General features: G+C 38.4%; 64 protein-coding genes, 3 tRNA genes and 3 rRNA genes (2 of these 70 only partly in view). 5 read left to right on the top strand and 65 right to left on the bottom strand.

What is annotated here, in order from left to right; all coding sequences use genetic code 11:
* From racE to A9Q68_RS05120, 6 genes are all read right to left on the bottom strand, one after another.
* Positions 1 to 251: the beginning of a glutamate racemase gene (gene racE / locus A9Q68_RS05095; RefSeq protein ID WP_071793611.1), read on the bottom strand. 544 nt of this gene lie to the left of the window's left edge; 251 of the gene's 795 nt are visible here — the first part of the coding sequence; its start codon is at positions 249 to 251; its stop codon lies off the left edge, out of view.
* Between the two features lie 173 nt (positions 252 to 424).
* Positions 425 to 664, bottom strand: coding sequence for a YneF family protein (locus A9Q68_RS05100; protein ID WP_071793612.1), 240 nt, complete (start codon positions 662 to 664; stop codon positions 425 to 427).
* A gap of 93 nt (positions 665 to 757) precedes the next feature.
* The gene (locus A9Q68_RS05105; protein ID WP_071793613.1) at positions 758 to 1,996 is read right to left on the bottom strand and encodes a diaminopimelate decarboxylase; all 1,239 of its coding nucleotides are present in this window, start codon (positions 1,994 to 1,996) and stop codon (positions 758 to 760) included.
* Positions 1,997 to 2,102: 106 nt separating this feature from the next.
* Positions 2,103 to 2,792: a Bax inhibitor-1/YccA family protein gene (locus A9Q68_RS05110; protein WP_071793614.1), complete on the bottom strand. Its 690-nt coding sequence runs from the start codon at positions 2,790 to 2,792 to the stop codon at positions 2,103 to 2,105.
* A gap of 20 nt (positions 2,793 to 2,812) precedes the next feature.
* Positions 2,813 to 3,313, bottom strand: coding sequence for an HD domain-containing protein (locus A9Q68_RS05115; RefSeq protein WP_071793615.1), 501 nt, complete (start codon positions 3,311 to 3,313; stop codon positions 2,813 to 2,815).
* A gap of 36 nt (positions 3,314 to 3,349) precedes the next feature.
* A complete protein-coding gene (locus tag A9Q68_RS05120) occupies positions 3,350 to 4,087 on the bottom strand; it encodes a TrmH family RNA methyltransferase (RefSeq protein WP_071793616.1) in 738 nt (245 codons plus the stop codon).
* A gap of 103 nt (positions 4,088 to 4,190) precedes the next feature.
* Here A9Q68_RS05120 and A9Q68_RS05125 point away from each other — a divergent pair, with 103 nt between their 5' ends.
* Both A9Q68_RS05125 and yidC read left to right on the top strand, forming a co-directional pair.
* Complete coding sequence (locus A9Q68_RS05125) at positions 4,191 to 4,469, top strand: acylphosphatase (RefSeq protein ID WP_071793617.1); 279 nt, start codon at positions 4,191 to 4,193, stop codon at positions 4,467 to 4,469.
* An 82-nt stretch (positions 4,470 to 4,551) separates the two neighbouring features.
* A complete protein-coding gene (gene yidC / locus A9Q68_RS05130) occupies positions 4,552 to 5,481 on the top strand; it encodes a membrane protein insertase YidC (protein ID WP_071793618.1) in 930 nt (309 codons plus the stop codon).
* A 141-nt stretch (positions 5,482 to 5,622) separates the two neighbouring features.
* Here yidC and greA read toward each other — a convergent pair whose 3' ends face one another.
* The 15 genes from greA to A9Q68_RS05205 form a co-directional block, all read right to left on the bottom strand.
* Positions 5,623 to 6,105 carry a transcription elongation factor GreA gene (gene greA / locus A9Q68_RS05135; RefSeq protein ID WP_071793619.1) on the bottom strand — a complete coding sequence of 161 codons (483 nt, stop codon included), beginning with the start codon at positions 6,103 to 6,105 and terminating at the stop codon, positions 5,623 to 5,625.
* A gap of 71 nt (positions 6,106 to 6,176) precedes the next feature.
* Positions 6,177 to 8,009 carry an endolytic transglycosylase MltG gene (gene mltG / locus A9Q68_RS05140; RefSeq protein WP_071793620.1) on the bottom strand — a complete coding sequence of 611 codons (1,833 nt, stop codon included), beginning with the start codon at positions 8,007 to 8,009 and terminating at the stop codon, positions 6,177 to 6,179.
* 108 nt (positions 8,010 to 8,117) lie between these two features.
* Entirely contained in the window at positions 8,118 to 8,612 is a 495-nt protein-coding gene (locus A9Q68_RS05145) for a GNAT family N-acetyltransferase (protein ID WP_071793621.1), read from the bottom strand.
* A 42-nt stretch (positions 8,613 to 8,654) separates the two neighbouring features.
* Positions 8,655 to 9,989, bottom strand: a complete 1,335-nt coding sequence (gene murC, locus A9Q68_RS05150) for a UDP-N-acetylmuramate--L-alanine ligase (protein ID WP_071793622.1) — start codon at positions 9,987 to 9,989, stop codon at positions 8,655 to 8,657.
* Positions 9,990 to 10,035: 46 nt separating this feature from the next.
* A complete protein-coding gene (gene zapJ / locus A9Q68_RS05155; protein WP_071793623.1) occupies positions 10,036 to 10,677 on the bottom strand; it encodes a divisome accessory protein ZapJ in 642 nt (213 codons plus the stop codon).
* 244 nt (positions 10,678 to 10,921) lie between these two features.
* Positions 10,922 to 14,017 carry a pilus expression-regulating Snf2 family helicase gene (locus A9Q68_RS05160; protein WP_071793624.1) on the bottom strand — a complete coding sequence of 1,032 codons (3,096 nt, stop codon included), beginning with the start codon at positions 14,015 to 14,017 and terminating at the stop codon, positions 10,922 to 10,924.
* Between the two features lie 244 nt (positions 14,018 to 14,261).
* The gene (gene der / locus A9Q68_RS05165; protein ID WP_071793625.1) at positions 14,262 to 15,572 is read right to left on the bottom strand and encodes a ribosome biogenesis GTPase Der; all 1,311 of its coding nucleotides are present in this window, start codon (positions 15,570 to 15,572) and stop codon (positions 14,262 to 14,264) included.
* Between the two features lie 45 nt (positions 15,573 to 15,617).
* Positions 15,618 to 16,520, bottom strand: coding sequence for a primosomal protein DnaI (gene dnaI / locus A9Q68_RS05170; protein ID WP_071793626.1), 903 nt, complete (start codon positions 16,518 to 16,520; stop codon positions 15,618 to 15,620).
* Positions 16,521 to 17,708, bottom strand: a complete 1,188-nt coding sequence (locus A9Q68_RS05175) for a replication initiation and membrane attachment family protein (RefSeq protein WP_071793627.1) — start codon at positions 17,706 to 17,708, stop codon at positions 16,521 to 16,523.
* Positions 17,695 to 18,186 carry a transcriptional regulator NrdR gene (gene nrdR / locus A9Q68_RS05180; protein ID WP_071793628.1) on the bottom strand — a complete coding sequence of 164 codons (492 nt, stop codon included), beginning with the start codon at positions 18,184 to 18,186 and terminating at the stop codon, positions 17,695 to 17,697. Before nrdR ends, A9Q68_RS05175 begins: the two co-directional genes overlap by 14 nt.
* A gap of 192 nt (positions 18,187 to 18,378) precedes the next feature.
* Complete coding sequence (locus A9Q68_RS05185; protein WP_071793629.1) at positions 18,379 to 19,857, bottom strand: HAMP domain-containing sensor histidine kinase; 1,479 nt, start codon at positions 19,855 to 19,857, stop codon at positions 18,379 to 18,381.
* A gap of 8 nt (positions 19,858 to 19,865) precedes the next feature.
* Positions 19,866 to 20,552, bottom strand: coding sequence for a two-component system response regulator CovR/CsrR (gene covR / locus A9Q68_RS05190; protein ID WP_071793630.1), 687 nt, complete (start codon positions 20,550 to 20,552; stop codon positions 19,866 to 19,868).
* A 226-nt stretch (positions 20,553 to 20,778) separates the two neighbouring features.
* Positions 20,779 to 21,312, bottom strand: coding sequence for a YceD family protein (locus tag A9Q68_RS05195; protein ID WP_071793631.1), 534 nt, complete (start codon positions 21,310 to 21,312; stop codon positions 20,779 to 20,781).
* Between the two features lie 198 nt (positions 21,313 to 21,510).
* On the bottom strand, positions 21,511 to 22,407 hold the full coding sequence (gene htpX / locus A9Q68_RS05200) for a zinc metalloprotease HtpX (RefSeq protein WP_071793632.1): 897 nt from the start codon (positions 22,405 to 22,407) through the stop codon (positions 21,511 to 21,513).
* Between the two features lie 33 nt (positions 22,408 to 22,440).
* Positions 22,441 to 22,998 carry a LemA family protein gene (locus tag A9Q68_RS05205; protein ID WP_071793633.1) on the bottom strand — a complete coding sequence of 186 codons (558 nt, stop codon included), beginning with the start codon at positions 22,996 to 22,998 and terminating at the stop codon, positions 22,441 to 22,443.
* Positions 22,999 to 23,144: 146 nt separating this feature from the next.
* Here A9Q68_RS05205 and rsmG point away from each other — a divergent pair, with 146 nt between their 5' ends.
* The 3 genes from rsmG to ktrA all read left to right on the top strand — a co-directional run bounded on the left by rsmG (position 23,145) and on the right by ktrA (position 26,000).
* Positions 23,145 to 23,858: a 16S rRNA (guanine(527)-N(7))-methyltransferase RsmG gene (gene rsmG / locus A9Q68_RS05210; protein WP_071793634.1), complete on the top strand. Its 714-nt coding sequence runs from the start codon at positions 23,145 to 23,147 to the stop codon at positions 23,856 to 23,858.
* 84 nt (positions 23,859 to 23,942) lie between these two features.
* Positions 23,943 to 25,319: a potassium uptake transporter channel subunit KtrB gene (gene ktrB / locus A9Q68_RS05215; RefSeq protein ID WP_071793635.1), complete on the top strand. Its 1,377-nt coding sequence runs from the start codon at positions 23,943 to 23,945 to the stop codon at positions 25,317 to 25,319.
* A 9-nt stretch (positions 25,320 to 25,328) separates the two neighbouring features.
* Positions 25,329 to 26,000 (top strand): potassium uptake transporter gating subunit KtrA, encoded by a 672-nt coding sequence (ktrA, locus tag A9Q68_RS05220; protein ID WP_071793636.1) that lies wholly within the window; start codon positions 25,329 to 25,331, stop codon positions 25,998 to 26,000.
* 90 nt (positions 26,001 to 26,090) lie between these two features.
* On the opposite strand, the gene A9Q68_RS05225 is transcribed toward ktrA, so the two are convergent.
* The 44 genes from A9Q68_RS05225 to rpsQ all read right to left on the bottom strand — a co-directional run.
* Entirely contained in the window at positions 26,091 to 26,783 is a 693-nt protein-coding gene (locus A9Q68_RS05225; RefSeq protein WP_071793637.1) for a methionine ABC transporter permease, read from the bottom strand.
* Complete coding sequence (locus A9Q68_RS05230) at positions 26,784 to 27,848, bottom strand: methionine ABC transporter ATP-binding protein (protein WP_071793638.1); 1,065 nt, start codon at positions 27,846 to 27,848, stop codon at positions 26,784 to 26,786. It lies immediately after the preceding gene.
* The gene (locus tag A9Q68_RS05235) at positions 27,841 to 29,211 is read right to left on the bottom strand and encodes a M20/M25/M40 family metallo-hydrolase (protein ID WP_071793639.1); all 1,371 of its coding nucleotides are present in this window, start codon (positions 29,209 to 29,211) and stop codon (positions 27,841 to 27,843) included. The genes A9Q68_RS05230 and A9Q68_RS05235 overlap by 8 nt, the downstream gene beginning before the upstream one ends.
* 92 nt (positions 29,212 to 29,303) lie before the next feature.
* Complete coding sequence (locus A9Q68_RS05240) at positions 29,304 to 30,149, bottom strand: MetQ/NlpA family ABC transporter substrate-binding protein (RefSeq protein WP_071793640.1); 846 nt, start codon at positions 30,147 to 30,149, stop codon at positions 29,304 to 29,306.
* 261 nt (positions 30,150 to 30,410) lie between these two features.
* Positions 30,411 to 31,238, bottom strand: a complete 828-nt coding sequence (locus A9Q68_RS05245; protein ID WP_071793641.1) for an amino acid ABC transporter substrate-binding protein — start codon at positions 31,236 to 31,238, stop codon at positions 30,411 to 30,413.
* A 134-nt stretch (positions 31,239 to 31,372) separates the two neighbouring features.
* Positions 31,373 to 32,089, bottom strand: a complete 717-nt coding sequence (locus A9Q68_RS05250; protein ID WP_071793642.1) for a YebC/PmpR family DNA-binding transcriptional regulator — start codon at positions 32,087 to 32,089, stop codon at positions 31,373 to 31,375.
* A gap of 141 nt (positions 32,090 to 32,230) precedes the next feature.
* Positions 32,231 to 33,067 (bottom strand): SDR family oxidoreductase, encoded by an 837-nt coding sequence (locus tag A9Q68_RS05255; protein WP_071793643.1) that lies wholly within the window; start codon positions 33,065 to 33,067, stop codon positions 32,231 to 32,233.
* A gap of 129 nt (positions 33,068 to 33,196) precedes the next feature.
* The gene (locus A9Q68_RS05260; RefSeq protein ID WP_071793644.1) at positions 33,197 to 33,913 is read right to left on the bottom strand and encodes a MerR family transcriptional regulator; all 717 of its coding nucleotides are present in this window, start codon (positions 33,911 to 33,913) and stop codon (positions 33,197 to 33,199) included.
* A 98-nt stretch (positions 33,914 to 34,011) separates the two neighbouring features.
* Complete coding sequence (locus A9Q68_RS05265) at positions 34,012 to 35,109, bottom strand: nucleotidyltransferase (protein WP_071793645.1); 1,098 nt, start codon at positions 35,107 to 35,109, stop codon at positions 34,012 to 34,014.
* A 13-nt stretch (positions 35,110 to 35,122) separates the two neighbouring features.
* Positions 35,123 to 35,749: a DJ-1/PfpI family protein gene (locus A9Q68_RS05270; RefSeq protein WP_071793646.1), complete on the bottom strand. Its 627-nt coding sequence runs from the start codon at positions 35,747 to 35,749 to the stop codon at positions 35,123 to 35,125.
* A gap of 24 nt (positions 35,750 to 35,773) precedes the next feature.
* Positions 35,774 to 36,514: a class I SAM-dependent DNA methyltransferase gene (locus tag A9Q68_RS05275; protein ID WP_071793647.1), complete on the bottom strand. Its 741-nt coding sequence runs from the start codon at positions 36,512 to 36,514 to the stop codon at positions 35,774 to 35,776.
* Between the two features lie 57 nt (positions 36,515 to 36,571).
* Positions 36,572 to 36,925: a ribosome silencing factor gene (gene rsfS, locus A9Q68_RS05280; RefSeq protein ID WP_071793648.1), complete on the bottom strand. Its 354-nt coding sequence runs from the start codon at positions 36,923 to 36,925 to the stop codon at positions 36,572 to 36,574.
* A gap of 17 nt (positions 36,926 to 36,942) precedes the next feature.
* Complete coding sequence (locus A9Q68_RS05285) at positions 36,943 to 37,353, bottom strand: isochorismatase family protein (RefSeq protein WP_083426030.1); 411 nt, start codon at positions 37,351 to 37,353, stop codon at positions 36,943 to 36,945.
* A 97-nt stretch (positions 37,354 to 37,450) separates the two neighbouring features.
* On the bottom strand, positions 37,451 to 38,044 hold the full coding sequence (gene yqeK / locus A9Q68_RS05290) for a bis(5'-nucleosyl)-tetraphosphatase (symmetrical) YqeK (protein ID WP_071793649.1): 594 nt from the start codon (positions 38,042 to 38,044) through the stop codon (positions 37,451 to 37,453).
* Complete coding sequence (locus A9Q68_RS05295; protein ID WP_071793650.1) at positions 38,041 to 38,673, bottom strand: nicotinate-nucleotide adenylyltransferase; 633 nt, start codon at positions 38,671 to 38,673, stop codon at positions 38,041 to 38,043. Before A9Q68_RS05295 ends, yqeK begins: the two co-directional genes overlap by 4 nt.
* 68 nt (positions 38,674 to 38,741) lie before the next feature.
* Positions 38,742 to 39,050, bottom strand: a complete 309-nt coding sequence (yhbY, locus tag A9Q68_RS05300) for a ribosome assembly RNA-binding protein YhbY (protein WP_071793651.1) — start codon at positions 39,048 to 39,050, stop codon at positions 38,742 to 38,744.
* A 20-nt stretch (positions 39,051 to 39,070) separates the two neighbouring features.
* Positions 39,071 to 40,189, bottom strand: a complete 1,119-nt coding sequence (yqeH, locus tag A9Q68_RS05305; protein ID WP_071793652.1) for a ribosome biogenesis GTPase YqeH — start codon at positions 40,187 to 40,189, stop codon at positions 39,071 to 39,073.
* Positions 40,189 to 40,716: a YqeG family HAD IIIA-type phosphatase gene (locus A9Q68_RS05310; RefSeq protein ID WP_071793653.1), complete on the bottom strand. Its 528-nt coding sequence runs from the start codon at positions 40,714 to 40,716 to the stop codon at positions 40,189 to 40,191. The genes yqeH and A9Q68_RS05310 overlap by 1 nt, the downstream gene beginning before the upstream one ends.
* An 81-nt stretch (positions 40,717 to 40,797) precedes the next feature.
* On the bottom strand, positions 40,798 to 41,310 hold the full coding sequence (locus A9Q68_RS05315; protein WP_240494208.1) for a sigma-70 family RNA polymerase sigma factor: 513 nt from the start codon (positions 41,308 to 41,310) through the stop codon (positions 40,798 to 40,800).
* Positions 41,311 to 41,382: 72 nt separating this feature from the next.
* Positions 41,383 to 41,456, bottom strand: a tRNA-Arg gene (locus tag A9Q68_RS05320).
* A gap of 76 nt (positions 41,457 to 41,532) precedes the next feature.
* Positions 41,533 to 41,606, bottom strand: a tRNA-Asn gene (locus A9Q68_RS05325).
* A gap of 5 nt (positions 41,607 to 41,611) precedes the next feature.
* A 5S ribosomal RNA gene (gene rrf / locus A9Q68_RS05330) occupies positions 41,612 to 41,727 on the bottom strand.
* 88 nt (positions 41,728 to 41,815) lie between these two features.
* Positions 41,816 to 44,717: ribosomal RNA gene (locus A9Q68_RS05335) — 23S ribosomal RNA — on the bottom strand.
* Positions 44,718 to 45,048: 331 nt separating this feature from the next.
* Positions 45,049 to 45,121: transfer RNA gene (locus tag A9Q68_RS05340), tRNA-Ala, on the bottom strand.
* Between the two features lie 220 nt (positions 45,122 to 45,341).
* Positions 45,342 to 46,890 (bottom strand): 16S ribosomal RNA (locus tag A9Q68_RS05345).
* Together the 16S, 23S and 5S rRNA genes with 3 tRNA genes alongside form the textbook arrangement of a ribosomal RNA operon.
* A gap of 620 nt (positions 46,891 to 47,510) precedes the next feature.
* On the bottom strand, positions 47,511 to 47,897 hold the full coding sequence (gene rplQ, locus A9Q68_RS05350) for a 50S ribosomal protein L17 (RefSeq protein ID WP_071793654.1): 387 nt from the start codon (positions 47,895 to 47,897) through the stop codon (positions 47,511 to 47,513).
* 14 nt (positions 47,898 to 47,911) lie between these two features.
* Positions 47,912 to 48,850, bottom strand: a complete 939-nt coding sequence (locus A9Q68_RS05355; RefSeq protein WP_071793655.1) for a DNA-directed RNA polymerase subunit alpha — start codon at positions 48,848 to 48,850, stop codon at positions 47,912 to 47,914.
* Positions 48,851 to 48,896: 46 nt separating this feature from the next.
* Positions 48,897 to 49,280, bottom strand: a complete 384-nt coding sequence (rpsK, locus tag A9Q68_RS05360) for a 30S ribosomal protein S11 (RefSeq protein WP_001118387.1) — start codon at positions 49,278 to 49,280, stop codon at positions 48,897 to 48,899.
* A gap of 17 nt (positions 49,281 to 49,297) precedes the next feature.
* Positions 49,298 to 49,663, bottom strand: a complete 366-nt coding sequence (gene rpsM, locus A9Q68_RS05365) for a 30S ribosomal protein S13 (protein WP_071793656.1) — start codon at positions 49,661 to 49,663, stop codon at positions 49,298 to 49,300.
* A 17-nt stretch (positions 49,664 to 49,680) separates the two neighbouring features.
* Positions 49,681 to 49,797: a 50S ribosomal protein L36 gene (gene rpmJ, locus A9Q68_RS05370; protein ID WP_000868345.1), complete on the bottom strand. Its 117-nt coding sequence runs from the start codon at positions 49,795 to 49,797 to the stop codon at positions 49,681 to 49,683.
* A gap of 25 nt (positions 49,798 to 49,822) precedes the next feature.
* Positions 49,823 to 50,041 (bottom strand): translation initiation factor IF-1, encoded by a 219-nt coding sequence (gene infA, locus A9Q68_RS05375; RefSeq protein ID WP_001040189.1) that lies wholly within the window; start codon positions 50,039 to 50,041, stop codon positions 49,823 to 49,825.
* Positions 50,042 to 50,158: 117 nt separating this feature from the next.
* On the bottom strand, positions 50,159 to 50,800 hold the full coding sequence (locus A9Q68_RS05380; RefSeq protein ID WP_071793657.1) for an adenylate kinase: 642 nt from the start codon (positions 50,798 to 50,800) through the stop codon (positions 50,159 to 50,161).
* Between the two features lie 135 nt (positions 50,801 to 50,935).
* Positions 50,936 to 52,240, bottom strand: coding sequence for a preprotein translocase subunit SecY (secY, locus tag A9Q68_RS05385; RefSeq protein WP_071793658.1), 1,305 nt, complete (start codon positions 52,238 to 52,240; stop codon positions 50,936 to 50,938).
* Between the two features lie 16 nt (positions 52,241 to 52,256).
* Complete coding sequence (gene rplO / locus A9Q68_RS05390; protein WP_071793659.1) at positions 52,257 to 52,697, bottom strand: 50S ribosomal protein L15; 441 nt, start codon at positions 52,695 to 52,697, stop codon at positions 52,257 to 52,259.
* Between the two features lie 124 nt (positions 52,698 to 52,821).
* Positions 52,822 to 53,004 carry a 50S ribosomal protein L30 gene (rpmD, locus tag A9Q68_RS05395; RefSeq protein WP_007891758.1) on the bottom strand — a complete coding sequence of 61 codons (183 nt, stop codon included), beginning with the start codon at positions 53,002 to 53,004 and terminating at the stop codon, positions 52,822 to 52,824.
* 14 nt (positions 53,005 to 53,018) lie between these two features.
* Entirely contained in the window at positions 53,019 to 53,513 is a 495-nt protein-coding gene (gene rpsE / locus A9Q68_RS05400; protein ID WP_003082868.1) for a 30S ribosomal protein S5, read from the bottom strand.
* Between the two features lie 18 nt (positions 53,514 to 53,531).
* Positions 53,532 to 53,888: a 50S ribosomal protein L18 gene (rplR, locus tag A9Q68_RS05405; protein ID WP_102776680.1), complete on the bottom strand. Its 357-nt coding sequence runs from the start codon at positions 53,886 to 53,888 to the stop codon at positions 53,532 to 53,534.
* 95 nt (positions 53,889 to 53,983) lie between these two features.
* Entirely contained in the window at positions 53,984 to 54,520 is a 537-nt protein-coding gene (gene rplF, locus A9Q68_RS05410) for a 50S ribosomal protein L6 (RefSeq protein WP_071793661.1), read from the bottom strand.
* 201 nt (positions 54,521 to 54,721) lie between these two features.
* Complete coding sequence (gene rpsH / locus A9Q68_RS05415) at positions 54,722 to 55,120, bottom strand: 30S ribosomal protein S8 (protein ID WP_003085849.1); 399 nt, start codon at positions 55,118 to 55,120, stop codon at positions 54,722 to 54,724.
* 128 nt (positions 55,121 to 55,248) lie between these two features.
* Entirely contained in the window at positions 55,249 to 55,434 is a 186-nt protein-coding gene (locus tag A9Q68_RS05420; RefSeq protein WP_002987746.1) for a type Z 30S ribosomal protein S14, read from the bottom strand.
* A 15-nt stretch (positions 55,435 to 55,449) separates the two neighbouring features.
* Positions 55,450 to 55,992 carry a 50S ribosomal protein L5 gene (gene rplE, locus A9Q68_RS05425; protein ID WP_071793662.1) on the bottom strand — a complete coding sequence of 181 codons (543 nt, stop codon included), beginning with the start codon at positions 55,990 to 55,992 and terminating at the stop codon, positions 55,450 to 55,452.
* A gap of 24 nt (positions 55,993 to 56,016) precedes the next feature.
* Positions 56,017 to 56,322: a 50S ribosomal protein L24 gene (rplX, locus tag A9Q68_RS05430; RefSeq protein ID WP_007891837.1), complete on the bottom strand. Its 306-nt coding sequence runs from the start codon at positions 56,320 to 56,322 to the stop codon at positions 56,017 to 56,019.
* An 88-nt stretch (positions 56,323 to 56,410) separates the two neighbouring features.
* The gene (gene rplN / locus A9Q68_RS05435; protein ID WP_000615920.1) at positions 56,411 to 56,779 is read right to left on the bottom strand and encodes a 50S ribosomal protein L14; all 369 of its coding nucleotides are present in this window, start codon (positions 56,777 to 56,779) and stop codon (positions 56,411 to 56,413) included.
* A 24-nt stretch (positions 56,780 to 56,803) separates the two neighbouring features.
* Positions 56,804 to 56,989: the 3' portion of a 30S ribosomal protein S17 gene (rpsQ, locus tag A9Q68_RS05440; protein WP_071793663.1), read on the bottom strand. The gene runs 75 nt beyond the window's last position; 186 of the gene's 261 nt are visible here — the last part of the coding sequence; the start codon falls outside the window, past its right edge; it ends in the stop codon at positions 56,804 to 56,806.

Raw genomic sequence — 56,989 nt, forward strand, 5'->3', positions numbered from 1 at the left:
ACTTCTTCCCAGGCAACAGCTGTCGCTGTATTACAAGCAAAGACAATCATCTTAACATTTTTAGTCAGTAAGAAATTAACTAATTCCCATGTGTATTCTCTAATTTGCTCTGCCGGTCTTGGACCATAAGGAGCCCGAGCAGAATCACCTACATAAACAATTTGCTCAAAGGGCAATTGCCGTCTTAACTCTCGGACAACTGTTAAACCACCAACCCCAGAATCCAGAAAACCTATCGGTCTATTATCCATTTTTACTACTTCCTAATTGACACGAAAAAAACTCAGCCGCAAGTCGCCAACTGAGCTTTTTTTCCAACTCTGAACAGTTGACACTACCTCTCGAAAATAAAAAGTTTACAAGCGTCTGATTGCAATGACTGTTCACAAGGTCATAAGTAATTGTAGAACAACTCAAATGACAATTATTTTCCTTTAGCTGTAGCAGCCTTAGATTGTTTAACGATATTACGGTAGGTTTGTTGGATTTTTGCTTCGCTTGGTTTTTGGCCCATTTGGCTCATCATTTCTCGGATAGCTTCAGGTGTTAAACGTGGATGCTCACCCAATTCTTTTTCAATTTGTTTACGGGCAATATACATACCACCAAATAAACCACCTGCAAGTGCGACAATTATTAATAAAATCCATAAAGTTGTTGACATTTTCTTTGAATTCTCCTAGTTTTTTATTCCACTCATTATACCAAAATTATTGCTTTTATACAAATGACATTTGCTCTTTGGACTAGAAGGATTTTAGAAATCATATCCTCTGATTGTGGCAAAATAGTCCTCCGCTACCTCGGCCCGTCTAATCAGTCTGGCCTGGCCATTTTCCTGTAAGAGGATTTCTGCCGACCGCAGACGACCGTTATATTGGTAGCCCATTGAGAATCCATGTGCTCCTGTATCATGAATAACCAATAGGTCATTTGGTCGTGCTTGAGGTAGGCTTCGGTCTTTGGCAAATTTATCGTTATTTTCACAGAGCGAGCCGACAACATCTACAACTTCAATACTGCCCTCAGGGTTAGAAAGATTTGTAATATGGTGATAAGAACCATACATGGCTGGTCTCAGTAGGTTTACAGCTGAAGCATCAACACCCACGTATTTTTTATAGGTTTCCTTACGATGTAGGACTTTGGTTATTAAATGACCGTGAGGGGCAAGCATAAAGCGTCCTAACTCTGTGTATAAAGCAATATGGTCCAAGCCATTCTCAGCTAAAATAGCATCATAAACTTTTTTGACACCTTGGCCAATAATGGCAATATCATTGGCAACTTCTTCTGGTCGATAATTAACACCAATCCCACCAGATAAATTGATGAAATCTAAGCTAATCCCTAAATCATTTTTGATGTCAACTGCCAATTGAAAGAGTTCTTTAGCTAATTCTGGGTAGTAATCATTGGTAACCGTATTTGAGGCTAGAAAGGAGTGAATTCCCAAGGAAGAAACTCCCTTCTCTTTGAGCTCTGAAAGTCCTCTATAAAGCTGGGCTTTTGTCATCCCAAACTTGGAGTCTTGGGGATGATCCATGATTTCGGTTCCTAGCGCGAAGACACCTCCGGGATTATACCTTAAAGAAAGACGATCAGGAAGGTCGATAACCTCTTCTAGAAAGGTGATTTGTTCGTAAGCATCTAAATTAATTGTTGCCCCTATAGACTTTGCATACTGATATTCATGCGCAGGTGTGTTATTTGATGAGAACATGATGTCCTTAAAGCCAAGTTCTTTACTCATCATTAATTCCACTTCGGTCGCACAATCTACCCCACAGTTTTCTTCTTGTAAAATCTTTAGGATCGCAGGTGTCGGCGTTGCTTTGACTGCGAAATATTCCTTAAAGCCTGGATTCCATGAAAAAGCCTTATTAAGAGCACGCGCTTTTTCTCTGATACCTTTTTCATCATAAAGATGAAATGGCGTTGGGTAGTCTTGGCAAATGTCCTCTAAAGTTTCTAAACTGATAAATGGTTCTTTCATGTCTATTCTCCGAATTTTCAAAATATTAGAGTAAGTATATCACAACTTGTCATTTTAAGACAGAATAAAAACTAGCCTCTTATAGAGACTAGTTTAATCATGATTATTAATCATTACGGCCAAAGATACGAAGTAAGCTGATAAACAAGTTAATAAAATCTAGGTAGAGGCTGAGGGCCATAGAAATAGCCCATCCATCATTAACCTGACCGTTTGTAGCTTGATAGACCGTTTTAATTCTATTATTGTCAACTGCAATTAAGCCAGAGAAAATGAAAACTGAAACAATAGAAATGATGAAGTTCATGCCACCACTTCCCATGAAAATATTAACCACACTAGCAATAATAATACCAATGAGGACTGCCATTAGAGCTTTGCGGAAGCCAGACAAATCTTTTTTGACAAAGATTCCAATCATTGCCATAGCAAAGAAAACAGCTGCCGACGAAACAAAAGCTTGAAAAACTGTCGTTTGTGTATAAACAGCAATAATAAAGCTTAGGGTAAAGCCGTTTAAAGCGGAATAGAATAAGAATAATGGTAAGGCCATTGGCGTGTTACGGTTTGCTGCTGCACTTGCTACGAAAACTAATACCAATTCTAAGATAATGGCTCCATAATAGATGAATGGGTGGTTGGCAATAATAGCAAACATGTTATCTCTAAAAGGATAGAGCATTAGGAAAGATACAAAGCCTGATAAAGCTACGCCCATTCCAACTAGGCCATAAATTTTGGCAAAGAATCGGTTAAGTCCCGAGTCTGTTTCAGTATAAATTAAATGATCGTTCATAGTAAATTCTCCTTTTATCTTTAGCGATTATGACTATTTAAAGTTTTGCGTTTGAATAAACGACGATGGGCCCAACGATTACGCATTGGTGTTGCAACTTCCTTTACTGCCCAATATTTATCAACCATTGTTACAATATAACTTTCACGATATTTAGGAAAAGCTACTGTGGCTCCCCACATATGTTTCAAAATAATATCTTCTTCCCGTTGATTAATATCGGTCAATTTTTTTGCATTTCGTAATGCAATGCGTGGATGAACCCATGCGTGACTTTTATTAAACTTGGTAACACGCCAGTCATAGTAAAAGAAATCGTGCAGTAAACCTCCACGAGCTGTACTTTTGGCATCCCAGCCAAATTTTTTTGCTAACTTGTAACTTGTATAGGCTACATTGATTGAATGTTCCAATCGAGTAGAATGATGGTGTTGAACAATTGATTCTAATTTTTGAAATCGGGGATGGTCAATTAGGTGTCCAACATGTTCCATAAATTCGCGGTCATTAGTATAATCCATAATTATCACCTCGTGTAGGTATTATAACATATTCCCTTAAATCAAGCTAAAAATGACTATTCCTGCAGCGACAGCCACGTTAAGACTTTCTGCTTGGCCAGGCATATTTATATGGACCAGTTGACTAGCCAGCTCAGCCATTTCACCACTAATACCTTGTCCTTCGTTACCCATGACAAGGACAAAATCTGAGTAGAAAGGGAGTTCTTTATAATCAACAGACTTACTGGATAGCGTTGTGGCTAAGATTGGTATGCCTTGCGCTTTGATGTCTTGACAAAAATCATAAACATTAGTCCGCCAGACAGGTAAATGAAAATGGCTACCTTGCATGGATCTTAGGGTTTTTTGATTATACATATCAGCTGACTTTTCAGAAAGAATAACGCCATCGAATTGCGCGGCATCCGCAGTCCTTATCATGGTCCCTAAATTGCCAGGATCCTGAACATCTTCAAGGAGTAAAAATTTCCCTTTGCCAAGTTTTGGCAGCTCATCTTTACTCATAGCAACTTCAGCAATAATGCCTTGGGGACTTGGGGAGTCTGTTAACTCTTTCAAGACTTCTGGGGCCACCAAATAGACATTGTTTTGGTCATTTACCCGGTCCTTCATTTCCTCAAGAACAAAAACTTTAAGGATTTGATTTTGCACAGCTTTGGCTTCTTGGTAAAGATGCCATCCCTCGATCAGGTAAGAGTTTTTCCGATGTTTTTTTTGCAAGAGTTTTTTAGCTTCTTTAATGGTTGGATTTGCTTTAGAACTTATTTTCATAGCTCTATTATATCATACCTTCCTGAAGACTTGATTTCTGGTAATTCTCTTAACATTTTAGAAAGCAATATTGTGTTATAATATGAAAAAAGGAGGCTTAAGGATGAAAAAAGTTCGCATGATTGTTTCTGGTAAAGTTCAGGGTGTTGGCTTTCGATATTCAACCTACGCTCTCGCACTACAAATAGGTGATATTCGTGGTCGCGTATGGAATAATGACGATGGCACAGTTGAAATTCTGGCTCAATCTGATGACTCCCTAAAAATGGCTAAATTTATTCAAGAAATTCGTAAAGGACCTTCCAAATGGGCTAAAGTCTCTTATGTCGATGTCAAGATGGATAATTTTCAAGACTATGATGACTTTAAAATGACCAATTAAAAATCAGTCTATGGAAGTATTGTTAAATTGCCAAAAAAAAAGTAAAATAGATAGGTATATTAAAAACTAAAGGAAAATCACATTGAAAATTAAATTAAATCGCATACTCTTTTCTGGTATGGCATTATCTATTCTGTTTACTTTAACAGGCTGTGTCAGCAGAGATAAACAAGGAAATCCTAAAGGAATTATTTGGGATATGCTAGGTAAGCCAATGTCTCACTTTATTGAGTACTTTGCTAATAACATGGGCTTAGGTTTTGGTCTGGCAATCATCATCGTTACTATTATCGTCCGTACCATCATTCTTCCATTAGGATTATATCAATCACAAAAGGCAAGCTACCAATCTGAGAAGATGGCTTACTTAAAACCTGTTTTTGATCCAATTAATCAACGCATGAAAAATGCGACAACGCAAGAAGAAAAATTTGCTGCCCAATCAGAATTAATGGCTGCCCAAAAAGAAAATGGCATCAATATGCTTGGTGGCATGGGATGTCTGCCATTGTTAATACAAATGCCCTTCTTCTCCGCTATGTATTTCGCAGCTCTTCATACAAAAGGGATTTCAACATCTACATTTATGGGGATTGATCTAGGTAGTCGTAGCTTAGCTCTAACTGCAATTATCGCAGTTCTTTACTTCTTCCAATCATGGTTATCAATGCAAGCTGTTGATGAAGCACAAAGACAACAGATGAAAACTATGATGTACACAATGCCAATCATGATGATTTTCATGACAATGAGTTTGCCAGCAGGTGTTGGTCTCTATTGGTTAGTCGGTGGTTTCTTCAGTATCATCCAACAATTAATCACTACTTACATGATTAAACCTCGTCTTCGTAAGCAAATTGCTGAAGAATTTGAAAAAAATCCTCCGAAAGTCGGAAAAGCTAATCAAAACCGAAAAGATGTTACCCTTGCAAAAGCAAGTAACTCTATTCCTCAAAATACACGTCCAAACAAAACAAACCGAAATGCCGGCAAACAAAAACGACGTAAATAAGCTTAAAAGCCTTCACTTTAGAAAGTGAAGGCTTTTAACTTTACTTGTATTGATATATGCTATGATAGGCTATCACAACCAAAGGATTTCTCAAATTTGCATTTGTGCAAAAATAAAAAAGCGCTGAATTCAGCAACCTTCTTATTTTGTTTTTTCAACACTGACAATTTCAACTTCATATGTTGTTGCAGGTGAAACGATTAGAGCTTTATCACCTTTTTTCTTACCAATTAAAGCTTGAGCAATTGGGCTTTCATTTGAAATTTTACCTGAGAAGATATCTGCACCAGCAGAACCAACAATATGATAAGTATCTTTATCATTGGTACCAACTTCTTGAACGACAACTGTTTTACCAATGGCAACTTCGTCTTTTGCTACCGCATCTGAATTAATGATTTCAGCAAAACGAATTTTTGTTTCAAGAGTAGAGATTTGTCCCTCAACGAATGCTTGCTCATCTTTAGCAGCATCATATTCAGAGTTCTCTGATAAGTCACCATATGAACGTGCAATTTTAATACGTTCTACAACTTCTGGACGACGAACTAATTTTAACTCTTCTAATTCTTTTTCTAATTGTTCTTTTTCAATTTCCGTCATTGGATAAGTTTTTTCAGCCATTTTTTTCTCTTTTCTATATATTAAAGAATTCAGAAATACAAACATGATGCCTTTGGCATCATGTTTGTATTTTACTGAATTTGGTTGTTTACATATTTTTCAACATTTGCTGAATGTGCTTCATAGGTTTTGGCATAGAAGACCTCACCTGTCTTGACATTGGCAACAAAGTATAAATAATCGGTATTTGCAGGTTTGACTGTTGCGTCAATGGCAGATAGACTTGGGCTATCTACTGGACCAGGCATTAAACCAGTATTCGTATAAATATTATAAGGCGACTTAATCGTTGTGTCAATCGCGGCATCTTCAGCTAGTGTCGTTTTATCGCCAAGTTTATTCATGGCATAAAGAATAGCAATATTTGATTGCAAGGCCATGCCATTTTGGAGACGATTGTAGAAAACACTTGCGATATCGCGACGATCCTCATCTGTAGAGCCTTCTTTTTCAACAAGTGACGCTAAAGTTAAGACTTCATTCACTGTTTTTCCACTAGCTTCAATACTATCATAATAAGGAGACAAGGTAGCGTCTGTCGTTGCTAACATTTCATCAATTAAAGAACGAATGTCTGTATCTTTATAATAATCATAAGTAGCTGGGAATAAATAGCCTTCTAATTGATAAATAGCATCTTCTTTTTTAGGTAGGCTAGACAATAAGCGAGGGTATTTTTTCACCATTTCCTTAATGAAGGTTTCATCCTGAATCAAGTTTAAAAAGTCTTGTGACTTAAATGGTGTTTTATCTTTTGTCGATTTGGTATTACTATTATCGGTAACAGCTTTGCTGATTTGTTTAATCGTATAGCCTTCAGGGATTAAGATTTTTCCTAGGACTGGTTTAGTTGGCTTATCAGTACCACCCTTTTGCAAAGCTCTGGCAATTTCATCAAGTGACATACTCTTTTGAAGGTTGTAATAGCCACTTTGGAAATTTGAAAAATTCTTGAACTTTGTATAGAAGTTGAAGACAGTACCACTCTTAATCAAGCCATTTTCTTCGAGAACTTGACCAATCAATTTATTACCTGATCCAGCTGGAATCTCAACTTGTACATATTTATTATCTTTTTTATCGACTGGATTAACAGCATTATAGACAAATAGGGAGCTAGCTAATGCGATAATCACGACAATTGCTAAGATAGACGAAATAAGTACCATTGAAATTTTCTTAGCCACTCGATCAGTCTCTTGTCGCTTACTATATCTTTTCTTCACTAAACCTCCAACTGCATGTGAAGCTTCAGATGCTTCATCTTGGTTTATGTCTGTATCAGAAGTAAAATGAGCTTGTTCATCCTGTACAGGTTGACTAGTCGTTGATTCACTTGTTTCTGCTTCTTGCTCATCTTCTAAAACAAAACCAATGTCAGCCGGATTTAAAATAGTAATCGGTGTAAATGGAATTGTTTCCGATAAATCACTTCCTACTAGTGAAACTTTTTCTGACTCTTGAGAGTCATCTGATCCAAAAGCAGATTCAGAATGTGAAAAGGATTGTGAATCAATTTCCTCAGAGCCATCATTCTCAGATGTCTCCAGACCTTCTGACTCACTCGAAATACTACTTTCCTCAAATCCTAGCAGGCTTTCATTAGCATCCATTTCAGACTGATTTTCAGTCTCTTGTTCACTTTCATGAACAGAATCTTGACTGTTTTCAGTTGATTTAGCCATTTCTTCTTGATAATCATTATAGAGAACGATTGTCTTTTGCCTTGCCTCTTCAGCTTCACGCTCTTTCATTTTTAATTCTTCTGCTTTTAAGTCTTGCCGAAGAAGTTCTTCTTCTTTTTCTTTGCGAATTTGATTAGCTTTTTCAAGCTCAGCTAAAATGTGCTCCTTGAAGCTCATTTTCTTCTGAGACTCTTGGCCATCATCTTTAAAATCGGTCAAAGCAAGTCCTCCTAAACGTAATCAATCGCAATTATAACCCAAAACTAGCATAAAAGCAATTATTTCCCTTATTTGTTACTCATTTTTAATACTTTTAGAGGTATTTGCTCAATGCCTATCTTTGGGCTGCCAAAGCATATCGTACCAGATACTTCCACCATGATTTGAATCTGAAAGGCCCAAATTCTTAAAACCATTTAATTCATAATATGAAATTAAATAATCATGACAGGTTAGAATAATCCCTTGACGATTTTGAGCGACTGCCAAATCTTTCATGGCAGCAAGTAGAGCCGTCCCAATCCCTTGCTTTTGAAACTTGGGAGAAATGGAAAGACTGGTAATAGCGATATAGCCTCCACTTTCTGGATTCTTTTGACTACCGTGGAATAGATGATCTTCTAACTTAGCTTCTGCAACAACCGGACCTTCAACATAACCAGCAATTTGATCCTCAAGCACAGCGACCAGAAAAGTATCGGGATTAACTTGCGTTCTAGCTAAAATAACCTCTGCAGAGGCTGCTTCTTCTGGTGAAAAATTGGCTACTTCAATAGCATGGACAAAAGGCCAATCCTTCTCAACCACATGTCTAATAAGCATGACTTTCCTTTCTAACAGAAAACCTGCCAGAGGCAGGATTTTTTATTGATTATTATGCGTTAAGTTTGCTAAAAGTTCTTCAAAAGAACGTTCGTAGAGTTGAATATCTCCAGCTCCCATGAAAACATAAACAGCATTATCATGGTCTAACAATGGTGAAACATTCTCAACAGTGACCACTTTAGCAGGTTTGATAATTTTTGCCGCTAAGTCCTCAACTTTAACTTCACCTTTATCAACTTCACGCGCTGAGCCATAAATTTGAGCTAAGTAAACACTGTCCGCTTCATTTAAGGCCTGAGCAAACTCATCTAGCAAAGCGATTGTCCGTGTAAAGGTATGAGGTTGGAAAATAGCTACAATCTCACGACTTGGGTATTTTTGACGTGCTGCATCGATTGTTGCAACAATTTCAGTTGGATGGTGAGCAAAGTCATCAATGATGATGGTTTCGTTAATAATTTTTTCAGTGAAGCGACGTTTAACACCACCAAAAGTAACCATATGTTTTGCAACTAAGTCCATATCAATACCTGCAATATATAAGTTAGCAATAACAGCTGTAGCATTCAAAATATTATGGCGTCCGTAAGCAGGTACGTGGAACTGACCAATGATTTGATCATCATGTTTAACTTTGAAATCAGAACCGTTTGTTGTCCGCGTAATATCGAAGGCAACAAAGTCATTCTTGTCATCAAAACCATAGTAATAAATTGGGGCATTAGCAGTAATTTTTTTCAGCTCTTCGTCTTCACCATAAACAAATAAGGCTTTTTGAACTTGTTTAGCGTAATCGTTGAAAGCCGAAAAGACGTCCTCAATACCAGTAAAATAGTCTGGATGGTCAAAATCAATATTTGTAATAATAGAATATTCAGGATGATAAGGCATGAAATGACGTTCATATTCATCAGACTCAAAAACGAAGTATTGAGCATTGGCAGAACCACGACCTGTCCCATCACCAATCAGGTATGATGTATCAGTAATATTCTTTAAGACATGAGCTAAAAGGCCAGTCGTTGAAGTTTTACCATGAGCACCAGCAATACCAAAACTGGTAAATTGTTTCATAAATTCACCTAAGAACTCATGATAACGTTTAAAAGGAATATTATTTTCAATGGCATAAGCTAACTCTTCATTGTTATCTTTACGGAAGGCATTACCAGCAATAATTTCCATATCTGCAGAAATATTGTCTTTACTGAAAGGTTTGATTTCAATACCAGCTTTTTCAAGTCCACGTTGCGTAAAATAATATTTTTCAACATCACTTCCTTGAACTTTATGACCCATTTGGTGCAACATTAGTGCTAAGGCACTCATGCCAGACCCTTTAATTCCGATAAAATAATAAGATTTAGACGACATTTTAACTCCTTTTAGATTTTCTCAAGACACCAATAATTCCAACAGCTTAATAAACATCATCTAAGCGTGTTAAATTTAATTCTTGAGCAATTGTTTTTTCTCTCTGTAAGCGTGTTTCTTGACTGTTATAGATTTGACTTCGCTTTAAAAAGTCATAATTGTTTTTCTTAACTGGCGTCTGAGCCTGATTTGTTGACTGAGATTCCTTGTACTGAACTGGGATTTCCGCAAGAATGTAAGAATCTTGTTCTAATTTTTCTGTAAGGTGACTCCATTTACTTGCTCTTCTCTTAGTGGCCAAAACTTTCGTTTCAGGGACCGTTTTTTCAAGTGGTGCCTTATAAGAACTGGCCTTACTAGAATGATTGCTATGATAATTTTGGTTGTATGCCATCTCTTTAGCTAGATGCGCCTGACGTTTTTCCTTCAATTCTTTACGAGCACGTTTGCGAGCTTCCTCAGCATAATTGCGCCCCTCATCGATTGTTTGAAAACGATTTGGCTGTGCTACCTCAGGATTTGCAGGGTTGACAAAAGCAAAATCACGCGTCACATCGTCGTAATCTTTGTCTTGATAGAATCCATGAATATTACTAATCAAGTCCTCATTTTCATATAAATGCATATGACGACCTTCTTCAACAATGGGTTCTCCGTCCGCAACTAATGGAAATTGACCTTTAATCATTGACATTTCCTTCCTTCCTATAGCATTCCCTATTATAAACTAATTATCCATATTTTTCAAAACTTTCCCCAAAATTAAGGCTTGAAAGTGCAAATTCCCTTATAATTTTTCCATTTTCTCATCTTTTCAAAAAATGCCTGAAGATTTGATTTCTTCAGACACTTGGTTTTTTCATTAAAGCAAGAAGGAAATCAGCTGCGCTAGCAGAATCAGAAGTTCCCTTCAAATAGATCTTTAAAAGTCACTAATCCTTATCCAGTCCCAATATTTCTTTTATTTCTTCAACAGTCATGCTAGCTCGACTTTCGTTACCATCTAAGACTGTTGTCACTAAATTGCGCTTGTTTTCTTGCAATTCCAAGATTTTTTCTTCAATCGTGCCACGTGTAATCAAACGGAAAACCTCAACATTCTCCTTTTGACCAATCCGATGTGCCCGACTAATAGCTTGCATTTCCACAGCTGGATTCCACCAAAGGTCAATCAGAACAACTGTATCAGCTCCGGTCAGATTAAGTCCAACGCCTCCGGCTTTCAAGGAAATCAAGAAAACATCCTTGGAACCATTGTTAAAGGCCCGAGTCATTTCTTGCCGTTCATCAGCTGGGGTTGAACCGGTAATCTTATATGACGTTAATCCTAGTGACGTAATATCCTGCTCAGCGATATCCAACATCCCTCGAAATTGAGAAAAGATTAAGGCCCGATGACCATTCTCTTTAATTTGTAAAAGCAAAGTCCGAAGGCTTTCTAATTTACCACTTTCACCATCATAATCCATAAATAGACTTGGTGTATCACAAATCTGTCTTAGTCGAGTAATCCCAGAAAGGATTTCGATTTTTTGACGGTTGATGTCTGAATCAGAGGAAGAGCGAATACGGTCTTGCATTTGTCGTAATTGTGCTAAATAGATAGCTTTCTGACTGTCCGACATTTCATTTGGATAGGTCATTTCAATCAAGTCAGGCAATTCTGGCAAGACGTCCTCTTTTTTTCGGCGCATAACAAAAGGTTTAATAAATCGCGCAACCTCTTCTGCTTCCATTTTCAAAAAGTCTTTTTTAGATGGTAGTAAGCCTGGCAAAACAATTTGGAAAATCGACCAGATTTCAAGCAGTTTGTTCTCAATAGGTGTACCTGATAAGGCAAAACAATTGCTGACATCGAAAGCTCTTAAACTTTGAGCAATCTTGGTTTGAGCATTTTTAATAACCTGTGCTTCATCCAAAATAAGGTAATCATAATGTTTTAACTTATAGAGATCAAAGTCTTGACGGAAGGATGAATAAGAAGTAACAGTCACCTGATGGTCCTCTTCAATGACCATATCTCGAGCTGACTTAAGCCCATAAGATACCGCAACATCAATCTCCGGAGCAAATTTTTGAAACTCATCTAACCAGTTATAGAGAAGACTTGAAGGAGATAAAATTAAGATTTTTGTCTCTGCTTTTAGCTTACTACTTAGAAAAGCAATTGTTTGGATGGTCTTACCCAAGCCCATATCGTCGGCTAATATGCCGCCAAAACCATATTTATCTAGAGTAGAAAGCCATTTTATCCCTTGAATCTGGTAATCTCGAATTTGAGTCTTAATGTCTAATTGCGGAAGAATGTATCGATCAGGATCCTTTAAATCAGCCACAAGCTCCTCTAATTCATGTGAAAAGTGGACATTATCCATCTGAGAAAAAACTTGTGAGAGTTGTAAGGCTGCAATACCATCTACTTGTAAATGGCCATCTGCTACCTGTCTAGCCCTTAAATCTTGCAGTGATTGACTAATTTTTTGAGTATCTTCATCAAAAATAACCAATTTCCCAGCGTCATTTACGAAATAAGGATTATTATTAAACAAAGCTGTCAAAGCATCATCGATATCCGATTCAAAAACCTGTGAGAAGTCAAAAGAAATATCTAAGAGACTGCCATTACGATTGATTGCAATTTCTGGTGCTTCAGAAAAGCGAAGTTCTGCCACTTCTTCTGAAAGTATCACTTTACCTAATTTTTCTAAATAGGGTATGGTTTCCGTAAAGAAATGATAAAGATCCTGTGGACCAGAAATTTGCTTATAAGACTGCATCTGACCCTCAAAGCCAAAATGCCTTAGAGCACGGTATATTTTTTCTTCTTTCTTATAATTACTAGTAAAAGGGAGTTGATCTAATTCCAGTTTGTCAGAGATTTTAAGATAACCAAAATCAAAGGTCAATTGCGCTTTTATTAGCTGAGAGGCTTCTAAATCAAGATTAATCTTAAGGTCAAAATCTCTGATTTGAAAACTCTTTGGTGCTAAAACCTGCCCAATTTCTTGAAAATCAAGCAAACTAGCTGCCAACTTGGATTGGTCATCTAAATTGAACTCAATATGCTTGCTTAAATCCGTTTCAAGCGGCAAATTGCGAATGGCCGAAACCAATTTTCTTTGTTTAAGGGTTAAGTGATAAAAAGTATCTTGGTAAAGAATATACTCATTATCAAATAAGAAATGCATATTCTTTTCTTTGATTTGAAGACTAATATATTTTCGATGCACTTCCACAGCAAATTGAAAGAGCCCTACACTCCCATCAATTGGCTTAACGTAGAGGTGTTTATAAGTCTGTCTTGGCCCTTCAAAACTAAAGTCATAGAGATTAGTTAAAAGGTCTATGCCTTCTTCAAATAAACCACTTGGTAAAAATAGGTTACGAGCATGATTTGGAAAAATAAGGGCGTTCTCACTCTTATCCCAACTGGGTGCTAGACGCCATAGAAATTGGATCAACTCTTGACTTGCCTGATCAAATTTGATTAAAGATAAAGGCTCATAGTAATTCTTACCAATCTGATAAAAGCCTTCACTTAATATTAAGGATAAAAATCCTTTAATATCTCTAATAACATAAGAACGGTCATCAGGCAAACGGTTAATCTTTAAAGACCACCAGAAATCGGAAGAAAAAGGACTCCGACTACCAGATGCTGAAAGACGATAACGCATAGTATCATCTTCATTCATTTTTAAGTGGTCTAAAAATAGACTGCCAAAAGACGTTAATTTTTGCCTTTCTTCCTTAAATTCCGTTTGGTGGTTTAATTTTTCAGCAACAACTTTACCTTCAGTATTATTTTTCAAAAAATGTTCTAAAGCCGCCAAATGCTGACAATATTTTTTCGCCTGAAAAAAATCACACGTACAAGAAACAAGGCTGTCGTCGATACTATACGTTAGCTTAAACCCATCGACAAAAGCCTCAACAAGACCGTCTTCTTCTTGACTAATGGACACTAAACCTTGATCATAAAGGTCAATTCCTTGATTACGAATCCGACCCGGAATTAATCTTGCCATAACTTCCTCACCTCTTAGATTATCCCTATATTATATCAAAAAGCTACCTAGATTTCCTCATTTTTCCTACGTTTTTTCACTATTTAAAGAATTGGCTGCGCCAAAAAAGGCTAAGAGTTTTCCTAACCTTTTTGAATATATCATTTCATTTATTCAGTGACCTTTACAGATTATTCATATCAAGAATCAGATGACAAGCTGAAGCATTCACTATTCTCTATCTCAGCTAAAAAGCCGACAAGTCCTATTTACGCTTACGAGCAATCAAATGGATTGGAGTTCCTTCAAAAGTGAAGGCTGACCGAATTTGATTTTCTAAGAAACGTAAATAAGAGAAATGCATCAACTCCTCTTCGTTAACGAAGATAACAAAAGTCGGTGGTTTAACAGAAACTTGAGTTGCATAGAAAATTTTAAGACGTTTGCCCTTATCTGTTGGTGTTGGATTAATGGCAATAGCATCCATGATAACATCGTTAAGAACGGCTGATGGAATCCGACGGTTTTGTGAATCACTAATCCGCTTGATTAATTCTGGCAATTTGCTTAAACGTTGTCTCGTCACAGCAGAAACAAAGATAATCGGTGCGTAACTTAAGAATTGGAATTGATCACGGATTTCTTCTTCCCATTTAGAAACCGTGTGGTTATCTTTGGAAATGGTATCCCATTTATTAACCACAATAATCATCCCTTTACCAGCTTCATGCGCAAAACCAGCAATGCGTTTGTCATACTCACGAATACCTTCTTCAGCATTAATGACCATCAGAACGACATCTGAGCGGTCAATAGCGCGCATGGCGCGCATGACAGAGTATTTTTCTGTGTTTTCATAGACCTTACCAGATTTACGCATTCCTGCCGTATCAATCATGGTAAATTCTTGACCTTCTGCGTCCGTAAAGTTGGTATCAATAGCATCACGGGTTGTCCCAGCGACTGGACTTGCTATAACGCGGTCTTCTCCCAGAATAGCATTAATTAAACTTGATTTCCCTACGTTTGGACGACCGATCAAGCTGAAACGGATAATGTTTTCATTTTCTTCAGCTTCCTCTACTGGTAAATTCTCAACAATAGCATCAAGAACATCACCAGTACCAATACCATGGACTGAGGACAGCGGGAAGGGATCGCCAAGTCCTAGTGAATAGAAATCGTAAATATCATTACGCATTTCTGGATTATCCACCTTATTAATGGCTAAGATAACAGGTTTGTGGGTACGATAGAGCATTTTAGCAACATACTCATCCGCATCCGTTACCCCTTCTTTACCAGAAACGACAAAGACGATAACATCTGCTTCGTCCATGGCAATTTGTGCCTGGTGTTTAATTTGTTCCATAAAAGGAGCATCTACATCGTCGATACCACCAGTATCAATCAATGAGAATTTCCGATTCAACCATTCTCCGGTTGTGTAAATACGATCACGTGTTACGCCTTCCACATCTTCAACGATGGAAATACGTTCTCCTGCAATTCGGTTAAATAATGTGGACTTGCCCACATTCGGGCGTCCAACAATGGCAACTGTAGGTAAAGCCATGATTCTCCTTCTTTAATGTCTTACTAGACAAAACTCATTCAATTATTAACGACGATTGGCCCCTTCGAGGTGGAATTCACGCGCCAAGTAGCGCACACGTTCCATAACTCGTTTAGCCTGCCAGCTTTCGTCATTCCCCTTGATATTAGCCCATTTTCTTTCCAAATCAGCCAGGCTGTAATTTGAAGTAAAGAAAGTCGGTAATTCTTCTAACATCCGATACTGGAGAATAACTTGTAAAACTTCATCACGAACCCATGAAGTAGCTTGCTCTGCCCCAATATCATCCAATATCAAGACAGGCACATTTTTGACAGCATCAATTTCTTCTTTGACAGATCCTGAAGAAATAGCATTTTTGACATCGATGGTGAAAGTTGGAAAATGAAGTAAGGTTGTTGACACTCCCTTTTGTTCAGATAACTCTCTCGCCATAGCAGCCATAAAATAAGATTTACCAATCCCCATATCTCCATAAATATAGAGACCTTTTTGACCAGGATTAGGATATTGCTCAACAAAATCTAAAATCTCAGACAAGGCTTTCATCCGACTGGCATTATTGATATCAAAGTCGGACATTTGAATATTACGGTAAGATTTTGGCAGATTAACCAAATTAATTCTTTCCGAAATAGCAGCTCTTTTCTTAGCTTCAATCAGCTCTTTTGTTTCTTGATAGGAAACATCGGCATAGCCTTCATTCATGACTAAGATGGGGGCATAGCCCTTTGCAATGTATGTAACATCACCCGTTTGGTATCTTTGGCGTTCCAGTAAGAATTGATTAAACTTGGACAAACTGAGCTTAATTTGCTCCTCAGTCATGCCTTCTTGGGTAATAAAGGCAGCAATTTCAGGATCCGCTAGAATTTTTTGTACCAACTGATTAGAATCAACTCGATTCTCTGACCCTAATTTTTCCATGGTCTTTCCAATTTTTTCCATCTAATCACCACCTTTTCTTAAATTTTCTAAACGTTTCAAGGCTTGCTCTTTGAAACGATCAAGCTCTACTTGCTCCTCGGGACTTGTGGATTCTTGATAATCAGGATTGCTCCACTCCGGAACATTAGTCTTAGCAGGCTTAGCCTTTGAACTAGTCGCCTGTGCTTTTCGCTCCTCAAAGGACCTCATTTTCATGGTTGCCTCTTCAGCATTGGCCACGCCTTGGTAAGAAAAATCATTAGCCATTTTCATCACATAATTTTTCTGAAGATTGGCCGATTTAGTCTTGTTAAAGGTGTAAAGCACCATAATGTTAATCACTTCATCCAAGAAACCCATCTCAGCTAAAGTCACAAGCAAATTCCGTTCATCCTTAGTGACCGATGCCCGTCTAACTTTTTTTATTTTTTCTAAGAATAGCTGCGCATTGTCAGTTTTTGCCTCCCGAATAACCGCTAATTCCGCTTGGCTAAAGTCGCTAGTCGCTTGCGGTGCTGCCAACTCTTGTTTCTTTTGAGTGACAATCCGTGTGGGTGAAATTTTGTAGTTAATAGCTGTCGCTCTAGCTAATTGATAGGTATCAAACCAAGTCATCTTATACTCTTCAGAAATACTAAAAAGTCTAACCACATCCTCTTGCTCATTGGCAAATTGAAGACCATCACGAGTCATCAATTGTTTAAAGCTGTCCAAATCAAAAGACACTTTAGATTTAGATGAATTAACTGTTTTTGGAGTTTGTGATTGCAATTTACCAAATAAATCAGAAAATTTCTTAGAAATATCATGTGCATCTTTTGGAATTTTGATGTCCAGTTCCGAAACGGCAAGTTCACCAATTTTTTGCTCAAGTAGACGGCGCAGGATAGGATTACTGATAAATTCATCAACCTCAAGAGCGGCATTTAATTTTAGCAAATAATGATCTACTTTTTGATAAAAAACAAGTAAATCCATAGCTGTCAAAAGCGCCAAAGCCTCTTCTAAACGGTTCATTCCAAATTGAAGATGATTTAGAATTTCAGTGAATTTATGTTCTCTGCGACCTTCATCAGAAAATTGAATCAAATAGTTGTATAGTGCTAGGGCATCGTTTCCGATAATAGGTTGATAAACTTTTATGAGACTGTTAGCATTGAAAGCGATTTTATTATGTTTTAGGTAATAAAAAGTATCATTTGGTTTCATTAGTCACGCTACTTTTCTTTCCTCGTACACGGGTTGTAATTTGTTGTAAGAGTTCTTCAATCTCGTCAACATCTTTAAAACTCTTGTAGACGCTGGCAAAACGAACATAAGTAATCTCATCTAATTCAGCCAGTTCTTCCATGACCAAGTTACCAATAGCCGTACTTGAGACCTCGTTTTCATAATCAGCACGAACTTTTTGTTCAATCCGAGAAATCAAATTCTCAATATCAGTACTTGAAACAGGTCTTTTTTGAGCACTTTGAACAACCCCATTAAGAATTTTATCTCTTGAAAATTGCTCCCTCGTACCGTCTTTTTTGATAACCAATAAAGGGAGTTCTTCTAAGCGCTCAAAAGTTGTAAACCGTGTATGACATTTCTCACATTCTCTACGACGTCTGATTGTGTTCCCATCTTCTGCTTGGCGACTATCAACAACACTTGATTTATTATAGTTACATTTTGGACAACGCACGAAAAACACCCCAATTCTACGGAAATAATCTAGTACTCTATTTTACCATAAAAACAGAGATAACAAAAGCTAGGACTCCCCTCAATTAGGGAACCAATTTATCAAAAATCAGAAAAAAGCCAGCATTTTTCAACTGACTTTTTAAAGCACTCTATGACAAAAATAAAATCTAAAGGAATGCTCCTATATTTATTAATCTAGTGGGATTGAAATAATAAAGGTTGAACCTTCATTTACAACACTTTCGACTCTCATCTCCAAATGATAGCCTTCAACGATTTGTTCTAAAATTGATAATCCTATCCCTAAACCAGCTTGAGTACTAGTCCGATTTCGTGATTTATCAGTCCTATAAAAGCGTTCAAAGATATGTTTAATATCTTCTTCTGAAATACCTTCACCCTTATCGCTGACTTTTACTATAGCATTTTGACCAGTCGTTTCTAAGTCAATGGTGATTTTGTTTTCCCTTCGAGAATACTTGATCGCATTATCAATCAAAATCATCAAAGCTTGTTCAAAGTGATTCTTATAAATTCGTGCACTAGTTTGACTAGCTCTGGATGTCCAGTTAAAGACAAAATCTTCTTTTAATACTCTAAAGTTTCCAATAACAGTCTCAATTGAATTCTCTAAAACAGTACGGTCATTTTGATGCTGCTCAAATGATCCTTGGACGCGAATCATATCTAACATATCATTGATCATGATAGCCATCCTGTCTGCCTCATGTCCAGCAGCAGATAGACTTTCCTCAAGAATCTCTTGGTCATTTTTCCCCCATCTTTGCAGGAGGCCAATATGACCCTTTATGATAGCAACAGGTGTTCTGAGCTCATGGCTGACATCACTAATAAACCGCGACTGGAGATTGGTATAATTCTCAACCTTATCCAGCATGGTATCAAAGATTTCTGACAATTCTTCAATTTCATCACCTGAAGTGATTGAAGATCTAAGGGCTAAATTATTTGGGTTCTCTGAAATATTGCGCATGACTTCATGTAAATTCTTCAATGGTCCCAAGAACTTACGTGTTGAAAAATAGATAATAGCATATGCTAAACAGGTTCCAAACAACTCAACAAATATCAACCATAATAGTAAACGAGCTCTAATAACAAAGTAATCTTCCAAGTCTTGGTAGATTGCAACGTAGCCTAATAATTTTTTACCGTGCTCGGAGTATACTTTTTTTGTAATCGAAATTCCTCGATATTGACCTTCCTCTTCATCCTTAAAGACTTTATTTAATGGCCCACATAACTCATAAGTAAAGTTGGTTTCATCTGTTGTGAAAATCATCTTTTTCTTATTATTATAAATGTAGATATCCTGTTTAGAATCAAGGATATTAGTCAGATCGCGTTTACTCCGGATAAAATTATTCCCTTTACTTGTATCAACTCTAAACTGTTCTTTATCATTTTGATAAAGGGTATCGATTAGATTATGAAATGTAAAATTAGAGTTCACCTCTGACAGACGAACTCTAACTAAATCAATTGTATGATTGATAGCTTGATTTTCTTTTTTGAGTAAGAAATAATCAGTTGAATAATAAGCTAGCAAAGTAAAGGCTGAAAAAATGCAGAAAAATAATACAAAGAATAAACTTGAAAGTCGTTTTGGTAAAGATCTTTTATATTTTAACAATTTCCGTTTTTTCATAAGTTTTATTATTTTTCGCGGATGACGTAACCCATTCCACGAACAGTTTGAATGTATGATTCACGTCCAGGCATGTCAATTTTACCACGGAGGTAACGAATATAAACATCAACGACGTTTGTTTCAACAGCTTCATCATATTTCCAAACATTTGAAAGTAATTCTTCACGTGTCATTACACGGTTCATATTTGTCATTAAAATGTTTAACAAATCATATTCACGTTTTGTTAGTGAAATTTCATCATCACCACGATTAACAGAACGGTTTTGTGGATTTAAAACTAAATCACGGTAAACACCTTGACTAGGTGCTTTTTTCTCGGTTTCAATATCTTGACGACGGAAAATTGCCCGGATACGAGCTAACAATTCCTCAATAGCAAATGGTTTTACGATATAATCATCAGCACCACGGTCAAGACCAGCAACAACATCCATAATTGAATCGCGAGCGGTCATCATCATGATGTAAGTTGTTTTTTCAGTTTGTAAACGACGAGTTACTTCGAAACCATCCATCTCTGGAAGCATTAAATCTAGCAGAATGAGATCAAAATCTTTTTCAAGTGCAGTTTCCAAGCCTTCACGACCATTAACTTCAACCGTTACTTCATAACCTTCATGTTGAAGTTCTAATGAAACAAATCGTGCAAGATTTTTTTCATCTTCAACAATAAGAATTTTCTTTGACATAGTTTTTTCCTTTTCCTTTTGATTTTAAGTTAAGTCCGCTATCAAAAGTATTTCCGTTTTTTATTAGAGTTTATTTTTTTATCTATTAGTCTCTACGACATCTATTCTTGATCAACATCAGATTGGTAATACATTTTATTTTATAACTAATCAGATACTGTATAGAGTATATCAGAGTGTCACAAATTTTTCAATCAAAAATTACAATTTTCTTAAATAGTCAGTTTTATTCATTAAACAGCCCATCTAGGCTAGCAAAAGGATTATTTTCTTTCTTAGTTTCAGCCTTTAAAGCTTGATACTGCTCTTCTGTTAAGACTTCCCAGTCATTTCCGGAAGGTAAGTCATCTGATGCTAATTCTTCAGGCGTCAGTACCTGTAAAGGGATAGCTAATAAAATATTGTCAATAGCACTTTCTTCCAAACTAATAGCATCTTCTTCCAAGACTAAAACAAGATTGTCTTCTACTAAATCTGCCTTGGCTTGAAGGTCATTTTTTTCAATAAAAATTTCTTCAATGGCTTGCTCTTCATTAAGTTCAACAGCTTGCATTGAGCGGCTCGATGGTAATGTTAAGGTGTAAGTAAGCTGGTAGTTTAATAAATAAAGACCTTGATCATACTGGATATGACCTTTCACCTGTACATCTTTGACATCTATAATTGATGGATCCCGTTCAAGAAGCTGTTCTTTAATGTCAAGAATCTGATTAAATGGAAGCGCCTCTTGTCTTTTTTTGATTTCTGTAATGTTAATCATTCTTTCTCCTAATAAAACTCTAATTTATTTTTACTATTATTTTAAGAATTTGTCAAATATTTTTTGTAAAAATTACGGTTCTTCTTTTTCATTCTTTAAAATTATTGACAGTTTTTCATTGAATTTATTTAATAAGATAAACAGAAAACTTAATACTATCTTATTATAAAAAGAAGAGCTTAAGAATTTCTTAAACTCTTACATATGACGCAGTCGTTCAATACGTTCTGCAATTGGTGGGTGAGTACTAAATAAAGATGATATATTTTCTTTTTTACGAGGCTCATTAATATATAAGGCTGCACTTGCATCATCAACCTTTTGAGTCATTGGCTGAGAATTTTGCAACTTTTCTAAGGCCTTAATCATTCCCTCTGGATTTCGCGTTAGCTCGACTGAACTTGCATCAGCCAAATATTCTCTTTGCCGTGATATGGCAAGTTGTACCAACGTTGCTACAAGGGGGGCTAAAACCAGTGATAGCAGTGAGAAAATTAAGAGTACTATCCCTAAACCACTACTATCTCGATTATCATCACGACTACGACTGCCGCCACTATACCACATCATCCGACTACCAATGCTCGAAATAAGGGTAATAGCACTAGCTAAGGCAACAGCAATGGTTGAAATGCGAATATCGTAATTTCGAATGTGGCTAATCTCGTGACCGATGACACCTTCTAATTCTTCCCGATTCATGACTTGTAAAAGACCAGAGGTCGCTGCTACCGCTGCATTTTTAGGGCTTGACCCTGTGGCAAAAGCATTTAGAGCAGCATCGTCTATGATATAAACCTTTGGCATGGGTATCTGTGCAACCATTGCCATATCTTCAACAATATGGAAAAAATCAGGGGCCTGTTCTACGCTAATTTCTCTAGCATTATTCATACTCATGACAACTGCTGTCGATTGGAAAATCATGCTTAGGGCATAAATGCCACCAATTATTAAGGCTAAAACCATACCTAACTGATAAGATTCAACTAGAATATAACCTGCAGCACCACCAATAAGGGCAAGTAAGATGAAAAAGGTAAGGATCAGAACAATGGTTCGACGCTTATTTTGAGAAATTTGTTGATAAAGCATTTTCTCCCCTTTTCTAAAACGCGATTGAAAAAATTAGAAATTAAATTCCACTTTTGGAACAGCTTTTTCTTCTTCTGGTGTTTGTAAGAATTCACTTGGTTTGAAACCAAATAATTTACCAACAATGTTGCTAGGAAATGATTCTAATTTAACATTGTAATTTGATGTTGTGGTATTAAACAATTGACGAGAATAAGAAATTTTATTTTCAGTATTAGTCAATTCATCCTGTAATTTCAAGAAATTAGTATTTGCTTTCAAATCAGGATAGTTTTCAGCTATGGCAATCAAGCTAGCAACTTGTTTAGTCAATTCATTTGATGCTTCCATGGTAGCTGCTGGTGTTGACGCATGAGCAACTTGTGAACGCAATTCAGTAATTTTTTCAAAGGTCTTTTCTTCGTAGGCAGCATAACCTTTAACCGTTTCAATTAAATTTGGAATTAAGTCGTTACGTCTTTTTAATTGAACGTCAATTTGACTCCAAGCTTCTTTTGTTTGCATACGGCTTTTTACTAAGCTATTATAACTAGCCATAAGCCAAATAGCTACTAGGACAAGAATAACAATAATGATAAGTGCAAGTGACATAGCAATTCTCCTTTTTATCTATTGACTCAATTATAGCAATTTTCAGCGCAATAGCAACTGTCAAGCTTTCTCCAATAGCTATTTTTCATTTAGTTCTGACTTTATTTATGTTAAAATAGTAAAAAAATCAGATATTGAGGAAAAGCATGACTCCAGAAGAATTTTACCTAGCCTTAGATGAAGCCGGATTCCCACTTAATCAAAAACAAAAAGACCAATTCAACACTTATTTTAAAACACTGATTGAATGGAACCAAAAAATCAACTTAACTGCTATCACAGAAAGGGACGATGTCTATCTAAAGCACTTCTACGATTCCATCGCTCCTATTCTTCAAGGATACATAAAAAACGAAGCAATTCAACTCCTTGATATCGGTGCCGGAGCTGGTTTCCCATCAATTCCCATGAAAATTATCTTCCCCCAACTTCAAGTGACCATTATTGATTCCCTAAATAAACGCATCACCTTTTTAAACCACTTGGCAGAGGAACTTGATCTTACTGGGGTTGCTTTTTATCATGGCCGAGCAGAGGACTTTGCCCAAGACAAGAGCTTCCGCTCTCAATTTGACCTAGTGACAGCTCGCGCTGTGGCAAGGATGCAAGTCCTGTCAGAATTAACCATCCCTTTCTTGCAAGTAGGAGGACAATTAATCGCCCTAAAAGCTCAAGCAGCTGACCAAGAGATAGAGGAGGCCCAAAAAGCCCTACGCTTATTATTTGCTCAAATCATTGAAAATCACCACTACCAATTACCAAATGGTGATTCACGATATATGACAATTGTCGAAAAGAAAAAAGAAACGCCTAATAAATATCCTCGTAAAGCGGGAACCCCTGCCAAAAATCCCTTATAATGTCAAAAAAGTTAAATCGCTGTGGCAATTTAGCTTTATTTCTTAGAATTTGTTATGATGAAGATGATACCTTAAGGAGGAATTATGAGACTACCATCTATCAGAACTTGGACGGTAACCCAAAAATTGTCCCTAAGTTTTGCATCTGTTATCATAATAGGCAGCATTCTCTTATCACTGCCCATTATGCATTACCCAAATGGCCCAGAAACCCATTACCTGGACCATCTTTTTAATACTGTTTCCATGGTTTGTGTAACTGGCCTTTCTGTTGTTCCTGTCTCTGAAGCCTATAATGGTTTAGGACAGCTGGTGGCCATCTGTTTAATGCAAATTGGTGGTTTAGGTTTAGTTTCCTTAATTGCCTTTAGCACTTACGCTTTGCAACGCAAAATGGACTTATCCGGACACACCTTGCTCCAGTCAGCCCTTAATCGAAATGATAGTAAAAACCTCAAAGATTTTCTCTTCTTTGCCTATAAGATTACTTTTATCATTGAGGTAATTGCATTTTTGATTATTGCTATAGATTTTGTCCCACGATTTGGCATCAAACATGGCCTCTTCAACAGTCTCTTTCTTGCCGTTTCAGCCTACTGTAATGCAGGCTTTGATAATTTCAACAGTTCGAGTCTCCAAGACTTTGTCTTAAATCCCTTGATTAATTTTGTCGTAGCTTTCTTAATTATTTTTGGCGGGATTGGTTTTGCCGTCTGGCATGATTTGGTTGATAATCTTAAGCGCTTTTTTATCGAAAAACCTAAACGACACGGTCTTTTCTACCGCAAACTCTCTAATCAGACTAAGTTGGTTCTACAAACAACTGCTATTATTCTATTCGCAGGTACTCTTGTCACTTGGTTCTTAGAAAAAGACAATCCTAAAACGATTGCTAACTATACCTTTATCCAACAACTGATGGTTAGCTTTTTCCAAACCGTTACCATGAGAACAGCTGGTTTTGCTACACTTTCTTACCTGGATACACTAGCACCAACAAACTTTTTATACATGATTCAGATGATTATCGGCGGTGGTCCAGGAGGAACGGCTGGTGGAGTTAAAGTCACTACAGTAGCAATTACACTACTCTTACTAAAAGCAGAGCTTTCTGGTCAATCTGAAGTGACTTTTCATAATCGAATCATTGCCAGCAGGACGGTTAAACAGACCATGTCGGTCCTTATTTTCTTTTTCTCGGTTTTGATTACTGGTTATATTTTTCTCTTAGGCGTCGAGCCGCATTTAGACCCTGTTGCCCTTTTGTTTGAAGCTGTTTCAGCTATCGATACTGTTGGGGTCACCATGGATTTAACCCCAAAACTATCAACACCAGGTCGGATAATCATCATGCTCTTAATGTTTATCGGTCGGGTTGGCCCCATCACTTTCTTGTTGAGTTTAATTCAACGGAAAGAAAAAACAATTCGTTATGCAACAACAGATATTTTAGTAGGATAGGAGAACGGAATGAAACGTAAAACTGTCGGTGTTTTAGGCTTAGGAATCTTTGGTCGAACGGTAGCTCGACAATTAAGTCAATTTGATCAAGATGTCATTGCCATTGATACCAGTGAAGCCAATGTTAATGAAATTGGCGATTTCGTCACAAAAGCTGCCGTTGGCGATATGACTGATAAGGACTTTCTTTTAGCTGTTGGCATTGACCAATGTGACACCGTCGTCATTGCAACAGGAAATAACTTGGAATCATCAGTACTTGCCATTATGCATTGTAAAAAAATGAAAGTACCAGCAATCATTGCTAAGGCCAAAAATAAAATCCATGAGGAAGTCTTGTATGGGATTGGAGCCACAAATGTGATCACCCCTGAACGAGATTCTGGTAAACAAGTTGCCTCAAATATTTTAAAACATCGTATAGAAAATATCATATACTTAGAGCATGGTATTTCCATGATTAATTTTAAAATTCCAGAATCTTGGATTGGCAAGTCCTTAACCGAATTGGACGTCCGCCAAAAATACGAACTCAACATTATTGGTACAAGACACGCTAACGAAAGCGATTTAGACCCAAATCTTAACCCTACGGAACCTTTAGAAGCTGACATCATTATTGTCGCCATCGCCAACGATCATACTTTCGAGAAGTTTGATTATTTAGGTTATCTGAAATAAAAGTAAAATAATAATCTCAGAAAAACTAATCCTCTTAGTCATTCTTAGGAGAATATTCAAAAAGCTAGGACGAAGTCCTAGCTTTTTAGTTTATTTGTGGCTGAAGCGGCGCGTTAAACGATCGCCGGTGAATTGAATACCAAAGATCAGTAATAAAATAATCAGAGTAGCAACCCAGGTCACATCATTATTGAAGCGATTATAACCGTAAGAAATGGCCACATTTCCTAGTCCTCCAGCTCCGATGGCACCAGCCATTGCCGTTTCACCAACCAGTGAAATTAAGGTTACAGTTGAAACGCGGATTAAATCAGGAAGTCCTTCACTTAAATAGACACGAACAATGTCCCAGAAAGTCGCTCCTGAAGCTTGAGCCGCTTCAATAACGCCTTTATCAAGCTCTGAGAAAACGACTTGAACCTGACGGGCAAAGAATGGGAATGTCGCAAAGGTTAAGGGTACCAAGGCTGCGTTTGCACCCAAGATAGTCCCCATCACTAGATATGTAAAGCTAGCCAAGATGGCGATTAAAATAATAAAAGGAATGGCCCGGAAAATAGAGGTGATTTTATCTAAAAGCCAAGAAACAGCTTTGTTTTCAATAACCCCACCTGGTCCCATCAAAACCAGAAGTAAGCCTAAGAAGAGACCGATACTGCCCCCAACAATAAAAGGAACAATGGTCATGTAAATTGTATTCCAAATGGCTAAGCCCCAGCCTGCATCACCAGACCAGCCTAACTGATAAACATTAGGTAAATAGGTTTGAATCAAACTTGACATTTATGCTCCTCTCTTCAATACAGATACGTCAACCCCTGCTTTAGCCAAGGCTTCTTCTGCCAAAGCTAAATTAGTCGGGTCACCTTCAAGAACCAAGACCATTTCACCAACAGGCACTTGATCTAAGATTTCAATATTGCCATAAAGAATATTGGCTCTGACGTCATAATCTTTATAAATTTGATTCAGAATAGGTTCATCAGTACTATGTCCTGCATATTTCAATTGAACCAACAAAGCGCCTTTAGGCAAGTCTTTAACGATATCTTGTTGGTAAATTTTTTCTAAAGCCTCATCAATACCTGTTGCCGTACGAATAAATTCTTGCGTTAAGGTCTCTTTTGGATTTGAGAAAATATCTAAGACGGACCCCTCTTCAATCAATGAGCCATTTTGCATAACAGCAACACGATTACAAATATCTTTAACGATTTGCATTTCATGGGTAATCATAACAATAGTTAAGCCCAATTTGCGATTTAAATCTTGCAATAAAGCTAAAATTTGTTTGGTTGTTTTTGGATCTAGAGCTGATGTAGCTTCATCCGAAATCAAAATTTTTGGATCGTTTGCCAAGGCACGCGCAATAGCTACTCTTTGTTTTTGCCCACCAGACAATTGGGAAGGGTAATTATCCGCTCGGTCGCTTAAACCAACTAAATTAAGGAGATGAGCTACTTTTTCTTCAGTTTCTGACTTGCTTAAGCCGGAATGACGTAATGCAAAGGCCACGTTTTCTTTGGCTGTTTTTTGGGCCATGAGATTGAAATGCTGGAAAATCATCCCTATCTGACGCCTCATATTCCGCAAATCCTGACTAGAAAGAACGACTTTGCCATCTTTATAGGTCCAGTTGCCATCAACTTGAATCTGTCCCGCTGTCGGTACTTGTAGTAAATTAATTACCCGCACGAGTGTCGATTTACCAGCCCCAGAATAGCCGACAATTCCATAAATATCGCCTTGATTGATGTGAACAGTCACGTCCTTAACGGCCTCAATCTGCCGCTTCCCTTGTTGGAAAGTGATATCAATATGATCCAATTGTATCATTGCTTTACTCATAGCTTTTAATAAACTCCTCAATTAATGTGATGTGATTTAGGTAGTCAGCAATCAGAACATTCTCATCACCAGAATGATCTGAACTATTAGCATTTCCAAGTCCTAGCGATACCATGGGTACCTCAAGTACTTCAAAAACGGAATACATCGGGCCTGTACCAGCCGATGTCGGTAACAAACATACCCCTCCCGGGTAATTATCCACAATGATTTTAATTAATCTGCCAATTTCAGGTGCTGACAGGTCACTGCGGTAACTCTTCTCCCCTAATGTATAGGTCAGCTCGACTTGGTCAAACCCTTTTTCCTTTAAATAATTGCCAATTGCCGCAAAAACTTTTTTGGGTTCAAGACCAGGAACCAAACGAACCTCCATTTTAGCCCAAGCATCAGCTGGAATGATGGTTTTAACACCCGAGCCAAGATAGCCTGACGACAATCCTTGAATGGTCACAGATGGTTGAAAATAATAACGTTGCAGAAAAGCTTGCCTATCTTCCTCAAGTAAAGGCAGGGACAAACCATGTAAGGCTTTAAGGCCTTCCGCATCTTCGGTGGCATAGTGGCCTACTAAGTCCATTTCACGCTGACTAGGCACTTTAAGAGCCTCTAAAATAGCTGGCACCAAGAGGTTGCCCTCCGAATCCCGCAGGCTGGCTATTGCTTCAATCAAGTACCAAGTGGCAGAATCCACAACTCCTCCAAACTTAGAATGCAGATCACTGGCAGCACTTTTGACAGCCATATCAAAGGTCAGAATCCCTTTATTTCCACCTGTCAATTCAAGCTGGTCCCGCTCATTTCGAATTCCTTGTTCCCAAATGAGTAGGTCCGCATGCTTCAATTTGTCCTGATACTTGGTCAAGTACTTATCTAAATCAACAGAAGCTGATTCCTCTGCCCCTTCCATCATAAAAATGATATTGATTGGGAGATCCTCATGTTTTTGAAGATAACGCATAACTGCCGTCAGTCGAGCCGTAATATGTCCCTTATCGTCATCAACCCCTCGACCATACATGATACCATCACGAATAGCTAATGTAAAGGGATCAGACGTCCAAACTTGGTCACTATCAGCCGGAACTGTATCATAGTGATTGTAAAAAATTAAGGTTTTAGCATTAGGTTTTGAGCTTTTAAATTCTGCTATGACAAAAGGTGCCATAAAAGTTTTATCGACCAGGACTTGAGCCCCTGCTTTTTTAAAGAGCTGTCCTAAATAATCAGCCACTTCTTCTAAACCTATTTTTTGAGCAAAAATAGATTTCATCCCAATTAAGGTCTTTAATTCTTCAAGATAGCTTTTAACAGTTGAATCTTGCCAGAGTTCTTGATTATAGTTGTCGGCTCTTAATGTCATGGTAACTCTTCCTTTCAGTGTGATAAAAATTTTCTTACCTTGATAACAGGAGAAAGGCTAGGGGCGATGCTCCCAGCCTCTGCTATTAGGATTTACCAAACAGGTAGGTCGATACCATTTGAGGTTTTATCAACGACTTTTTTCAATTCATCTGTATGGTAAGCTTTAATTAATTTTTTAATGGCGTTAGCTTTCTTAGACGATTTCCAATCTTTTTTAGCTGTTAAAATGTTAATCCATTGTTTTGAATTTTCATCAGCTTTTTCTTTATATAAAGATGTTTTATAATCAATTTTTGCTGGAACTGCGAAACTATTGTTGACAATAGCAGCATCTGCAGATGTCAAAGCACGAGCAGTTTGACTGGCATCCAATTCTTTTATATCTAAATCTTTTTTGTTTTCCGTTACATTAGCAATGGTCGCTAATTTATCACCAGAAACATTAAGTTTGATTAAGCCAGCCGATTGGAGCAAATAAAGGGCACGACTTTCATTAGTAGCGTCATTTGGTACAGCAATTTGAGCCCCTTTTGGCAATTCACTGACTGAAGTGTATTTTGCTTTCCCTTTTTGGCTAGTGCCAGAGAAAAGATGGATTGGGCTAATATAGGTATCAGCAATAGCTACTAAATTCTCTTTGTTTTCTTTATTCCAGTTATTTAAGAAATTGTAATGCTGGAAGGCATTAATGTCAACTTCTCCGTTAGCAACTGCTTTATTGGGCTGTGAGTAATCTGTAAACTCTTTATATTTAAGGGTGATGCCATCTTCTTTGAGGAGTGATTCAATTTTTTTCCAACGCGCATCATCTGATTCGGTTTTAGTCATAACCCCAACAGTAATGGTGTTTTTATCATTTTTGGGAGAGCCACAAGCTACTAATAAAGTCGAAGCAAATAGAATACCGACAAAGCTAATTATTTTTTTATATGTCATGGATAAATCCTTCTTTCAATAAGTAATGTCCTTATTTTACCGAAAGTAGTTATAGTTTGCAAATTGGTAATTTTTGGGTATTTATATAGTTTTAAACTATAACAAAACTAATTAGTCCATCACATTTTTGATGTCATGCTTGATTCACTTTGAAGCCGGAGGCCATGGAAAACTGATTTTGAAGGCAAAAAAACAACTCTAGATCCTATCCAGAGTTATTTGCATTTTTAGGGGGAGGGGTGAGAGAGGGTTTGGAAGCTTTTATTTTGGTAACTTTAGCTGCTCAGCTTTTGGCGCGTAGTCGCCACCCAAATGAGCCTTAGCTAACTTGCTCAAAGTACCTTCTTTTTCCAATTCTTTCAGACGTTTGTTGACAAATTTTTGTAACTCTTCTTGGTCTTGACCAAAAATAAAATAGATGAAAGGTTGTTCTTTGCTTTCCAATGGAATGGTTTTAAGATTATCCAATCCTTGATTTTTGATGATTGCATTAACTGTTGGGGCATCAAAGATTTTGAAGTCTGCCTTGCCTTCACTCAAGTTGCTTAGCATTTGCGTGATATTTTCATTAGTGTATTTAAGTTCAACTTTTGCATTAGCATTTTTCTTATTGAAATCTTCTAATTGAGCTGCTGTAGTTGTTCCTTGAACCACTTGTGTTGAATGGTTTTTGATATCAGCATATGATTTAATGTCACTGTCTTTAGGTACTACCAAAACAGATGGCGTTGTACCACTTGGGTATGAGAAGAGGTATTTATTAGCTCTCTCTTTAGTAAAGGAAATATTATTTCCAGCCATTTGGTACTTGCTAGAATCTAGGCCAGTGAAAATGGAAGACCATTCTGTCTTTTTAAAATTAACTTTATACTTGTCAGAGCCTTTGAAAACAGCTTTTGCCACTTCTACATCATAACCTGTCAAGTTTCCATCTTTTTCGTATGAGAATGGAGCTGTGGTTCCAACGGTCGCAAATGTAATGCTTTCTTTGTCATTCTTGCTAGCAGCTTTATCATTGCCACAAGCCGCTAAAATCCCCGTAGCTAGCAAAGTCACAGCAAGAAGAGCACTTGTTTTTTTATTTGTCATTCTATAACTCCTTATTCTATCTTATTGTCCTATTCTACCACCAAAAAACAAAGTCGACTAATACCCATTTTTAATCACTGTGATAAGCAAATGGTATCAAAAAAAGAGCCTTGTGGCTCTTTCGATATTATTGCTTAGAAATCAGCAACGTTGTGGTAAACTTTTTGCACATCATCGTCAGATTCTAGAGCATCTACTAATTTTTCAAATTTTTCTAAGTCTTCACCTTCAAGTGTCACTTCACTTTGTGGAATCATTTCTAATTCGGTCACTTGGAATTCTGAAATACCTGAATCACGAAGGGCTTGAATTCCTTTATGTAAATCAGTTGGTGCAGTGTAGACTGTAATTGTTCCTTCTTCTGCTTCAACATCATCTACTTCAACATCAGCTTCTAAAAGCAATTCGAAGATAGCATCTGCGTCGTCACCAGCAAAAACAATGACCCCTTTTTTGTCAAACATATAGGCAACAGATCCTGAAGCACCCATGTTACCACCATTTTTACCGTAGGCAGTACGAACATTAGCAGCCGTTCTGTTTACATTTGATGTCAAAGTATCAACGATAATCATTGAACCATTAGGACCGAAGCCTTCATAACGGCCTTCAACGAAGGTCTCATCTGTGTTACCTTTAGCTTTATCAATAGCTTTATCGATAACGTGTTTTGGCACTTGGGCCTGTTTCGCACGATCGATAACGAATTTAAGAGCAGAGTTTGATTCTGGATCTGGGTCTCCTTGCTTAGCAGCAACATAGATTTCTACCCCAAACTTAGCATAAACTTTTGAAGTAGCTCCGTCTTTAGCAGTTTTTTTGGCAACAATATTGGCCCATTTACGTCCCATTGGATTCTCCTCGTTATAAGTGTATTTTTTTAAAGCTCTCTTTTTTGTAAATAGCAGAGCTGTCTCATTAACTCTATTATTATAGCACTTTGAGGGCAATTGGTAAAATGGAAAATAAGGAGCCAGTGGCTAAAAAATTCATTAGCGATTTTTCAAGAAGTCTTGCAAAGAAGTTGCCGGTCTCCCCAAGACCTTTTCAATGTCATTAGAGACTAAAGACAATTCATCTTTGGCAATGGCGGTATAGGTTGAGACCCAGGCATCATACTGCCAGTCTTCAACTGGCCACTGCTTACGCCACTCATAAGCTTCTTCAAGCCCTTCATCATAATAAGTGACTTCTTTACCTAAATACTGAGTCAATAAGGCAGCTATCTCCTCTAGGGATAGGGCTTGCGGTCCCGTTAAGTTCAAGCTCTGATTTTCCCATTTTGCGGGTTCTTGGAGGATTCTTAAAGCAACTGCTGCCACATCTGAACGAAGTAGGGCAGAGACTTTTCCTTGCCCTGCTGGGCCTCTTAATAAGCTAGCCTGCTCAGCTATTTCCAAAAACATATCCTGATAAAAATTATCCCGAAAAAAAGTGTAGCTAAAGCCCAATTCTTTGTTGTAACCCTCCGTCCAAGCATGATCACGAGCCAAGGTGAAGGTTGCATCAGGCCTTGCATTCATGAAGGAAGTGTAAATAATATGCTTGACACCAGCTTTTTGGGCAGCACGCAAAAGGGCTTTATGCTCCTCAAGTCGTGATAAACTCTCACGAGCCGAAACCATGAATAATACCTCAATCCCAGTCAGAGACTTGATTGTTTGATCTGACTCATCATAGAAAGACTGAACAAGCTCCGCATTAGCATATGTTTGTGCCTTTTCTGGCCTTCTAGCCAAATGACGGCTTTCTATCCCTAATTGATTTAATTCAGAAGCTAAGTAGCCACCGAGCTTTCCAGTTACACCTGTTATCGCAATTGTCGTCATAGCAATCTCCTTTTCCAAGATATTATATCATGGAATGAATAATGCCTTTAGAATTTAGTTTGAGGAATAGATTCTCAACTAGTCCATACTTTATGATTCGAAAAAAAATAGAAAAATTCAATTAACTTTTTATTTTTGACAATAAATAGCAATAGCCTCTGACGCAAAATCAGCTGTCCCAGGGCCACCCATTTGGTCAATATTCTCCTTAAAGCGTAGGTCGCCAACGTACATTTGACCTAAGCCAGCTAGTATCTCATTTGTACAAGTATAAAAATGATTTGTGATATAGTCTTGCAATCTTTTAACCTGAGTTTGTACCGTTTCGTGGTCTGCACCCAAGTCTTTCAAGGCCCCAAATTGTCCAAAAATGGCTGCCATTTCTTGGCTGACTGCATGATAATCTACTTTGTCTTTTTTCTCTTCAAATTCAGCATAAACTTGAGTTGAACCCCAGCGTTCCTTAACCTCTGTTTGATACTCTTCATACTCTTTGTCTTTAAAAGCGTCAAATGTCATTGTTGCTACTCCTTTTTCTAAATCTCTAGCAAAAGCCAATAATTCTTTTAGCTTTGCCTCTTTCATTTCCAATAATTTTATGTGATCTTTAAGTGCCTGCTGACGATCATAAGACCTGTGATTGAGGATTTGGTCTATGGCCTTTAAAGGAAATTCTAATTCTCTGAAAAGTAAAATTTCTTGTAATCTTTGCAAATTGTCATCATCATAATAACGATAGCCATTTTCCTTTATGACTGCTGGCTTTAATAAGCCAATTTTATCATAGTGATGCAGGGTTCGAATGGTAATCCCTGTTAATTGACTGACTTCTTTAACAGTCTTCATACTGTCCTCCTTTCTCATCTTTGCTAGCTTAAGACTAGTATAAACCATTACCTTAGGTTAGGGTCAAGCAGAAAATAAAAAAACTTGGCTAAACCAAGTTAATTTTTTAAAATCCTAATGGGACTTCGCCCGAAAGTTTGTTCTGGCAGATCAGGATGGCCAATTCGATAGACCAAATCAGCCTGCTGTGTTGGTTTATCCCAAGGATCGGCACCGATTTTACTGATTAAATGGACTGATTTTTTCAAACTCTTTAAATGAGCTTGGCCATTTTCCGTAAAACCTAAAAGATGGATTCCTTGCGGCAAAGGCGCTTCCTGAGCATTAACTAAGATGTAGGTCAAGAGCCGGCGAACCCGCGCTTTGGTGTAGCGTTTGGTCGCCACTTGCTCCACTAGGTCTTCCAAGTTCGCTGCGCTCGCAATGGCCGAGCTGATGCGACTGGCCAATTCCTGGTTAACCTGCGGAATCTGGGTCAAATCGGGATGCGTTAAGAGCTGATACCTTAAAAGAGGGTAATAGTTGTCCCAAGTCAAGTGCGGTGCGGATAGAATCAACTCCGTGCTGGGCGTTGCCTGTTTTAAAAATACTGGGTCTGAAATGTGTTTGCGGATGGCCGTTGCGGAGGCCATGAGCTGATTTTTATCTTGGGAATGGTATGCGGCGCCCTGCCTTGTGGTGGGCTGTAGTCGTAAATTTTTCCCCGCGCTAGCCTTTGCGTAAGCCAAAGCCAAAATGTGATTTGGGGTATTACCAGAAAAATCAATTCCGGTAAACTTTTCCCACATTAGTTGGGTTTTCTGAGGGTAAGAGAGGGAATCTTCTAGCGTCGCTAGAAAAGCTGTCATCTGCTCAGATTTTTCCTCATAAACCCTAGCAATCTCACTATAATCCAGGTTTTCTTCTGTGCCGAAAGCCAAAGTATCTACACCCATCTTAGTAAGAATGTCGACAGCTCCCTGAGCAAAATAATCAGCCGACTGAACAGCCACTTGAAAAGGGATCTCAACAACAATGTCTGCACCATTTTCCAGTGCCATTTGAGCCCGAGTCCACTTATCAACAATAGCCGGCTCACCACGCTGGACGAAATTGCCCGACATGGCCACAATTTTCAGGCCCTCAGCCTGCTCAAGCAGGTACTTATGGCCATAATGGAAAGGATTAAATTCAGCAACAATGCCTGTAATAGCCATAGAACCTCCTTGGTTAATTAATGTTTGGATAGAGAAGTCGAACTTCTCCTATCATTTGTTCATAATCATTTTGTTCTAGAGTAAACGAAACTTCCTCACTTGGTAGTTCAGGAAATTCATTTATGAAATGTAATTTAGCTAAGACTGAATCAGTAAATAAAGAAACAGCCTTAGAACTACCTATTGCAGTTATCAGATTTCTATCAATGGTACAAAGTCTAGGTAAATAGTTACTTTCTTTCAACCAAGTAAAACTATTAAAATAGTTACGATAGATTCCACCTGTAAATTTATAAGTATCTAATAACCCTGCTTTTGCAAGTAGTAATGGAGAGGATGAAATAGAAGCTACAACTGTATCTTCTAAGCTAATTTTTGAAAGCGTATTGATTAAATTAACATCATTTACAGCAAAAAAAGGGTCCATTGTGCCAGTTAGAAGAATTAGTTCATATGTTGTTAAGTCAATCTCATCAATTGAATAATGAGGCATTACTTGGAAACCATCTTCACTTTTATGCAGTTTTTTCTGACTAGCAATAATATCAACTTTTTCATTATATTGAAGTGCTAATGATGCTGTTAATGGAGTAATTTCATATAAGGAAAATTCTGGATAAATTAGTAAAGCAATTTTCATAAAATCTCCTCATTCAAATATTTTTTACTTCTGTGCTACAAAGAACCAGCGTTGGCTTTTGTCACTTGGTTCTTTATCTTCAAAATCAGCATAGACCTTGAAGGATTTGAAGCCTGCTTGTTCTAAGAGGATATCATAGGTTAAGATGTCGTAGGTTCGCTCTTCATGAATTTCATCATGTCTAGAGAAAGAACCGTCTGATTCTTTCAGAAAGAAGGTCAATTCGTGGACTACTGAATGCGGTGCCTCGTCCTCATAGCTGTCCCAGACCATGGCAAAATCATCTGCATTCTCGTGGTAAGAATAGCCAGGAAAAACCTCATCTGTTTGGTATGTTGAATGGACATCAAAAATAAAGACGCCATCGGGATTCAAGCAATCATAAACTTCCTTGAACACATCACCAACTTCGACTTCGTCCTGCATGTAACAAATGGAATCCGAGTAGCAAGTGACAAAATCATACTTGCCCGCCTGAGACAAATCCAGCATATTGCCCTGTAAGAAGTTGATATCTTTGTTAGCTTCCTGAGATCGCTTTTGTGCAATATTAAGCATCTCCTGACTCAAATCGAGGCCTGTCACCTCAAAGCCAGCATCTGCAAAACGTAAGGACTGGATCCCCGTACCACAAGCTAGTTCTAATAATTTCTTTTTTTTATTTTCTTTTGGTAAATGGCGGAGCGAAAAGTCGGTCCAAAGATCGTATAAAGAATCATCCATTATGGCATCATAAACGGATGCAAAGGTTTCATAAGTCGTCATGTAAATCTATCCTCAATTTTTAAAAAACAGCCCACAACAGACTGTTTGTTTTTTATCTTAAACCAATTGACTTGATACATCCACAACCGGTGCATCATGCCATAATTTCTCTAAGTTATAGTAGTAACGTTGCTCTTCAGAGAAGATGTGAACAACAACATCGTTAAGGTCTAAAAGAACCCACCCCGTTGTGCTGTCGCCTTCAATATGACTGGCATCACCGCCAACTTCTTTCACTTTTTCACGAATGTTTTCGGCAATTGCTTCTAATTGACGACTGTTAGTAGCACTCGTGATAACAAAGTAGTCAGTTAGACTTGTTAATCCTTCTAAATCAAGTGCTAAAATATCTTCGGCCCGTTTTTCATCTGCTGCTTTGACAACGACGTTTAACAGTTCTTCTTTTTTCATATATAAATTTTCTTTCCTTATTTCATTAATTTTTGGAGTGAAATGATTTGGCCGTAGCGACAATGCCACATAGCCTGGTAGAATGCAATCATTTCTTGAGCAGTCATCCACTGATTGTCTGTGGTAGTATGGAGAGCACTTGGAATTGTGACCTTGAAGCCCTTCTCAAAAGCAAGTTTTACCGTAGCATCGATACAGTATTCCGTTTGTATTCCTACTAGTATGACATTCTTGATTCCCTTATTATTAAGATAATTTTCTAAATCAGTTCCCTTAAAAGCGGGGTTAGAGGTTTTACCAAAAATAGCTTCATCCTGCATTGGTTTGATTGGTTTAGCAATCTGCCAATCCTCAGTCCCTGGTATAAGAAAATCATCCTGATGTCGGACAAAAAATAATCTTACGTTCTGATTGTCTAGCCCAATCAATAACTTGACCTAGTTGAGTCAAAAAAGTCTCATATGGATAGGGTTTTTCAGCAATTAATTGTTATTGAACATCAATAATAATCAGTGATTCTTTCATCTAACCTTCTTTCAAATAATGGCAAAATGCATTGTAAGTTTCCAGTGTTTGAGGATAGATAGCTTGACCTTTAGAAGCCAAGTAAGCAACAGTATTAACGGTTTCAAAGGCTACTGCCTTATCTAAATTTTCGTTAGCAATTTGTCTAGCTTGATCAACTAAAGGAAAATTTCTCCCCTCCTCTATATAATCGGCTACATAGAGAATTTTGTCAAGCAAAGACATTTCTTTGGCACCAACTGTATGAATAGCAATAGCTCTTAGAATATCTGGATCAGAAATCAGTAAATCTTCTTGCATTTTATAAATTCCAACCATCCCATGCCAAACATTATTGTTCCAATTTAATAAGTCTTTGTCCAAATCATATTTAGTGATGAGGTCAATAAAAACTTGGTCTGAACATTCTTTGGCATAATCATGGAGAAGCGCAGCTAATCCTGCTTTCTCAGGATCATACTGATTCTTTTCGGCTAATGTTATTGCTGCCTTTTCAACACCTAGTACGTGCTTAAAGCGTTTCTTGCTCATCTGCTCGGCTATTTTCCCTAGAAGCTCCTCACGGGTATAGGGAAGATAATCTTGGTAACTCATTTATAAAGTCCTTCTTTTTCAATATAATCTAAGACTGAATGCGGCATTAAATAATTAGGTTTTCTATCTTTTTTAATGAAGTCACGAATCATGCTTGAAGAAATGTCCATTAGTGGGACGTCAACCCAAATCACAGGATATGAGGTTCCAGCCTTATACTTCGGTCTTTGAACACCTACAAATTGTACCATTTCAACAAGTTCATCAATGCGATGCCATTTCGGCAAATAGTTGACCATATCTGCACCAATGATGAAATAGTAGTCAACATCTGGATTTTGCTCTTTCAACAAGGCCATGGTGTCATAAGTATAAGAAATGCCTTTACGTTCTAATTCAATGGTTTCGATTGCTAAGCCTTGGACATTCTCTATTGCCAACTCCACCATTTTCAAGCGATGCTTTTCATCAATGGTTTCCTTTGTATCAACATGAGGTGGTTTAAATTCTGGCATCAAAAGGACTTGATCTAAACCTAATTGTTGACGAACTTGATCAGCAACTACTAGATGGGCATTATGAATAGGGTTGAAATTTCCACCCAAGATACCAACTTGTTTTCGATTTGAATCTTTTTCTTCTACTTCTAATTCAACTTTTGTAAAGGGGGTTAAAAGTTCTAAAGCCATTATTTCTCCAACATACTAATCTATTTAAATCACCAAACGTTTTAAAGCAACATTTTCTTATAGTTAATTTAAATCTCTTTAACTTTTGGTGATAACTTACGGTTTTCTTTTTTAGCTGATACTTTATAAAGAATTAATATACGTCCAATTTTTAACACAGAATCACAACCGATTTCATCTTCCAATGTTTCAGCAACATCATGAATATCTTCATCTGTATTTTGCAATAAGGTTACTTTAATTAATTCTCTTGCATCAAGAGCCTGACGAATGCTTGTCTTAATCTGATTATTTAGGCCATTTTTTCCAATCTGAACAATTGGCTTTAGGCTATGAGCTTCAGCTTTCAAAAAAGCTCTTTGTTTACTTGTTAACATGATATTTTCCTTTTACTTTTCTAAATAATTGCTTTTCTTACTAGCACAGCAACACCTTTTGGAGCCCAGCCAGCAATTTTAAGAACATTCTCTTTGCTTCCGTTAACCCTAATCCAGCCTAAACCAGAAAAAACCAAATCCATCTTACTGTCTATGGTAAACTCATAAGATACTAAATCTGGGAAAGTTTCCGCATCTTCTTGGTCAGGCGGGGTCAATAGTGTTCCCTTATGTTTTTTATAAAAATCGCTAGCGCCCTCTAGTTTAGTTCGGTGAATAGTGAGGTTGTTGTCAAAATAAGCTGTAACACCCTGACGGTCACCTGAAATAAAATCAAAACGGCCCAATCCACCTAAGAATAAGGTTTGTTCTGGATTCAACTGATAAGTTTTAGGTTTAATTTCTTTTTTGGGACTAATGTATTTAAGGTCTTTAGCCTTAAGATAATGTGCCATTTGGTGACGGTGTATAATACCTGGGGTATCGAAAATGAAAGTACCGTCATCGAGAGGAATCTCAATTTTATCCAGAGTTGTACCAGGGAAACGTGACGTCGTAATGACATTTTTATCACCAGTGATTTCTTGGATAATAGCATTAATTAAAGTTGACTTACCAACATTTGTAACACCAACAACGTACACGTCGCGACCTTTTCTCAATTTATTGATAGCGTCAATTAGGTCCTTAATGGCATACTTATTTTGTGCACTAGTAAGAACAACGTCAACTGGTCTTAAGCCTTCTTCATGAGCTCTTTCTAATAACCATTGGCTAACTTTGCTATCTTTTGTTGATTTTGGTAAGATATCTTTTTTATTTCCAACTAATAGAACATCATTACCAGAAACAAAGCGTGATAAGCCTGGAATGACCGAACCATTAAAGTCAAAAATATCTACCACATTTACGACTAAGGCATCACTATCACCAACCTCATGTAAGAGCTTCAAAAAGTCATCGTCAGTCAAATGAACATCTGTAATTTCATTGTAGTGCCGTAAACGGAAACAACGTTGGCAATATAATTCACCAGTTTCTAAGCCTTTTTTTAAAGCCGCATTTGGTGTAAAGCCAGCTTCTTCCTTATTTTCGGTTTGGATTTTAATTCCACATCCGATACAAAATAATTCTTCCATTAAATTCCTTTTTGGTAAACAAATTTACCATATTTATTTTCTAATTTTTTAAGTACACGTTTTTCTCTAAAACGATTAACTTTTGTATTCCAAGCATCTGTCGTCACAAGTGGTTTAACTAAAACAGATTGAATACCTGCCCGATGACTTGCTCGAATATCTGTCATCAATTGATCACCAACCATTATGACTTCATCATCTGAAAAACCATAGCGTTTCATTGCAATATCAATGCCACGCGAAAAAGGCTTCATTGCTCTACTAACAAAATCTACCCCAAAGCGTGATACTGCTCTCTCAACTCTCTTGTAATTGTTGTTAGAAACTACAACTACCGTGATGTCTGCCATGGTCATTTCATCCAACCAAGCTCTTACTTCAGGTGTACCGTCAGGGTTATTCCAGGCAATGAGGGTATTATCCAGGTCAACAAGGACTGCTGAGATCCCTCTTCTTAATAAATCATCTGCTCTTAAATCATAAACGGCTTCCACAATGAAAGTGGGCCTATAATCGTCAATGCTCATTTTTTCTCCAAATTTTTTATTACCCTTTATTATACCATATTGCCAAACAAAAGTAATGCAGGCAAAGAGGATAATTAGGAACTATTGAAAATCAATAAAATAGGGTTTCAGCCGTCTAAGAAATGCTTTTTTTCCTGAAAATTGTTGACCACTTAGCACTTTATCTAATTTATTTAAATCATCCCCATTTAAATGAACTTTCAATTCTTCGAGAACAGCACGGTAACAAACAATGTCGTCAATAACAAGTCCATCATCTGGAATTCTATGAGAAATATCGGAAACTTCCTCGTAAGGTAAGCGATTAAAACGGCACTTATAAGATTCTTGGTGTCTTATTCTATCTTTTATGTAGGATGAAAATTTGGTTTTAAAAAATATCTTCAATTTAAGACTGTTTTGGATGAGAATCAAATCAGGATACAATTCTAATAATTGATATAATATTAATCGCCCTTCTTGTAACCAATCATCTAACTCCCATAATTGAATATAATAGGTTCTCCTTAACTTATAAATAATGGGTTTAACTAGATTAAAGGCCTGATTTAATTCACTTTGAGTAATTGGATTAATAAGAACACCTTCTTTCACAATAGTAGCTCCATTGTAAAAAAAGAAGGAAAAAAAGAACATGACATCAATGTCATGTTCTTTGATATAAGATGCACCCTAGAGGAGTCGAACCTCTAACCGCCTGATTCGTAGTCAGGTACTCTATCCAGTTGAGCTAAGGGTGCTAAATACATTCCTAAAATTAGTATACACCTTTTTTAAAAATAAATCAAAAAAGATAGGAATCCCTATCTCTATCGACTCCGCCAGTAGGACTCGAACCTACGACATCATGATTAACAGTCATGCGCTACTACCAACTGAGCTATGGCGGATAAAAGCTAAGCGACTTCCGTATCTAACAGGGGGCAACCCCCAACTACTTCAGGCGTTCTAGGGCTTAACTACTGTGTTCGGCATGGGTACAGGTGTATCTCCTAGGCTATCGTCACTTAACTTTTTAGTCCACTCAAAATTGAATAACTATATCTTAACAAGAAGTCTACCTCTATGTCAATAAACTTTTCTTTATTAATTCTTATCTTTGGATAAGTCCTCGAGCTATTAGTATTAGTCCGCTACATGTATCACTACACTTCCACTTCTAACCTATCTACCTGATCATCTCTCAGGGCTCTTACTGATATAAAATCATGGGAAATCTCATCTTGAGGGGGGCTTCGCACTTAGATGCTTTCAGCGCTTATCCCTTCCCTACATAGCTACCCAGCGATGCCTTTGGCAAGACAACTGGTACACCAGCGGTAAGTCCACTCTGGTCCTCTCGTACTAGGAGCAGATCCTCTCAAATTTCCTACGCCCGCGACGGATAGGGACCGAACTGTCTCACGACGTTCTGAACCCAGCTCGCGTGCCGCTTTAATGGGCGAACAGCCCAACCCTTGGGACCGACTACAGCCCCAGGATGCGACGAGCCGACATCGAGGTGCCAAACCTCCCCGTCGATGTGAACTCTTGGGGGAGATAAGCCTGTTATCCCCAGGGTAGCTTTTATCCGTTGAGCGATGGCCCTTCCATGCGGAACCACCGGATCACTAAGCCCGACTTTCGTCCCTGCTCGAGTTGTAGCTCTCGCAGTCAAGCTCCCTTATACCTTTACACTCTGCGAATGATTTCCAACCATTCTGAGGGAACCTTTGGGCGCCTCCGTTACCTTTTAGGAGGCGACCGCCCCAGTCAAACTGCCCGTCAGACACTGTCTCCGATAGGGATAAACCTATCTGGGTTAGAGTAGCCATAACACAAGGGTAGTATCCCAACAACGCCTCAAACGAAACTGGCGTCCCGTCCTCAATGGCTCCTACCTATCCTGTACATGTGGTACAGATACTCAATATCAAACTGCAGTAAAGCTCCATGGGGTCTTTCCGTCCTGTCGCGGGTAACCTGCATCTTCACAGGTACTAAAATTTCACCGAGTCTCTCGTTGAGACAGTGCCCAAATCATTACGCCTTTCGTGCGGGTCGGAACTTACCCGACAAGGAATTTCGCTACCTTAGGACCGTTATAGTTACGGCCGCCGTTTACTGGGGCTTCAATTCATACCTTCGCTTACGCTAAGCACTCCTCTTAACCTTCCAGCACCGGGCAGGCGTCACCCCCTATACATCATCTTACGATTTAGCAGAGAGCTGTGTTTTTGATAAACAGTTGCTTGGGCCTATTCACTGCGGCTGTCATCGCTGACAGCACCCCTTCTCCCGAAGTTACGGGGTCATTTTGCCGAGTTCCTTAACGAGAGTTCTCTCGATCACCTGAGGCTACTCGCCTCGACTACCTGTGTCGGTTTGCGGTACGGGTAGTATGTAATTAAACGCTAGAAGCTTTTCTTGGCAGTGTGACATCTCTAACTTCGCTACTTAAATTCGCTCCCCATCACAGCTCAATGTATCAGGTATAAGCATTTTACTCATACCACACCTCACTGCTTGGACGTGCACTTCCAGTCGCACGCTTTAGGTAGCCTACTGCGTCCCTCCATCACTTTACATACTAGTACAGGAATATCAACCTGTTGGCCATCGAATACACCTTTCGGTCTCTCCTTAGGTCCCGACTAACCCAGGGCGGACGAGCCTTCCCCTGGAAACCTTAGTCTTACGGTGGACAGGATTCTCACCTGTCTTGCGCTACTCATACCGGCATTCTCACTTCTATGCGTTCCAGCACTCCTCACGGTATACCTTCTTCACACATAGAACGCTCTCCTACCATCCCTTACGGGATCCACAGCTTCGGTAAATTGTTTTAGCCCCGGTACATTTTCGGCGCAGGGTCACTCGACTAGTGAGCTATTACGCACTCTTTGAATGAATAGCTGCTTCTAAGCTAACATCCTAGTTGTCTGTGCAACCCCACATCCTTTTCCACTTAACAATTATTTTGGGACCTTAGCTGGTGGTCTGGGCTGTTTCCCTTTCGACTACGGATCTTAGCACTCGCAGTCTGACTGCCGATTATATCTACTTGGCATTCGGAGTTTATCTGAGATTGGTAATCCGGGATGGACCCCTCACCCAAACAGTGCTCTACCTCCAAGAGACTTAACATCGACGCTAGCCCTAAAGCTATTTCGGAGAGAACCAGCTATCTCCAAGTTCGTTTGGAATTTCTCCGCTACCCACAAGTCATCCAAGCACTTTTCAACGTGCCCTGGTTCGGTCCTCCAGTGCGTTTTACCGCACCTTCAACCTGCTCATGGGTAGGTCACATGGTTTCGGGTCTACATCATGATACTAAGTCGCCCTATTAAGACTCGGTTTCCCTACGGCTCCGTCTCTTCAACTTAACCTCGCATCATAACGTAACTCGCCGGTTCATTCTACAAAAGGCACGCTCTCACCCATTAACGGGCTCGAACTTGTTGTAGGCACACGGTTTCAGGTTCTATTTCACTCCCCTCCCGGGGTGCTTTTCACCTTTCCCTCACGGTACTGGTTCACTATCGGTCACTAGAGAGTATTTAGGGTTGGGAGATGGTCCTCCCAGATTCCGACGAGATTTCGCGTGTCTCGCCGTACTCAGGATACTGCTAGGGCTCAATTCAATTTTAAGTACGAGGCTGTTACTCTCTACGGCTTACCTTCCCAGGTAATTCTTCTATTAAATTAAAGTCCCACGTCGCAGTCCTACAACCCCGAGGAGTAAACTCCTCGGTTTGCCCTCCTGCCGTTTCGCTCGCCGCTACTAAGGCAATCGCGTTTGCTTTCTCTTCCTGCAGCTACTTAGATGTTTCAGTTCACTGCGTCTTCCTTCAACTAATCTTAACAATTAGTGATGACATGCATTACATGCCGGGTTCCCCCATTCGGACATCTCTGGATCAGCGCTTACTTACAGCTCCCCAAAGCATTTCGTCGTTAGTCACGTCCTTCATCGGCTTCTAGTGCCAAGGCATCCACCGTGCGCCCTTATTAACTTAACCTTAGTTCCAGTCTTTCGACCTTCTTAATTTTTTTTAATATGTTCGCGTTTATCTTTTTTTCGGTTTATTTCTTGTTACTTTTTTCTACAATCATTTTCATGATCGTGGAATTTGATATAGTTATTCAATTTTCAATGGACTATTATGATATTAAGAACCGGTACGACTTGTCGTAAAACTTGCGTAAAATAAGGAACAAACCAGTGATGTGTCTTCAGACACGAGTTGGTTTTGACTTATTTCTAGTAAGTTTAGGTTCCTATTCAAATATCATTTATCTAGTTTCCTAAGAAATTTCGGCTAGCCGAACATCTCTTTGTATCCTAGATAATGGAGCCTAGCGGGATCGAACCGCTGACCTCCTGCGTGCAAAGCAGGCGCTCTCCCAGCTGAGCTAAGGCCCCGACTAATAAACTGGTTGTTACATTATTAGTGGTATTCTATTCTATTACGTGAAGCTTAATTGTATTCGAACTAAAATCTTAGTGAAAAAGATAATTTTCCTTGTGTGCAAGCACACGGCGTCAATTTCCTATTTTCATACAGATTTCTTAACGTTCTCATAACTTAAATAAGACCTCTCAAAACTAAATAAGACAAAACCAAATGTTTCCATTTCCTTAGAAAGGAGGTGATCCAGCCGCACCTTCCGATACGGCTACCTTGTTACGACTTCACCCCAATCATCTATCCCACCTTAGGCGGCTGGCTCCTAAAAGGTTACCTCACCGACTTCGGGTGTTACAAACTCTCGTGGTGTGACGGGCGGTGTGTACAAGGCCCGGGAACGTATTCACCGCGGCGTGCTGATCCGCGATTACTAGCGATTCCGACTTCATGTAGGCGAGTTGCAGCCTACAATCCGAACTGAGATTGGCTTTAAGAGATTAGCTTGCCGTCACCGGCTTGCGACTCGTTGTACCAACCATTGTAGCACGTGTGTAGCCCAGGTCATAAGGGGCATGATGATTTGACGTCATCCCCACCTTCCTCCGGTTTATTACCGGCAGTCTCGCTAGAGTGCCCAACTTAATGATGGCAACTAACAATAGGGGTTGCGCTCGTTGCGGGACTTAACCCAACATCTCACGACACGAGCTGACGACAACCATGCACCACCTGTCACTTCTGCCCCGAAGGGAAATCCTATCTCTAGGACGGTCAGAAGGATGTCAAGACCTGGTAAGGTTCTTCGCGTTGCTTCGAATTAAACCACATGCTCCACCGCTTGTGCGGGCCCCCGTCAATTCCTTTGAGTTTCAACCTTGCGGTCGTACTCCCCAGGCGGAGTGCTTAATGCGTTAGCTGCGGCACTAAGCCCCGGAAAGGGCCTAACACCTAGCACTCATCGTTTACGGCGTGGACTACCAGGGTATCTAATCCTGTTTGCTCCCCACGCTTTCGAGCCTCAGCGTCAGTTACAGACCAGAGAGCCGCTTTCGCCACCGGTGTTCCTCCATATATCTACGCATTTCACCGCTACACATGGAATTCCACTCTCCCCTTCTGCACTCAAGTTTGACAGTTTCCAAAGCATACTATGGTTAAGCCACAGCCTTTAACTTCAGACTTATCAAACCGCCTGCGCTCGCTTTACGCCCAATAAATCCGGACAACGCTCGAGACCTACGTATTACCGCGGCTGCTGGCACGTAGTTAGCCGTCCCTTTCTGGTTAGTTACCGTCACGTAATGGATTTTCCACTCCCATTACCGTTCTTCTCTAACAACAGAGCTTTACGATCCGAAAACCTTCTTCACTCACGCGGCGTTGCTCGGTCAGGGTTCCCCCCATTGCCGAAGATTCCCTACTGCTGCCTCCCGTAGGAGTCTGGGCCGTGTCTCAGTCCCAGTGTGGCCGATCACCCTCTCAGGTCGGCTATGTATCGTCGCCTTGGTGAGCCGTTACCTCACCAACTAGCTAATACAACGCAGGTCCATCTCATAGTGGAGCAGTTGCCCCTTTTAAATTAAGTACATGTGTACTCTATTGTCATGCGGTATTAGCTATCGTTTCCAATAGTTATCCCCCGCTATGAGGTAGGTTACCTACGCGTTACTCACCCGTTCGCAACTCCTTGGTCTAGTGCAAGCACCAGACCTCAGCGTTCTACTTGCATGTATTAGGCACGCCGCCAGCGTTCGTCCTGAGCCAGGATCAAACTCTCATTTTAGTTTGAACTTACTCGTTCTTTTTCTGTCGCTGACAGATTTATTGTTTTTTNTTTTTTACTTCATTGACGGATAATATGCTTCTTAACATATCACCCTCACATTTGGTTTTTCTTGTCTTATTCAGTTCTCAAAGGTCTTGCCATCTCTTACGAGACAACTATTATATTCTATCAGGTCACTATGCCTTTGTCAATACTTTTTTGACTTTTCTTTGGCATTTTTTATTACTTTTTTATAGCATTTCCAGCGACGCTTTTGACAGCTTTATTAGTATACCGACTTTCAATTCCAAAGTCAATAAGTTTTCGAAACTTTTTTAATTATTTCTGGACCACTGTCATACTATATGGTGCTCAGCAATTTTCCTACTTAACTTAAACAGATTGTATTTAAGGGTGAAAATATACGATTTATAGGCCAATATAGCATGTTTTAAGCACAACAAAACGCCTGCTTGCGAAATACGTCTAAACTTAGATCTATTTCGTAAACAAGCGTTACCACTAACAATATGATGAGTGTTCCCGCTAGGAAAAATTCCTAGCGGTAGACCAGAGCTAGACTAAGAACGAAATAAAGAACGTTCCACCATCATAACACTCAACAAAATTGATAAAAATTATACTAATTCAATAATTGCCATTGGAGCAGCATCTCCACGGCGTGGTTCTGTTTTAAGAATACGAGTGTATCCACCATTGCGTTCAGCATAACGAGGTGCGATATCATCGAAAAGTTTTTGAAGAGCTGTAGTAGATGAATATTTATCTGTAGCTTCGTCATAGTTTTCTGATGCAATTTCATTACGTACGTAAGCAGCTGCTTGACGACGAGCATGAAGATCACCACGTTTACCAAGAGTAATCATTTTTTCAACTGTTTTACGGATTTCTTTTGCACGTGCTTCAGTTGTAACAATAGATTCGTTGATTAATAAGTCAGTCGTTAAATCACGAAGCATTGCTTTACGTTGTGAGCTAGTGCGTCCTAGTTTACGGTAAGCCATTTTGTCCTCCTATATTATTTATCGTTTTTTAGTCCAAGACCTAAATCAGCAAGTTTTACCTTAACTTCTTCTAGACTCTTACGTCCAAGGTTACGGACTTTCATCATTTCAGGCTCAGATTTTTCTGTTAAATCGAAGACAGTATTAATGCCTGCGCGTTTAAGACAGTTATATGAGCGTACGGATAAATCAAGTTCCTCAATTGTGCGGTCAAGTACTTTTTCATCGTTCACTTTTTCAGTTTCTTTCATAACATCTGTAGCTTTAGCCACTTCAGTTAAGTCAGTAAAGAGATTCAAGTGTTCAATTAAAACTCGAGCAGACAGACCTAATGCATCTTCAGGAATGATAGTTCCATTTGTCATGATTTCAATTGTTAACTTATCAAAGCCATCATTGCTACCAACGCGGGCAGGTTCAACTTGATAGTTAACTTTTTTCACTGGTGTGTAGATAGAATCTACTGCCAATGTTCCAACAGGTGCATCATCTTTTTTATTACCTTCTGCAAGGACATAACCACGTTTTTTAGCAACAGTCATAGTTGCTTTTAGTGAATGACCTTCAGCAATGGTAAAGAGATAATGATCTGGGTTAACAAGTTCAATGTCGCTATCTGTAAGAATATCACCAGCAGTAACTTCTGCAGGACCTTCTACATCTAGTTCGATCATCTTTTCGTCTTCTACGTAAGATTTTACAGCAAGACCCTTAACGTTAAGGATAATTTGCATCACATCTTCACGTACACCTGGGATTGTATCAAATTCGTGTAATACCCCATCAAATTTAATTGATGTAACTGCCGCACCCGGAAGTGATGACAAGAGTACACGACGAAGTGAATTACCTAGAGTTGTACCGTAGCCACGTTCTAGTGGTTCGATCACAAATCTTCCGTAATCTTTATTTTCATCAATTTTTGTTATTGTTGGTTTTTCAAACTCAATCATTTTTTCACCCCTCGAAACGAAACTTGTGTACTATTAGTTATTATGATTATACACGACGACGTTTTGGAGGACGAGCACCATTATGTGGTACAGGAGTCACGTCACGAATTGCAGTTACTTCAAGACCTGCAGCAGCAAGCGCACGAATAGCAGACTCACGACCTGAACCAGGGCCTTTTACAGTAACTTCAACAGTTTTAAGACCGTGTTCTTGTGCAGATTTCGCAGCAGCTTCAGCAGCCATTTGAGCAGCAAAAGGTGTTGATTTACGAGATCCTTTGAAACCAAGAGCACCAGCTGATGACCATGCAAGAGCGTTACCATGAACATCTGTAATCATAACAATAGTGTTATTAAATGTAGCGTGAATATGGGCAACACCAGATTCGATGTTCTTTTTCACACGACGTTTACGTGTTGGTTTAGCCAATTTCTTTACCTCCTATTTTATTTTTTCTTACCAGCAATCGCAGTAGGTTTCCCTTTACGAGTACGAGCGTTGTTTTTTGTGTTTTGTCCACGGACAGGAAGTCCACGACGGTGACGGATTCCACGGTATGATCCGATTTCCATCAAACGTTTGATGTTTAAGTTAACTTCACGACGAAGGTCACCTTCAACTTTGATTGAATCGATTTCGCGACGGATTGCATCTTCTTGATCACTTGTTAAATCTTTAACACGGATATCTTCTGAGATACCAGCATTTGCTAAGATTTTTTGTGATGTTGCAAGACCAATTCCGTAAACATAAGTAAGTGAAATTACTACGCGTTTATCATTTGGAATATCAACTCCAGCTATACGAGCCATTTTTTCTCCTTTCTATATTATCCTTGACGTTGTTTGTGTTTTGGATTTGTTGGACAAATCACCATAACACGACCGTTACGACGAATTACTTTACAGTATTCGCAAATTGGTTTAACCGATGGTCTTACCTTCATGTTTTAATCCCTCCAATTATTTCGACTATTTAAAGCGGTATGTGATACGTCCACGTGTTAAATCGTACGGACTCATTTCTACTGTAACACGGTCCCCTACTAAAATACGAATGTAATTTTTACGGATTTTACCTGATACAGTTGCTAGAATTTGGTGTCCATTTTCTAATTCAACAGTAAACATTGCGTTTGGCATCGTTTCAACAACTTTACCTTCAATTTCAATCACGTCTTCTTTTGCCACGCAAAAGTACCCCCTAAATTTCGATTTGATGTCCTCTGAGCACAGAGGTAACAATTATAAGTCAGACTAGCCTATTATAGCACTTCATTTCTACTTTCGCAAGTAGTTTATTAGAAATTATTTTAGCTTTTCGATGACTTTTTCAATGTCACTGAAAACTGTTTCGATTTCTTGGTTACCGTTAATATCGATAACGATTCCTGCTTCTCTGTAATGATCAATTATTGGCTGACCTTGTGCGATGTTAACATCCAAACGACGTTTAACGGTTTCTGGTTTATCATCTTCGCGTTGGTAGTAGTCATTTTCATCATAATCCCCAGCAGGTGGGTTAAATACTTTATGGAATGTTTCGCCAGTTTTTTTGTTAATGATACGGCCACTTAGACGTTCAACTAATGAAGCAGGGTCCACAACGATGTTAATAACACCATCAAGTTTTAATCCTAAAGCTTCTAAAGTTGCATCCAAAGCATGAGCCTGATCAATTGTACGTGGATAACCATCTAATAAGAAACCTTTTGCTTTAATGTCATCTTGAGATAAACGTTCTTTTACAATACCATTTGTTACTTCATCTGGTACTAAATCACCTTTATCAATGTAAGATTTAGCAAGTTTACCCATTTCAGTTTGGTTAGCCATTGCCGCACGGAACATGTCACCTGTTGAAATATGGATTACACCAAATTCTTCAACGATTTTTGCTGCTTGAGTCCCTTTACCTGCACCAGGTAATCCCATAATTAAAAGATTCATGTCAGTCTCCTCTTGACTAAAATAATAAAATGAATGCTCATTTTGGTTTTTGTTTTCAAATGATAATAAGAAATCTGACTAAGTCTTACTATCACCTGAAAACAAAATAGTAGGTTGACAATGTCAACCTATATTCTATTCTGCTGTATTCATAAATCCGACATACTTTCTCTTGAGAAGGTAGCCTTCAAGTTGTTTCATTCCTTCAATTCCTGTTGAAATCAAGATGAGCAAGCTAGTCCCCCCCAAGGCGATGCCTGAAGAAAGATTTAGTGATTGCTGTGCCGCAATTGGAACTAAAGAGATAAACGCTAAGAAAATCGCACCTAAGGTTGCCAATTTCTTAAGCAATGACGACATATATTGTTCTGTTTCACGTCCAGGTCGAACACTTGGAATATAAGACGAATTCTTCTGTAGATTTTCAGCTGTTTTCTCAGGATTTACTTGGACAAAGGTATAGAAGAATGAGAACAAGATAATCAAGAATGCATAGACAATCATTCCAGTCGGAGACTGATAATTAAAAATCTCTTGCATTTTTGTTAGCCAAGGAATATCTCTTCCATTTTGAAAGAAAGGAATCAGAGTACTTGGAATGGTTGTAATCGAGCTAGCAAAGATAACGGGAATAACGCCTGCTGGATTAACTTTTAGAGGAAGATACGAACTTGTAGGTGCGCCCTGAACAAGTTTAGTATATTGGATTGGAATTTTGTATTCCGCTTGTTGAACAAATGTTGTAAAGAAGACAATTGCAAGTACGGCAAGGATTAATAAGCCAACTACAACGTATGATGATTGAATATCACCCGCTTTGACGTTTACAAAATAATCTTCATGTACTGTCGCAATCGCATTTGGAATAGATGAAATGATACCCGCAAAGATAATCATTGAAACACCATTGCCAAATCCTTTATCTGTAATTTGTTCACCTAACCAGGTTACAATCATACTACCTGTTGTTAGCAAAGCACCGATCAGTAAATAAGTTTTTACATTTGGTGTTGAAACTAAAGCAACATTAGACAAGCTGTTGAAACCTGCCGTGATACCGATTGATTGAATGAAAGCTAAACCTAATGAAATATAGCGAGTCGCTTGATTTAACTTGCGACGTCCAACTTCACCTTGTTTTCCCCATTCAACAAATTTAGGTAAAATATCCATTTGTAATAGTTGAACAACAATGGAAGCAGTAATGTAAGGGCTAACCCCCATAGAGAAAACAGAGAAGTTTCTCATGGCATTACCACTCACCAAGTTCAACATATTAAGAAAAGGAAGTTCACTCAATTGCTCTAAGCTTTTTGCATTTACACCAGGAACTGTAATATGTGTCCCGATACGAAATATAAGAATAATAAAGATTGTGTAGAAAATTTTATGTCTAACATTCTTTATTTTCAATGCATCTTTAAGTATTTTTAAGAACATAATGAGTTACCCCTCATTAGATGACTTCGATTGAACCACCTTTAGCAGTAATTGCTGCTTCAGCAGATTTTGAGAATTTAGCTGCTTTTACAGTCAATTTTTTAGTCAATTCGCCATTACCAAGAATTTTAACGCCTGATTTTTCAGCACGAACGATACCAGCTTCTTTAAGAACAACTGGTGTTACTTCAGTACCATCTTCAAAAACGTTTAATTGATCAAGGTTAACAAGAGCATACTCTTTAGTATTGATGTTTGAGAATCCACGTTTAGGCATGCGACGGAACAATGGAGTTTGTCCACCCTCAAAACCTAAACGAACGCCACCACCACTACGTGAGTTTTGACCTTTTTGTCCGCGTCCAGATGTTTTACCGTTACCTGATGATGATCCACGACCTACGCGGTTGCGTACTTTACGTGAGCCTTCAGCAGCTTTTAATTCATAAAGTTTCATTTTTTCTCCTTTTTTTGTAAATTGCTAACGCCTCTATGAGGGGAAAGGACTCCCCATAGAAACTCGCCTTTACATATAATCAACTATAAGTCGCAGAGAATTAACCCTACGACTTAAACAATTTTTATTTAACGTCTTCTACTGTTAATAAGTGAGAAATCGCTGTAACCATACCACGGATAGCAGCGTTATCTTCTTTGATAACTGAAGAGTTTAATTTACCAAGTCCAAGAGCTTGAACAGTTTTACGTTGTTCTGGTTTACGCCCGATTGGAGACTTAGTCAAAGTAATTTTAATTTGAGCCATTATAATCCCCTTTCTTAAGCTAAGTCAGAAACTGAAACGCCGCGTAAAGCAGCAACTTCTTCTGCACGTTTAAGCTGTTTCAAACCTTCAACAGTTGCACGAACAATGTTGATTGGTGTGTTAGAACCAAGTGATTTTGAAGTGATATCAGCAATACCTGCTAATTCCACAACGGCACGAACTGCACCACCTGCGGCAACTCCAGAACCTTCTACAGCTGGTTTCAACAATACTTTCGCTCCACCAAAGTTAGTGAAAACTTCGTGAGGAATTGTTGTACCAACCATTGGTACTTCGATCATATTCTTTTTAGCTGCTTCAACAGCTTTACGAATAGCTTCTGGTACTTCTTGAGCTTTACCAGTTCCGAAACCAACACGACCATTACCATCACCAACAACTACAAGAGCTGCGAAGCGAAGACGACGTCCACCTTTAACAACTTTTGTAACACGGTTGATAGCAACTACGCGTTCTTCAAGTTCAACTGCATTATCTTTAAATGCCATTATTTTGTGTCCTCCCTTTTAGAATTTCAATCCGTTTTCACGAGCTGCATCAGCTAAAGCTTTTACACGTCCGTGATAGAGATATCCACCGCGGTCAAACACCACTTCAGAAATACCTTTAGCCACTGCACGTTCAGCAACAAGTTTGCCGACTACAACGGCTTGTTCAGTTTTTGTTCCTTTTGAAACGTCTTTATCAAGAGTTGATGCGCTTGCGAGCGTTACACCCGCTACGTCATCAATTACTTGAGCGTAGATGCCTGTATTAGAACGGTATACGTTCAAACGTGGGCGTTCTGCAGTTCCAGAGAGTTTACCGCGTACGCGACGATGGCGTTTTTGGCGGATTTTATTTTTATCTGGTTTAGAAATCACAATTTTCACCTCTTAATTTTTAAACATTTGTTTTTAACAAATTAGCACTTATTTCTTCAAGCGACCAGAAACATCTGATCAACTCTATAAAATAATTATTTACCAGTTTTACCTTCTTTAAGGCGTACATATTCACCAACGTAACGAATACCTTTACCTTTGTAAGGTTCTGGTGAACGTAAGCTACGAATATAAGCAGCAGTTTGACCAACAACTTCTTTGTTAATACCTTCAACTGAAATTGAAGTTGGATTAGCAAGAGTGAAAGTGATTCCTTCTGGAGCTTCTACTTCGTCTTGGTGAGATTTACCAACTGAAAGAACTAATTTATTTCCTTGAAGTTGAGCACGGTAACCGACACCCTTCATTTCAAGATCTTTTTTAAATCCTTCAGAAACACCTTGTACCATGTTGTTTAACAAAGCACGAGTAGTTCCGTGGATAGTTTTCATTTCTTTAGAGTCGTTAGGACGTGAAACAGTAATTTCAGTTCCTTCAACTTTAATTTCAATGTTTTTATTGAACTCACGAGTGAGTTCGCCTTTAGGGCCTTTAACTGTTACGACGTTGTTGTCGTTTTTAAGTTCAACACCTGCAGGCATAGTGATGATTTTATTACCAATACGTGACATGTTTTATTTTCTCCTGTTAAATTGTCAAGCCATATAAGCTAGTTTTCACGGGGGTTTGATAGAAAGATATCCTTCAATTTATATTTTAAAATTGAAGACAAGCTGTGGCTTGCGTGAAAAAGATCAATCTTCCATGAGAGTAAACACTTTAAGTAGGATTTCCTATTTTCACTTTGTCCACGATGCTCTAATTACCTTAAATTACCAAACGTATGCAATAACTTCTCCACCAACATTTTTTTGGCGAGCTTCTTTATCAGTCAAAAGACCTTCTGAAGTAGAGATAATTGCAATTCCAAGTCCATTAAGAACTTTAGGAACATCTTCACGTTTTGTATAAACACGAAGACCCGGTTTTGAAATACGTTTCAAGTTAGTGATAACGCGTTCGCCATTTTGACCATATTTAAGGAAAACACGGATGATTCCTTGTTTATCGTCTTCGATAACTTCAACGTTTTTTACAAAACCTTCACGTTTAAGGATTTCAGCAATCCCCTTTTTGATGTTTGAAGCTGGTACTTCTAACACTTCGTGTTTTACTTGGTTAGCATTACGAATACGTGTTAAAAAGTCAGCAATTGGGTCTGTCATAACCATTTTTAAATTCTCCTCTTACTAGCAGTTTGAATTTGATCACTTGCTAGTTAATGTTGCCCGAAGGCAAATGATACATTGTATCAGTAGTATTCAAGTAAATTATATAGATAATTTACAAGTTTTTCAAATTACCAAGAAGCTTTTACAACACCTGGAATTTGACCTTTGTAAGCCAATTCACGGAAGCAAACACGACAAAGTTTAAACTTGCGGTAAACTGAATGTGGACGTCCACATTTTTCACAGCGAGTATAAGCTTGCGTAGAGTGTTTCGCAGGACGTTTGTTTTTAGCAATCATAGATTTTTTAGCCAATTTATTTACCCCCTATTATTTTGCAAAAGGCATTCCAAGGCCTTTAAGCAATTCACGTGATTCTTCGTCAGTATTTGCAGTAGTGACGATTACGATATCAAGACCACGTACTTTATCAACATCATCGAAGTTGATTTCTGGGAAGATAAGTTGTTCTTTCACACCAAGTGTGTAGTTACCACGTCCATCAAATGATTTTGTTGGTACTCCGTGGAAATCACGGACACGAGGAAGTGAAACGCTAACTAATTTGTCTAGGAATTCGTACATACGTTCGCCACGAAGTGTAACTTTCGCACCGATCGCAACACCTTCACGAAGACGGAAGCCAGCGATTGATTTCTTAGCTTTAGTAATAAGTGGTTTTTGACCTGAAATAAGCTCTAATTCAGCAGCAGCTTTTTCAAGGTTTTTTGCGTTAGAAACAGCATCACCAACACCCATGTTAAGAACAATTTTCTCAACGCGAGGTACAGCCATAACTGTAGTGTAACTAAATTTCTCTGACAACGCAGGGATTACTTCGTTAGTATATTTTTCTTTTAAACGATTTGCCATTTATGCTTCTCCTTTCCTTCGTGATTAATCAAGCACTTCGCCTGATTTTTTGCTGTAACGAACTTTTTTGCCGTCAACAACTTTATAACCAACACGACCTGCAACACCATTTTTGTCAAGCACTTGAACGTTTGACACGTGGATTGGTGCTTCTTTTTCAACGATAGCACCTTGAGGGTTTTCTGTGTTAGGTTTTTGGTGTTTTTTAATCATACCAACACCTTCAACAACAACTTTGTTAACTTTTGGAAGAGCTTTAAGAACTACAGCTTCAGTTCCCTTGTCTTTACCAGCAATAACGCGAACTTTGTCGCCTTTTTTTACAAACATTTGAGTTTTTCTCCTATTGATTTCTTACGCCCCTATGGGCACCCTAGGAAATACCTAGGGGACTTAGTTTGTTTAATTTATTTAAAAATTAAAGTACTTCTGGTGCAAGTGAAACGATCTTCATGTATCCACCTTCACGTAATTCACGTGCAACTGGACCAAAGATACGAGTTCCGCGAGGAGTTTTGTCATCACGGATGATTACTGCAGCATTGTCGTCAAATTTGATGTATGAACCGTCTGGACGGCGAGCACCAGTTTTTGTACGAACGATAACTGCTTTCACAACGTCACCTTTTTTAACTGCTCCACCAGGTGTAGCTTGTTTTACAGAAGCAACGATAACGTCGCCGATGTTAGCGAATTTACGTCCTGAACCACCAAGTACTTTGATAGTCAAGATCTCACGGGCACCACTATTATCAGCAACTTTCAAGCGAGTTTCTTGTTGAATCATTTCAATTTTCTCCTTTTAGTTTGATTAGATAATAACAGCTTTTTCCACAACTTCTACAAGACGGAAATGTTTTGTAGCTGAAAGTGGACGAGTTTCCATGATACGAACGATATCGCCTTCTTTAGCAAGGTTATTTTCGTCATGTGCTTTATATTTTTTAGAATAGTTGATACGTTTACCATAGACTGGGTGGTTACGTTTTGTTTCAAC

The sequence above is a fragment of the Streptococcus bovimastitidis genome (assembly GCF_001885095.1).
Taxonomy (GTDB): Bacteria; Bacillota; Bacilli; order Lactobacillales; family Streptococcaceae; genus Streptococcus; species Streptococcus bovimastitidis.

Bases quoted from the DNA above. Each gene is read 5' to 3' on its own strand.
- yqeK (WP_071793649.1), bottom strand. From the start codon at position 38,044: ATGAGTTACCAAGATTATCTTCCCTATACCCGTGAGGAGCTTCTAGGG.
- A9Q68_RS05195 (WP_071793631.1), bottom strand. From the start codon at position 21,312: ATGATTAACATTACAGAAATCAAAAAAAGACAAGAGGCGCTTCCATTT.
- rpsE (WP_003082868.1), bottom strand. From the start codon at position 53,513: ATGGCATTTAAAGATAATGCAGTTGAACTTGAAGAACGCGTAGTTGCT.
- rplE (WP_071793662.1), bottom strand. From the start codon at position 55,992: ATGGCAAATCGTTTAAAAGAAAAATATACTAACGAAGTAATCCCTGCG.
- A9Q68_RS05100 (WP_071793612.1), bottom strand. From the start codon at position 664: ATGTCAACAACTTTATGGATTTTATTAATAATTGTCGCACTTGCAGGT.
- A9Q68_RS05185 (WP_071793629.1), bottom strand. From the start codon at position 19,857: ATGAAAAAACGGAAATTGTTAAAATATAAAAGATCTTTACCAAAACGA.
- A9Q68_RS05295 (WP_071793650.1), bottom strand. From the start codon at position 38,673: ATGGCTTTAGAACTTTTAACCCCCTTTACAAAAGTTGAATTAGAAGTA.
- htpX (WP_071793632.1), bottom strand. From the start codon at position 22,407: ATGCTTTATCAACAAATTTCTCAAAATAAGCGTCGAACCATTGTTCTG.
- yhbY (WP_071793651.1), bottom strand. From the start codon at position 39,050: ATGTTAACAAGTAAACAAAGAGCTTTTTTGAAAGCTGAAGCTCATAGC.
- rpmJ (WP_000868345.1), bottom strand. From the start codon at position 49,797: ATGAAGGTAAGACCATCGGTTAAACCAATTTGCGAATACTGTAAAGTA.
- A9Q68_RS05310 (WP_071793653.1), bottom strand. From the start codon at position 40,716: ATGAGCATTGACGATTATAGGCCCACTTTCATTGTGGAAGCCGTTTAT.
- A9Q68_RS05240 (WP_071793640.1), bottom strand. From the start codon at position 30,149: ATGACATATAAAAAAATAATTAGCTTTGTCGGTATTCTATTTGCTTCG.
- A9Q68_RS05230 (WP_071793638.1), bottom strand. From the start codon at position 27,848: ATGAGTAAAGCAATGATACAATTGGATCATATTGATATCACTTTCCAA.
- A9Q68_RS05355 (WP_071793655.1), bottom strand. From the start codon at position 48,850: ATGATTGAGTTTGAAAAACCAACAATAACAAAAATTGATGAAAATAAA.
- A9Q68_RS05225 (WP_071793637.1), bottom strand. From the start codon at position 26,783: ATGTCAAGTTTGATTCAAACCTATTTACCTAATGTTTATCAGTTAGGC.
- rplX (WP_007891837.1), bottom strand. From the start codon at position 56,322: ATGTTTGTAAAAAAAGGCGACAAAGTTCGCGTTATTGCTGGTAAAGAC.
- dnaI (WP_071793626.1), bottom strand. From the start codon at position 16,520: ATGGAAAAAATTGGAAAGACCATGGAAAAATTAGGGTCAGAGAATCGA.
- rpmD (WP_007891758.1), bottom strand. From the start codon at position 53,004: ATGGCTCAAATTAAAATTACTTTGACTAAGTCTCCAATCGGGCGTAAA.
- A9Q68_RS05145 (WP_071793621.1), bottom strand. From the start codon at position 8,612: ATGCTTATTAGACATGTGGTTGAGAAGGATTGGCCTTTTGTCCATGCT.
- ktrB (WP_071793635.1), top strand. From the start codon at position 23,943: ATGAGACTACCATCTATCAGAACTTGGACGGTAACCCAAAAATTGTCC.
- rsfS (WP_071793648.1), bottom strand. From the start codon at position 36,925: ATGAAAAAAGAAGAACTGTTAAACGTCGTTGTCAAAGCAGCAGATGAA.
- covR (WP_071793630.1), bottom strand. From the start codon at position 20,552: ATGTCAAAGAAAATTCTTATTGTTGAAGATGAAAAAAATCTTGCACGA.
- A9Q68_RS05120 (WP_071793616.1), bottom strand. From the start codon at position 4,087: ATGAAAATAAGTTCTAAAGCAAATCCAACCATTAAAGAAGCTAAAAAA.
- yqeH (WP_071793652.1), bottom strand. From the start codon at position 40,189: ATGGAAGAATTATTTTGTATCGGATGTGGAATTAAAATCCAAACCGAA.
- A9Q68_RS05110 (WP_071793614.1), bottom strand. From the start codon at position 2,792: ATGAACGATCATTTAATTTATACTGAAACAGACTCGGGACTTAACCGA.
- A9Q68_RS05115 (WP_071793615.1), bottom strand. From the start codon at position 3,313: ATGGATTATACTAATGACCGCGAATTTATGGAACATGTTGGACACCTA.
- secY (WP_071793658.1), bottom strand. From the start codon at position 52,240: ATGTTCTTAAAAATACTTAAAGATGCATTGAAAATAAAGAATGTTAGA.
- A9Q68_RS05105 (WP_071793613.1), bottom strand. From the start codon at position 1,996: ATGAAAGAACCATTTATCAGTTTAGAAACTTTAGAGGACATTTGCCAA.
- A9Q68_RS05250 (WP_071793642.1), bottom strand. From the start codon at position 32,089: ATGGGACGTAAATGGGCCAATATTGTTGCCAAAAAAACTGCTAAAGAC.
- A9Q68_RS05270 (WP_071793646.1), bottom strand. From the start codon at position 35,749: ATGAAAATTGCTTTACTAATTTATCCAGAATTTTCCTTATATGAAATT.
- rplF (WP_071793661.1), bottom strand. From the start codon at position 54,520: ATGTCACGTATTGGTAATAAAATCATCACTATGCCTGCAGGTGTTGAA.
- A9Q68_RS05380 (WP_071793657.1), bottom strand. From the start codon at position 50,800: ATGAATCTTTTAATTATGGGATTACCTGGTGCAGGTAAAGGGACTCAA.
- A9Q68_RS05160 (WP_071793624.1), bottom strand. From the start codon at position 14,017: ATGGCAAGATTAATTCCGGGTCGGATTCGTAATCAAGGAATTGACCTT.
- greA (WP_071793619.1), bottom strand. From the start codon at position 6,105: ATGGCTGAAAAAACTTATCCAATGACGGAAATTGAAAAAGAACAATTA.
- A9Q68_RS05275 (WP_071793647.1), bottom strand. From the start codon at position 36,514: ATGACGACTTATGAAACCTTTGCATCCGTTTATGATGCCATAATGGAT.
- rplN (WP_000615920.1), bottom strand. From the start codon at position 56,779: ATGATTCAACAAGAAACTCGCTTGAAAGTTGCTGATAATAGTGGTGCC.
- A9Q68_RS05245 (WP_071793641.1), bottom strand. From the start codon at position 31,238: ATGACAAATAAAAAAACAAGTGCTCTTCTTGCTGTGACTTTGCTAGCT.
- murC (WP_071793622.1), bottom strand. From the start codon at position 9,989: ATGTCGTCTAAATCTTATTATTTTATCGGAATTAAAGGGTCTGGCATG.
- rpsM (WP_071793656.1), bottom strand. From the start codon at position 49,663: ATGGCTCGTATAGCTGGAGTTGATATTCCAAATGATAAACGCGTAGTA.
- rplQ (WP_071793654.1), bottom strand. From the start codon at position 47,897: ATGGCTTACCGTAAACTAGGACGCACTAGCTCACAACGTAAAGCAATG.
- rplO (WP_071793659.1), bottom strand. From the start codon at position 52,697: ATGAAACTTTATGAATTAAAAGCTGCTGAAGGCTCACGTAAAGTACGC.
- A9Q68_RS05260 (WP_071793644.1), bottom strand. From the start codon at position 33,913: ATGAAGACTGTTAAAGAAGTCAGTCAATTAACAGGGATTACCATTCGA.
- A9Q68_RS05175 (WP_071793627.1), bottom strand. From the start codon at position 17,708: ATGAAACCAAATGATACTTTTTATTACCTAAAACATAATAAAATCGCT.
- rsmG (WP_071793634.1), top strand. From the start codon at position 23,145: ATGACTCCAGAAGAATTTTACCTAGCCTTAGATGAAGCCGGATTCCCA.
- rpsH (WP_003085849.1), bottom strand. From the start codon at position 55,120: ATGGTTATGACAGACCCAATTGCTGACTTTTTAACACGTATTCGTAAT.
- ktrA (WP_071793636.1), top strand. From the start codon at position 25,329: ATGAAACGTAAAACTGTCGGTGTTTTAGGCTTAGGAATCTTTGGTCGA.
- A9Q68_RS05205 (WP_071793633.1), bottom strand. From the start codon at position 22,998: ATGTCACTTGCACTTATCATTATTGTTATTCTTGTCCTAGTAGCTATT.
- der (WP_071793625.1), bottom strand. From the start codon at position 15,572: ATGGCTTTACCTACAGTTGCCATTGTTGGACGCCCGAATGTGGGCAAG.
- A9Q68_RS05235 (WP_071793639.1), bottom strand. From the start codon at position 29,211: ATGACATTAAGAGCCGACAACTATAATCAAGAACTCTGGCAAGATTCA.
- zapJ (WP_071793623.1), bottom strand. From the start codon at position 10,677: ATGATTAAAGGTCAATTTCCATTAGTTGCGGACGGAGAACCCATTGTT.
- A9Q68_RS05125 (WP_071793617.1), top strand. From the start codon at position 4,191: ATGAAAAAAGTTCGCATGATTGTTTCTGGTAAAGTTCAGGGTGTTGGC.
- A9Q68_RS05265 (WP_071793645.1), bottom strand. From the start codon at position 35,109: ATGGCTATTACAGGCATTGTTGCTGAATTTAATCCTTTCCATTATGGC.
- A9Q68_RS05255 (WP_071793643.1), bottom strand. From the start codon at position 33,067: ATGACGACAATTGCGATAACAGGTGTAACTGGAAAGCTCGGTGGCTAC.